Genomic DNA, 57,671 nt, shown 5'->3' on the forward strand with positions numbered 1-57,671 from the left:
TATACGGAAGCTTGTATTGAAAAAGAAAAGGAAGAAGAAGAAGTCTCGCGCAATTTGGAACAGATTCGCAAAGCCAAAAAGAAATTGGATCAGGAACTGAAAAGAAGGAACGAAGAGGCACTTACCGCCGACAGGAAGAAGTCCAAAAAGGGGCTTTCTCTTCATGACCATGACGGAAGGGCTCGGATTAACCTAGCCCGCTTTACCGGAAAAGACGGTCATGCGGGAAAATTAAAATCCCAGTTGGAAAGTAGAATAGGGCAAATGGAAAAAAAAGAGTCCTCTTTAAGGTCCGAGCTTTCCAAAAAAGATACGTTAGGCGCTAGCTGGAAAACCGGATTTTCCAAACGGGACTTTCTTTTTCAAAAGGAAGAATCGGAATTGGACTTCGGGTATTTAAAACTCAAGTTGGGAAAATTGTCGCTTTTTCCCGAATCAAAAATCTCTTTAAACGGTTCCAACGGTTCCGGGAAATCCAGTTTTTTAAAATGGTTTGCCTTGGAACTAAATCTAACAAACGATAAAGTATTTTATCTTCCTCAGGAATTTACGAAAGAGGATAAAAACAATTTGAAGATTTTCTTCGAGGAGATGGATTCGGAAAAAAAAGGAGAGGTGCTTTCTACCATCCATCGTTTTGGTTCCGATCCGACCCGAATTTTAGAATCGAACGATTTTAGTCCTGGAGAGTGGAAAAAACTTTCGTTCGCAGTAGCGTTAGGTAACCGGCCCGAACTATTGATTTTGGACGAACCGACCAATCATTTGGATCTTGCCTCGATCGAAGTATTGGAGTCCATTCTACAGTCGGCCCCGTCCGCAATTTTACTTGTGAGTCACGACATCCGGTTTTTGGAAAGGCTTTCCTTTTCGGAATGGAAAATTCAAAATGGAAAATTATCAGCCGATGCCAATACAACATTTTACAAGTCTTTCCTTGCATGATATCAGTTCGCTTTTATCTGACAACCTATGGGAGGAGAGAAAAAAATATCCTCTCAAAGCTCCGACAGTAGTCATTCCCAACCTAAACATGCGTAGGTGGTTGGATTTGAATCTGGCAAAGATAGGTGGACTGTCAACCTTAGTAAGGTATCAATTTTTAGAAAGATTTTTTGAAGAATATTATCTCGGTCGTGCCGGAAAAGAATATGATCCTTTGGTTCGGACATTCCCCGGACCGGAAAAGATTCAAAAAAAGATTTTGTCTTATCTGATTCAAAACAAAGAAAAAAAAGAATTCGGTTTTCTATCATCTTATCTCACAAACATTCCCCGAGTATTTTCCCTCAGCTCCAAACTTGCATTGCTTTTTCGGGATTACGAATTGAATCGTTCCGGTTGGATCGAAGATTGGGCGAAAGAAAACCGAATAGAGATTCCTTCCGTATCAAAAAAAAAATCGGAACTCCCGAATGATAATGATTACCTGCGAATGGAAAAAAGGGTCTATCAGGATATATTTTTAGATCCTTCTCTTTCAGAAGAGAACTTACAATCTTCCATTCATTTTTTTCTAAAGGAAGCGAAAAAGAAAAAAGAAAATTTTGTAAATGAGTTTTCTTCCGTTCATTTGTTTTGTCTTTCCAATCTTGCTGATACATATTTGGGGATTTTGGAATCCATCTCCGAGGCGGACGATTTTCCGGTTTATATCTATCAATTTCATAATGGACTTTCACATATTCCAAAGGATAGTCTGATTCCTGTTACCTGGTCGAGGCCGCAGGTTCAAACATATTCCCGCATTCGGAATATGCGCAAAACATCCCAAAAGGATATTTCTCCGAAACAAACATACCCGGAAGGACTAGGTGCTCTGAGAAAATTATTGTCCGGACAATTGAAGGAACCGTACACTTCGTCCGAATATTCTTCGACAAAGGATTTTTCAGTGCGTTTTTGGAATGCACCTTCCGTCTTTCGGGAAATGGAAGCGGTTGCCAATGATATTTTATACCAACTAAACCAAAACCCCGAGCTATCGTATGTGGATTTTGCGATACTATTAACGGATATCAAAACATACCGGCCTACAGTAGAATGGGTGTTTGATGGAGGATTGCTCATCCAAAGTTCGGAAACCGCCGAACCAATCCGAAAAAAAATTCCGTATTCGCTGACGGATATCAAAGCAAGCGATTCTTCTTATCTTTACCAAGGCTGTATGGTTTTTTGGGATCTGTGTTCCGGCGTTGGGATTACAAAGGATACTTTTTTGTCCTTACTTCACAATCCTTTGTTTCTTTCCAAATCGAATATTGACAACGAAACTCTATTGCGATTGGAAGAACTGATTGAGCTAACTGGCGTTCAATACGAAGAAAAAGGAAGAGAAGAGGAAGGATTTCAAATCTCTTCCGGATTAAGAAGGATTCGGTTGTCTTCTGTTTTGGATTCGGATTCATCCTGGGATAATTACGGAGAGATGCTTCTGTCAATGGAATCGGAAGAAGATCCGGTCGTCCTGACTGAAATTTGGGAACTTGTTTTTCAAACAAGAAACAGACTCCGATTGATTTTGGAAAAACGAAATTGGGGAAGAGAAGAGTTTTTGGCAGTCCGGGAAATACTTGAATCCTTATTCGATCTTTCCCCGGATTCCGGGGAAGTAAATCTGTTTCATTCCTTTTTGGAATCCCTTTCGGAATGGGAAGGGTTGGAAAAATTATCGGAAACGGACGGCATTCAATTTCTTCGTTTTGTCACAGAACAGGCGTTTGATAAAATTCCCTACCGTAAAGGAGATTATCTGACGGGCGGGGTGACGATCTCGCTTTTGCAACCGATGAGACCGATTCCCTTCAAACATGTTTACATACTGGGCCTTGGAGAAGGAAAGTTTCCGGGTTCGAAAGATCTTTCTCCTTTGAATTTAAGAAAAGATGTTCCCGAAGATTGGGATATCAATCGTAAGGAAGTAGGCGAGTCTTTGTTTTGGGAATCCTTACATTCCGCAGATGAATCAATTACTCTAAGTTATGTGGGAAAAAATATCCAAGAGGATAAATTGTTCGAACCTTGTTCAAGTCTTTACGAGCTGATGTTCGGTTTGGGAGTTGAAGCTGCGACAGAGATCCCTTTGCATTCTTACAGCAAACTTTATACTCATAAGGAAGAGGAGTTGAAAAGGGGACTTCTCAGTTTTGATTTTTCAAAACACTGGCTTTCTATGGATAGGAAAGATCATTCTCTGCTTTCCCGTTTTCAAGACCCGGCTTCTTTGGAGATTATCTCCAAAACGAATCCTCACAGGCTGATTCATTTGAAAGAAATTTCCCAATTTTTGGAAGACCCCCTTTCCGCATATCTCAGCAAAAGAATGGGAATGTATTTGAATGAAGAGGAAACCGATCGGGAAGCCGGAGAACTATTCACCATACAAGAGCTTGGCGAATCGGTGATCTTGAAATCCGTTTATGAATATATGATTCCCGATTTGGTCGGAAACGGAGATTGGCCATGGGATGAGAGTCGTTTGAAGGAATTACTTTCCGCCGAAATAAAAAAAGAGAAGGCGAAGGCAAAATTCCCCCAATCCGTATACGCTGAAGTTAAAGAAGGAGAATTGTTGCGATTTCTTTTGATCACAAACGAGATATTTAAAACATGGAACCCGGAATTTGCTGGAGGAACGTACCATCGTTTTTTTAGCTTAGGTGATACGGGGCTTTCGGAGTCGGTATGTAAAAAGATTCCTTCTTTGAAAATCGGCGCGGAGGAAATTGTAGGGGAGTGGGAACATGTAATCGAAAAAAACGGAATCCATTTTTGGATTCTGCCGAAACTTTTGGAGAAGAACCCGGAAGTGGATTGGAACGGTTATAGCGACTACTGGAAAAAAATGAGTTTTCCTTTTTTGAGTTCTTTGGCTGTTCTTGCTTCGGAATTGTCCGATTTTAGAATCTATTCTTTCCGCTCTAGGCCCAAGGGAGATACGAAGAAAAAAGGAGACGATAGTTTTTTACTTCGTTATAAAACAAAAGAACCGAAAGAAAATCTTTCTTATCTTTCCAAACTCATTTCACTTTATCAAAAAGAAGAACCATATTTTTTTCCAAGATATGCATTTTTAGAATATTATATAAATGTGGAGAAAGCCGCGGGCAAAAATTCCAATCTGCCCAGCCTAACAGAAATTTACGGAGACGAGCTTTCCTGGAAAAGATATTTGAACGAAGAAGTCGAAACGATTCAATCCGGTTTGGATTCTATCGTTCGTTTGTATCCTGATTTGCATTCGATGATTTTGGAATCTTCCCTTGGTTTTGCCGAAGATTTTTATCAACCGTTCTTGGACTGGAGGATTCATTTATGAGCCTTCGTCCGTTTCCATTGCAACATAGTTTTATCGAAGCCTCCGCAGGAAGTGGCAAAACGTATACGATTATGGAGATTGTTTCCGATCTGATTCAATTCCATCATATTCCGCTTTCCAAGATTCTCATTCTTACTTATACGGAGAAAGCTGCCGGGGAACTCAAGGAAAGACTTAGAAAAAAGCTGGTTGAAGAGAAATTAACAAATGAACTTCGGGAATTGGACTCGACAACCATCTCCACAATTCACGGATTTTGCAATATGGTATTGGGAGAATATCCGATTGAAACCGAAACATTCGATCATTTTAAAATTACTGATGTTAAATCAAGAGCAAAACTTTTGTTATATGATATTCAGCATAATCTTTGGGCCGGCTATGTAGAAAAAGAAAAACTAAGTGATTTGCTTTCCGGGTCGGAGTTTTTCAAGTCTACGGATAAGATCCTTTTTTCAGTGGAAAAATTGCTCAGCGGAAAACCTTATCCTTATAAGATGGAGGAATGGAATTCCGAAAATTTCAGACAGAATACCGCGATATTGATTTCTGAAAAACTTAAGGAAGAATTTAAAACAGGTGAGTGGATGAGTTATGATCAGATGGTCCTGAAACTAAGAGATTCTCTCCAGACAAATCCTCATTTGAAAGAAGCACTCGGAGAAAGATACCAAGTGGGAATCATTGATGAGTTTCAGGATACGGATGCGGGACAATATGAAATTTTTTCTTCTTTGTTTTTGGAAAAAGAAAACCGGGCTTTGTATCTGATCGGAGATCCCAAACAATCCATCTACGGATTTAGGGGAATCGATTTGGGAACTTATCTCGGAGCCAAACGGGAGTTAATTAGTAATGGTGCCGGATCGTTTCATCTGGAATATAATTTTCGTTCCGTCCCAGAACTGATTTTGGCCTATAATAAAATCATCGGATATTTTTTCCCCATTGAAGAAATTGAAGAGAAGGTGGATTATATCCCGGTCCTCGTTCCGGAAGAAAGTTCTCTGAAGACAAAAAAAGTGTCTCAGGATTCGGAAGATTCGATTCATATTTTAAGACTATCCGAAAACAAACTCAGTATCGGTGAAGCAAGGGATTTATGGATTGATTGCGTTGCTTGTGAAATCGACAGGATATTAAATTCGGAAAAAGAACTTTCTTATATTGAAAATGATAAAGAAAAAAAGATCGGCCCCAAGGATATTGCGGTTCTTGTGGATTCGAGAAAAAACGGAATCTTGGTCGGACAGGCTTTGAAGGAGAGGGGGATTCCATTCACTCTTTACAAACAACAAGGGATCTATCAATCGGAAGAGTCGATTCAGATTCAAAATATTTTGGAATGTCTGCTTGATCCGAATAAACCTTCATCATACAGAAAAATACTTTTAAGCGATATTTTCAAAATCCATCCGAAATATCTGGCGGCATTCGACGAACATTCGATAGATTCTTATGAAAAAACCATGTTGAATCGTTGGAAGGTGCTTGCTACGGAAAGAAAGTTTGCTGAACTATTCCGTTCCATCGAAGAAGATAGTCGGATTTTACTCAACGAAGAAGAAACCGATATCATTTGGGAAAGAAAAAGAACCAATTACAGACAGATTTTCCGAAAGTTGCTTCAGTTCCAAATTGCAAAACAAGTCGGTCTGGAAGAAGTTTTGAAAGAGCTGGTTCGCCTCGGGCAAGAAAAAACGAACGAAGAGGAACTGCCGTTATACGAAAAAGAAACCGAAAAAGATGCAGTTCAGATTCTGACGTTGCACGCATCCAAAGGTTTGGAGTGGCCGATTGTTTTTTTATTTCATTTGAAGGGATATTTGAATTCATATCATAATTCCAATTATAGTTATTCGATCGGTGAAAACGGAAAGAGGATACACCAATTGGACCTTTGGAATGCGGATAATAAAACCTATCTTAGCCAATTGATTAGGGAAGACAAACGGTTGTTCTATGTAGGGATGACCCGACCAAAGTATCGGCTGTATCTGCCTTATTTTGAAACTGCTTCAAATTCTCCGTATAAGAATTTTGTTCATACGGCATTGACACAAAGCATAGGAACGAAAGGGATCGGGTTTCGGGACTACGTTCCTTCTGCGAAACGGAAAAAAGTTTCCCAAAGTTTTTTTTCCAAGGAAGAATCGGGGTCTCCTCTCTATTTCCAAGAATCAAATCATAGAAAAACAATCGAAATCAACAGTTATTCTTCTCTGCGTGCCAAAGAAGAAAAGGAAAAAGTTTTTTTATTCAATGATGCCGAGTCGAAAAAAAAATCGGACGATGAGAAGAAAACGATAAAGGAGATTGCGGATCTTTTGCCTTCTTCAGCTAATACAGGTTCGTATTTGCATTCTCTTCTGGAAACATCCGATTTCTCCTGGTTTATGGTTCCAAGTCCCGATGATTTGTATAAAAATGAAAAGCTAAGAAACAAAATAGATTATCATTTGGATCGGTTTGGTTTGGTTTCGGACAAACCTGTGTATGAAAGAAGAACTATGGAAATTTTATGGAATTCCTTGAATGCAGAGATAGGAAGGACCGGTTTTCGATTGGGAGAATTGTCAAAGTCGGATCGGGTTTCCGAAATGGATTTTCATTTGTATTTGGATCACCCCAAGTTCAACTCTCTTCCCGAAGGCCCCGGCAATTTTTTAAAAGGTTCCATTGATCTTGTATTTTCCTTTCAGGATAAGTTTTATCTGGCGGATTATAAGTCAAATTTGCTTTCGGATTATTCTTCCTCTCATTTGGAAGATGTGATCTCCGACCCGGAAAGCCGATATGACCTGCAAAGGGATATTTATGCTTTGGTTTTAACGGAGTATTTGAAAAGTTTATACGGTGAAAAATACGCTTTATCGAAATTAGGCGGTGTGTATTATTTTTTTCTCCGGGGAATGAAAGTCGGAAACGCGGATGGAATTTATTTCGACGGAGATTGGAGCGAGGAAAGATTGGCAAACATTCAATCGGAAATCCAAAGGCTGACAAGGGAGGTGCGTCTTTCGTGAAAACCTTTGTATCAAAATTGAAAGAAGATTTGCAGAACTTGAAACATAGCTCCGGTTCGGCGGAAGGACAGGAACCATCGTTATTCGGATCTGCGGATTTTGAAGCCATTCTGACCGAATTATGGCTTTCGGAAGAAGAAGGAAATCTATGTGTTCCTGTAAAAAAAGAATGGGAAGATATTTTAAAATCCAAACCGGAAGGTTTGATACTCGAAAGCAAAGGCAAAGAAAAGTTACTTTATTTTGAAAAAACATTTAAAACCAAAAAGGCTTTGGAAGAAAAATTAAAAGAAAGGATCGCCGCAAGCACTAAATTAAAGTTAGATGAAGGACGGATCGTTTCCTTTTTGGAAAAATCGGAAGGCAAGGCAGGCGCGATTCGTTTGAAAGAGGGTCAGAAGGATGCTATCTTTGCAACGATTCGCAGTTCGTTTCAAATCATCAGCGGAGGTCCTGGAACAGGCAAAACCACGGTTGTTGCGTATTTACTTGCAATCTTAAAAGAATTGGGACTCTTGCCTGCGACGGAACGAATTGCTTTGGTTGCTCCGACGGGAAGAGCAGCACAAAGACTTACCGAATCCATTCGGGAAAATCTGAATAAAATCGATTCAGCGAAAGACGACTTGTTGCGAGGACAGACAATTCACAGTCTCCTTGCCTACAAACATTACTTAGGCGGGTTTTATTACAACAAAGACCGTTATTTGCCGCATGAACTGATCATTGTGGATGAAGTTTCCATGGTGGATTTAAATTTGATGCGCGCTCTTTTGGAGGCGTTGCCCGGCCAGAAACAAAAACCGATCCGACTCATTTTGATCGGAGATCCCAATCAATTGCCTTCGGTAGACAAAGGTGCTGTTCTTGGTGATTTTTTGTCCGTATTGGAAGAGAAGGGAAAATTCGTTTCCAAACTAACAGAGAGTAATCGGCAGAAGCTTGGCAAAAACGGAAGGATATCAAAAATCACGGAACTTGCCGATTTCATTTTGAAAAACGAATCATTTGATTCCAAAAAACCAGTCTCCGTTGAAAAAGATTTGGAGAAGACGGATGAGATCGGTGAATCTGTTTCTTATTCCAGCGAAGTAGTTTGGTTTCAAAATAAAAACGGTTCTGACAATGGTTCCAGAGACGAAATCCTTCTTCAAGTTTGGAAACAATATTTGTTTCCTCAGGTAAAACGAATTTCGGAATGGAAAATAGAAAATCATACCGAGATCAAAGAAAAATCTTTATACGATCGGTTTTCTCTGGAGTTGAAAAAATTCCGTTGTTTGACAACATTCCGTTCCGGATATTGGGGTGTGGACGGAATTCAGGAAAAACTTTCCTTTCTTGCCCAATTGGAGTTGAAGTCGCAGACAAAAAATGTCCCCGGTTTTATTTATAAAAAACATCTCGCAGAACGGTTGTACTACTCCGGTTTGCCGATTCTTGTGACCGAAAATGATCGGAATAGAAAACTATTCAACGGAGATATCGGACTTGTTTTGAAATTAGGAGAAGAACTAAGGGCAGTATTCCCGATTGATAATGAATTGTATCATTTTGCATTGGACACTCTTCCCAAACATGAGGCGGCTTACGTACTTACCGTTCATAAAAGCCAAGGTTCCGAATATGAAACGGTTTTTTTCTATTTGCCGGACAAGTTGAAGATGGACTCCAATGAAAAGGCAAATCGGCTTTTGAATCGGCAGATTCTTTATACAGGTTTAACGCGTGCTAAAGAACAGGTGATACTTGCAGGCAGTACCTCTTCTTGGGACTTCGGAATAGGAAATTCAACACGAAGGTTGACAGGATTTCAGATATAGATTTCTTTTTGTGGTTTTAAATAATTGTATTTTTACTCATGATGATTACGACAAACTAAACTTAAAAAAATTAGCAAAGAATTTCACTTTAGATAAACAATTAACGCAATATACTAATAATAGATATGAAGACAAAAATAAACAAATCAGGAATCGAACGAGTAAAAAAGATAAGAAATGATGCTGAGCACAAATCGGCATTAGGTGAGGTTTTAATGCTGATGACCCAAAAAAAGCAGTAGAAGAAAAATTAAGATATGGGGCTTTACTCGAAGCGGTTAAGGAATACGAAACATCTAAACTAGGAAAAGATGAAATTAATTTAGTAGATTTAATTCATTTCAAAATGAATCAAAAAAATATATCTCAAAATCAATTAGCGATTTTGCTCGATGATCCTCCATTAGTTTCTAGAATTTTAAGAGGCAAAGCTGAGATTTCTAAAAAGGCTGCGATCTTACTCAACAAATATCTTGATATCGAATTTGAAGTGCTCTTTCAAAAAGAGATTGAAGAAGTAGCGAAAAGGGAATTTTCGGGACGAGAGAAGTCGAAAGATTTTTTAGGTAAAGGAAGAAAGAAAAAAGAGTTAATTACTCATTAAAAAATAAAAAACATCTGATGAACTGTATCTCCTTGTTTCTTGTGGCAAGGATAGAAGCGGAAATCCTTCGCTAGGCAAGCGAAGATTGGAGCGGATAGCCTGGTCGGGCTTAAAAATAAGTTTTTATTCAATCCCTTCGAGCCACCCAGGAGCTTTGGTCCAACGCCTATTTGCTTTTTTCCTAAAAAACATCTGGACAAAACTAGGTCTAAATTTAGAATAATTCTAAGGAGTGAATCAATCATGCCACAAGTAACCTCTCACGCGCCAGATTTTAAGGCGACTGCCGTCATTGGCCAAACATTTAAAGAAATCAAACTATCCGACTATAAAGGAAAATGGGTCGTCCTTTTCTTTTATCCATTGGATTTCACATTTGTATGCCCAACGGAAATCATCGAATACGATGCAAAATTGGAGGATTTCAAAAAAATCGGCGCAGAAATTCTAGGAGTTTCCATTGACAGTGAGTTTTCTCACTTAGCTTGGAAAAACACACCTAAGAAAGAAGGCGGGATCGGAGACATAAAATACCCTCTGATTGCTGATAAAACAAAGGAAATCTCTAAAAACTTCGGAGTTTTGATTGAATCCGGTCCGGATGCGGGTGTTGCTCTTCGCGGAACATTTCTCATCGATCCGAACGGGATCATTCGCCAGGCAACTGTGAATGATCTACCGGTGGGAAGAAATATCGACGAAGCACTTCGCCTCATCAAAGCATTCCAATTTGTTGAAAAACACGGCGAAGTTTGTCCTGCAAACTGGGACGAAGGCAAAAAGACAATGAAAGCGGATCCTAAGGGTTCCAAGGACTATTTTGCTTCCGTAAATTAAAATTTCCTTCTACTCCAAATCAGACAGTATTCCAGTCTGGTTTGGAGACCGATTTTAGTCTATTATATAGAGACATAGACAATGAACACTACAGCTGAAATCCCAAAAGAAAATTCCGATTTTTATCCGGCTGACGGATTCCCCAAGGGACTCACTCGAAAAGTAGTAGAGTCGATATCCCATATCAAAAACGAGCCTTCCTGGCTAACAGAGTTTAGGCTAAAAGCATTTTCCATCTACGAAGAAAAGCCTATGCCGGATTGGGGATTCATTCCTAGGTTCAATATCAATATCGATGACTACGTTCATTATGTAGGAACCAACCAGAAAAAGAAAAAATCCTGGGACGAAGTGGATCCTGAAATTTTACGCAGTTTTGAAAAACTGGGAATCCCCGAACACGAAAGAAAATACCTTGCTGGTATGGAAACGATGAACGATTCCGAAACGATATATGCCAATGTGAAAAAAGAGCTGACCGATCTTGGAATCCTTTTTTGCGACATTGATACCGCCATCAAGGAATACCCTGAGATCGTCCGTCAGTATCTGGGCACTGTGGTAACGATCGGAGACAATAAATTTTCCGCCCTCAACTCATGCGTGTTTAGTGGTGGCTCGTTTGCATATATTCCCAAAGGCGTAAAAACTCCTATGCCTCTTCAGGCTTATTTCAAAGTCACTGCTGCGAGTTCCGGCCAATACGAAAGAACCCTTCTTATTGCTGATGAGGATTCTCATTTGGAATACAGCGAAGGTTGCACATCCGTCCAAGACAAAGGAACCAACTTTCATACTGCAGTCGTTGAGCTTGTTGCCAAAAAAAATGCCAAGATATTTTATACCACCATCCAAAACTGGAAGAAAAATATGTACAACTGGACCGTAAAACGCGGAATATGCGAAGAAGCGGCTCATATCACTTGGACGGACTGCAATATCGGCGCCAACACAATCAAATACCCAGGCATCATTTTGAAAGGCGATCATTCCACAGGTGACGTACTTTCCCTTGCTTTTGCAGGTGGGGGACAAGTCCAGGACACAGGAGCGCGAATCATCCATGTAGGAAAAAATACCCGTTCCAATATATTGGCAAAAGGTGTGGCCTTGGACGGAGGGATCAATTCCTATAGAGGACTTGTTAAATTCGAACCTTCCAGCAAAGGATCTTACAGCCATATCAAATGCGACGGGCTTATGATGGACAACCGTTCTCAGTCCCATGCTTATCCTTATAATGATGTTTCCGGAGAGGAAGGGACTTTGAATTACGAAGCGACCGTTTCCAAAATAGATGAAGACCAATTGTTCTATCTCCAGTCCAGAGGGCTCAGCGAAGACGATTCCAAATTGCTTATCATTAACGGGTTTTGCGAAGGAGTAACAAAACACTTGGATGTGGAATATTCCGTGGAAATGACAAAACTCATCCGAATGATTTTGGAAGACGGAAAAGTAATTTCCGAAACTCCCGCCCCCAGCTTTGCGGCAAAGGCTTAAAAGTTTTTAAAGCCTGAAATACATATGAAAGAAGAAAAGTTTATACTGAAAGGGAAACGTCTGGAAGAAATCCAGGACTTTTGCAAATCCATCGGAGTGGAAGCGTTTCGCGCCAAACAATTGTATACTGGGATTTACAAAAACCGTTATACGTCCATTTCCCAATTTACTACTTTTTCCAAAGAACTCATCGCCAAAATATCTGAAAATGCGGAATTCCCGGAAATCCAACTGGGACGTCAGTTGATTTCGAAAGACGGAACCAGAAAATTTACATTCGAAGTAGAACCCGGAAAAGAAATCGAAACCGTTTGGATTCCTACGGCTGACGAAGAACGTAAAACCATTTGTATTTCTTCTCAAGTGGGATGCACTCTCAACTGCGCATTTTGTGCTACGGGACTTCTCGAATACAAAGGGAATTTACATGCTTGGCAAATTCTGGATCAAATCATCCAAGTTGAAAAGATAGTAGGCGATCGGGCAACTAACATCGTTTTTATGGGAATGGGCGAGCCCATGCATAATTATTTTTCAGTAATGAAGGCGGCGCATATACTCCACGATAAGGATGCTTTCGGGTTGGGTGCCAAACGGATTACGATTTCCACGGCAGGAGTAGTTACAGGGATTACCAGGTTTATCGAAAACAAAGAACCTTTCAATTTCGCCATTTCACTCAATCATCCCAATCCGAACACGCGCCATACCATTATGGATGTGAATGTAAAACATCCTTTGGAAAAACTTCTTGCGGTGGCTCGCAAATTCACCCAAGATTTGGATCGGATGATTACGTTTGAATATGTATTGATTCCTGATGTCAATATGGGGCGGGAAAATGCAGACCGACTTGTGAAGATTGCAAGATCCGTAAACAAATGCAAAATCAACGTGATTCCTTTGAATACCGATTTTACCCAATGGAGAAGACCCACGGAAGATGAAGTGGGGGAATTTGTTTCTTACCTGAGAGCAAAAGCGGGTGTACCTATCTTGAACAGACAGAGTCCCGGTAGAGATATCAACGGTGCCTGCGGTATGCTTGCTTTAAAAGGCACTAGAAAGGAAGTTGAAGTTTAATAATTTAATATTCTAATGCAAATGGAAAAAGTATCCTGTAGTTCTTATCTTGACCGCATAGTCAATAATTCTAGTTTGATACAGTTGAGGAGAGCTGAGTCATGAAGAAGAGATTGGCTGCGATTATTCCCAAAGATTTTGTTTGGAAGTTCCCTTCCCAGTTCAAACTTATCTTTGTTTATGTTTTGTTCTTTTTTGTCATTTTAACTCTCTACCGATTTACATTTCTCTGGGTATATTTTTACCGCCTGGAAGATGTAAAAACATCGGAGATGTTGCATGCCGTGCTCTTGGGAGTTCGTTTCGACCTGGCAACGATCTCAATGGTTCTTGGACTATTTGCAGTTTTATCGGCCGTTCCTTTTTTAAATAGATATTCCCCCTACCGTTTCTTTTGGGGTTATACTCCTATTATACTCAGTTTATGGATGATCTCTCATTTGGTTGCGGATATCATTTATTATGAGAATGCAAACAAACATATCGGTTACGAAGGTTTTGTTTTTCTCGGCAAAGATTTGGGAGTTTTGCTCAAGTCCGCATTTGAACAAAATCCGTATCTCTCAATCGGCACTTTATTCTTTTTGGCTGTTTTTCTGCCGGTCTCCACTTGGATTTTTAAAAAATTCAATCCTTACCGGTATGCCGAACTTTCTTGGAAACAAGAGCTCATTCAATTTGTTTTGATACTTGCCGTTGTGATCATAGGCATCAGGGGAGGGCTTCAGACTTCTCCTATACGAGCTACCAATGCGATTGTTTCCGGAAATACATTTGCAAATAACCTGGCGCTCAACGGTGTTTTCACATCGGTGATGGATTTAAAAAGCCAATCCATTCCAGGTTTTCTCAGAATGGATTCCAAAGAATACATTGAAGTGGTGAGAAAAGAAATCTCTTATGAAGGCGCTGAATTCATTAGCGATCGTTATCCTCTTCTTCGTCTGCAAAAGGAAACAAACAAAGGAACTCCCCCCAACGTTGTGTTGATTTTATTGGAAAACTGGACGGGCAAATTCATCCGACCGATCTCCGACGGTTTGGTTGACGGAAAGGAAGTAGCACCTAATTTCAATCAGTTGGTAAGGAAGGGCAGGTTTTTCAATCATTTTATGGCCTCCGGAGGAAGGACTACAAACGGAATGATGTCCATCCTGACGGGAATACCCGACAGACCCGGACTCACTGTAGTTCGAACCCATCAGGTACTTGGAAATTTTTCCGGCCTCGGAAGTATTTTCGGGAAGATGGGCTATAATACTTTTTTTGTCACCGGTGGGGATTTGAATTTCGACAATAAAAATACTCTGATGCCTCATTGGGGTTTCAAAGATGTCAACGGCGAAAAGGAAATCGTCAAACTAAATCGATTCAAATTGGGAAGTTGGGGATATGACGATGAAGACGTTCTAACTATACTTCATGAAAAGATATCATCTTCCAAAAAACCTTTCTTGGGTGTGGCATTGACTTTGACCACGCATTACCCTTACAGAACTCCTCATGAATCTTTTAATATTTTCAATTCGGATACGAGAGACTCTGATTTTTTAAATGTGTATCATTATGCGGATTATGCGGTGGATCGGTTTATGAAAAAAGCGGAAGCGTCTCCGTATTTTTCCAATACCGTTTTTGTGTTCGTTGCGGATCATACCCATCACAGATATCTGGATTATTACGACGATAGAAGAGTTCCTTTTTTGATTTATGCACCAGGTAGAGTGAAGCCAGGTATAGACGAATCCATCGGATCCCAATTGGATGTGATTCCAACTATCCTTGGTTTGGTGGGAAAGGAGACGTATTTCTCGGCAATGGGTAGAAATCTGCTTGCGAAAGACCGTTCTAAATCCGCTTATTATGCTTACGGGAATTTATTCGGTTGGATACAGGAAAATATTTTTTACGCGCGATTTTTCGACGGAAAAGAAGATTTTGCCTACGATACCAATCCTCCCCGTGAGAAAAAAGATATTTGTAAAATCAATCACTTGCCATGCGATGATTTGGGAATCAAAGCAAGAGCTTTCTTGAATTTGAGTTACGACCTTTTAAATCAAAATTTGATTTTTCCCACAGACAAAGAATTGGATAAAGTCATTCATAAAGAGATGTCTGCCGTAGAATAGAGATCGGAACATAGATTGCAGTCTTTTAGGAGAATGCGGTACTCTTTCCTTTTTGCTTCGCTAAGTTTCGGCCAGAGATTTTCAGTTTCGTTTCCATCATTCGTATACTCAAACAACTCTTCCGTAGGAGAAGTTTTGTTCAATCTCAACATATAGTGCAAGTTTTTGTATATGAAGCTGAGTCCCACACGGTAAAGCGATGTTTCGTTATTATTTGCGATAAAGATTTTTCTATCGGTAGGAATCTTGGTCAAAAGGGATCTTCCTTCGAGTTTTGCCTGATAGGGAGCTATATCCTTTCTTTCTCTTATGCCTAGAAAGTCGATGATAGTGGGAATGATATCTATATTTTCAACATTCCTATCTTGATTGATTTTTAAAATTTGATCTCGTGTTTGCGACCTGAGTGATTTGGGAATATAGAAAAACATAGGAATGGATACGGTTTCAATATGATTGCTCTCCACGTGCCCGATGTATCCGTGTTCGAATATTGTTTCTCCGTGATCGGATGTAAAGATAACAAGAGTGTTCTCTTTTAAATTTTCCTTTTCTAAAAATTCAAACACATCTTCCAGAAGTGAGTCCAGATATCTTACGGAATTGTCATACGGTGCAAGTATGTCCTTGCCAACGGGCAAAAACTCATATTCTTTCGGGATAAAGTAGGGAAAATGATTTGTATTGAAATGCAAAACTCCCGCAAAGGAATTGCCTTCCTTTTTCAACAGAGACACATGTCTTTTGAATTCCTTTACTGTTTTTCTGTCATCAATTCCAATATCGTTGAACGTAGAGTTTCCGCTGGTTTCTTTATTCCAAAGATAATCTATCCCTGCGTTTTTAAAAAAACCTTCAAAGTTGTTCCAACGAAAGCTATGGCTGGAGATAAAAAATGTGGATAGATTCACAGCTTTACCATACTCCCAAAACAAAGGAGAACTGTGAGTCAAAGAGACAGGTTGTTCCGGAGAAATTCCGGATAATATGCTCGGAACGGAAATCAATGTGGAACTGGAGTTGGAAAAACTGTTTTTAAATAGGATTTTATCACCTTTGCTAGCGGATGAAAAACAACGACTTAAATAGGGGGTAGTATCTCTGTTATATCCGTACAAACTCATACTTTTTCTACGTAAGCTTTCCGCTACGATCAATAGTACGTTCACCTTTGTTTTGTTAGCTAAAGTTTCAAGTTTAGGTTTGTTTCTGGATTGTAATCCTGCAGAACCAAGTCTATCACCGGTAAGTAGATTGTATACATTCCGATTTATGAATACTACCGAATTTGTATCTGCTACAAAAATCTGGTCATTGAATCGTGAATTATTATGAAAAAATAAATTAAGTAAGATAACGGATAAAGTGACTGCTGGGTAGGTCCATTTGAAAAAACGAAATTTTTCCCGGCGGGTAGTAGAACGTAAGGAATAATAAAAAACAAAAAATACGATCACAAAAAAAAGAATGGAAACGAAGGAAAGCCCCGCACGGAACAAGGTCCAGCTATTATAGGGCTCCTGGAAGATGAAAGAAAAAACGAAAAAATTGGGCATGATCCCAGAGTATTGGAAATAACCGTAAGATCCGATTAGAGCAATTGTATAGAAAGCGGAAATGATAATTACCAAAAATTCATATATGGGTTTGATTCTATATAGGTTGAGTAAACTAATAAGAAAAAAGCCATATAGAAGTAGGGAAAAAAGGATAGAAGCAAAATAAAAAAGTAACTGGTTAAGTTCAAGTCCCTTAACAATTTCGAATCTGAAACCTAAATCAGTAGCCAATATTGTAATTGGGATTAGAAGTGATAAAACCCATTTTTTTATATTATTATGGACTGATTTCATAAATTTCCCCTTATGGACTATGTTCAAATTTCAATGAAATTTTGGGGCACGAATTGGACAAGCTCAAATAGGAACTTGACCAATCAGTCAGTCATAATTATTTCTTAGGAGTATTTAGGATTAAAATGAGAAAATTAGGTTTATTTATAATTTTATTGCATCTGGGATTCTTTACGTCTTGCCAGGATGTGATTGAGAAAAAATGCATCGCAGCCTGTGATCAGTTTGTATCCTGCACGCAGAAAGTGATGAAGATTGAGCTTGCGCCTGAAGCGATCAAAACAGGCCACACGTCCTGTCTGAACGGATGCACGACTTATAATAGTGAGATTTTGCAATGTTTCGAGCAAGAACCTACCTCCTGCCAGGGTTTCGGAGAATGCGTGATTCAAATAGGAACACTTGAGTAAAGATGACCACTACAGAAAGACTATTTTTTAGAATTTTAATCTTAATCGCATCCATCCCGATTTTATGTACTCTCCCTTTGGACGTAATCGATATCGATTCTTCCCAGTATGCGGAAATTGCACGTGAAATGAATTTGTCGGGAGAGTTTTTTACCATCATTGACAACGGTAGAAAATATCTGGACAAACCTATTTTTACCTTTTGGACGATTGCCACATCGTATTCGTTATTTGGTATAAACAACATCACATTCAGGCTGCCTGCATTATTTCTCAGTCTATTATCAGTATATTCCATTTTTCGCATTTCCATGCTGGTTTGGGGAAAAGAAAGACAGGCATACCTGTCTTCACTTGCTTATTTGCTTGCCCCCGGCTTTTTTGCGATGGTGGTCGATCCTAAAATTGATGTTTATCTGACTGCCTACTTAGCGTTCACTTATCATTTTTATTATTTGGGAAGAAAGAAAGACACTCGTTATTATTATCTGATGTACCTTATGATGTCTATGGGATTTGTCACAAAAGGCCCCATCAGTGTCGTGATCCCTGCATTGTCCATCGGAGGCGACATTCTTTTCCGTAGGGATTGGAAATTGCTTTGGGAGATGAGACCTATTACAGGGATATTTGTTTTGGCTTCTCTTCCGTTATTCTGGTGCTTTCATCTCTACAGGGAGTACAATTCGTACGGTCCCACTTTCTTTTTATGGATTCAATCCTTCGGGCGATTTTACAAAGATATGTATGATGTGAAGTTTGATCCGTTTTACTTTTACAAAAGTTTCGCTTGGGCGTTCTTTAGCGGGGTTATTCCTCTATTTTTGTATGTAGTGTTTCGGTCTTATAAATACTTTAAATCGGTCGGCTGGAAAGAGATACTTAGAAAGATCAAAGACAATGAATACAAAGGGGAAGATTTCGTGATTCCCTTCTGGCTCTTTTTGTTTTTATTTTTAATATCCTTTTCCCGTTTTCCTCTGCCTCAGTACATCTATTGGATCTTACCGGCGGGAGCGCTTTATTTCGGTAAAATTTCGGAAGAGAGTTTATTCACTTCTTCCGCGAAACGAATCCGCCCTTCCTTTCTGATCGCGGGGATCGTTTATCTGGTCTCTTACCTTTTACTCCCTTTGTTTGTGAATGAAGTAGGGGTTCTGTATTATGTTTTTGCATTTGTGGGAATTGCATTTATCTTGATCTCCGCACAAATTTTACCTTTGGAAATTCTTGTGACCACTACGGGTGCTTCTCTCTTTTTGGGAGCAATCAGTTTGGTATATTATCCGCTTCTTACAAGTTACCAGCCTTCCCATCTTTTCGGTAAGGAAATTCAAAAACTGGAACCGGAAGAGCCGATTTTGTATACCTATCGCATTTCCCATTCCAAAAGATCTTATGCGTTCTATTCCAACCGATTGTTCCGTAATATCTATGATTCAGGAAAGATTGAAAAAGCTTGGGAAGGAAGGGAAAAACGTTTGGTTGTAGTTCCCACCGAGTTCTTGAGCGCGCTCCAGGAAACAGCCGGGAAAAGGTATACGATTGAGCCCATTTTGGAGAAAGAATCTTACAAAGTGGCCACTCCCACGGTCGCTTTCCTGAAAAAAGAATCGAGGCACCTCGTTACCAAGAAAATTTCTCTGATTTGGCTTAAAAAGGCTCAGGGAAAACAGCAAAATTCACGAAACATAAACTAGGCTAAATTGTGTAAGTCTGGTTTTTAGGGCCCTTTGGTGTAAATCAGGGCCTTTTTTTTTGCTCCAATCCCTTCTTCGTTTATATCCAAAATGACATACTCTCCACGTCCATTGATTCATAAGAACACTAACGAACTTTATTTTGTCATAAATGACCATTTTGGATATTTGAATTAATCACTTGCTTATGTATAATGAGAATTTGCACTCGTTACATGAGATTTTTTTCGTCTCATACCCGTACTGAATGTATCCTATAAAAAAATCTAAACTATGAAAAGTCTGAAACATATACTCGGCATTTATACCTTCCTATCAATTGTCTTTTTGGCCTTAATCGTCTCAGGCCTGATTCTGTATCTTTCCTGGAGTATGCTTGTAAAAGTGTATATGGGAGAAATGAGAAATGCGGGCAAGAGTGCCGGCTCGGAACTCGCCTCCTATTACCAATCCCAATTGCGTATAGCGGGAATGTTGGCAAAACAAAATGAAGTATTGGACGGCCTTAAGACTTTAAACGGAACAGCCGTTACAAAACAATTCGTAGAAATCGTAAATGATTCCAAAGGAGAATATGAAAATATCTTCTTATCCCTCCCCGAATACAACGCTCGAGTGTTCGCCGCAGGAATTCCCAGGTCGATCGGCTTTCAGTTGAAAAAGGAACAGACAGGAGTGAACATAGATCAGGCATTGAAAGGAGAAATATCCGTAGGTTTTGTACATGAGTCACCTATCACAGGATTGCCTGTCAGTTTGATTTCCGTTCCTGTCAAAAAAGGAAACCAAGTTGTGGGAGTTCTTTGGATTGCTCTGAACTTGGAAGAAGTTTCCAAAAGAATGGTGGAAGGAGTGCATGTTGGAATTTCCGGTTATGTTTCCGCAATGACTCTGGAAGGAATGGTATTCGCCCATCCTCAAAAATCGCAGATCTTAAAATTGGATTTAAAGAAAGTTCCATTCGGCCAAGAGATGCTTGCGGCAAAGTCCGGTGAATTTATCCATTATGAATTTCAAGGATCGGATCGTATGATGTTGATTCATCGTTTGGAGGAATGGCGGACCATCATAGGTGTAATACTTCCCAAATCGGAAATCAAAAGCGAATTTGCGAAAGTTGCAATTTATGCAGCCATTGTGGCATCTTTGTGCACAGTGATTGTGATCTTCGGAATTTTTATTTTACTGAACAAAAGACTGAAGCCCTTGGAAGAATCCGGAAAAGTTTTGGAAAAAATGGCAGCAGGGGATTTGACTGAAGATTTAAAGCCTGCTTACAATGATGAAATCGGAAGGATGAGTATGTCACTCAACCGTTTTATCAAAAGTATCCGCATTTCCATCCGGGAGATACAAACGGTTTCGGAGGAAATCGCTTCTTCTTCGGAAGAGTTAAATCTTTCTTCCTATTCTTTTTCCGAGATGGCGCAAAGCACTGCTTCTTCTTCCGAAGAAATTTCCGCAACCACGGAAGAAGTTTTGTCCAGCATGGAAAGCACTGCCGCTTCTTCGGTGAAACAGCACACCAACATACAAGAGTTTCACGAAAAAATCATGGAGCTGTCACAAGGTGCGAAACAGATCGGGAAAGATACAGAATCCGCACTTTCCAACACGGAAAACATCACCAAACAAGCAAAGTTGGGCGGTGAGTCTTTGAATCAAATGAGAGACATGATCGCTCTTATCCTCGAGTCTTCCACGGAGATGAGAGAAGTGATAGGAATCATTGATGAGATCTCGGAACAGACAAGTCTACTTGCATTGAATGCAGCGATTGAAGCTGCTAGAGCGGGGGAAGCAGGACGTGGGTTTGCCGTCGTAGCAGAAGAGATTTCAAAACTTTCCGACAAGACTGCCCATTCCATTCAATCCATTGAAGACATGATCGGAAAAAACAGTCAGGATTTGGAAGCGGGTGCGAAAGGGATTCGGTCTTCCGTGGATTTACTCAACCATATTATAAAAGAGATCGGCCAGGTAGAGACAGTGATGAAGCGGCTTTATGATGCTACTCAGTCCCAATTGAGTTACAACCGGGAGGTTGATGAGAGATCGGAAGAGGTGGGAAGAGAGTCTGACTTCCTTCGAAACTCCATGGAAGAACAAAAAAAGGCAATGCAACAGATCTCTTTATCCGTGACAGGGATCAATAATGAGACAACGCACATAGCTTCCGGTTCGGAACAGGTGGCATCTTCTTCTAAGAACCTGTCTCATACGGCGGAAACCCTTCGGGTTGTAACCCAAAGATTCAAAATTCCCGTAGAATGAATCCGATTTGAGGCAATATTTTTAGTAGTTTTACTTAATTTTCAAAGTTTATAATATAGTAATTTTCTAAACTCAATTGAACGAAAATATCTACTTGAGAATAAGAATCAATTACGATCAATCATAAAGATTTTTAGTTATGTCTCCTTATTAGTTTTTTCTGCTCAGAAAACCCATACATACTTGCTTTTTTTCTTATTTTACCTTTCCTTGTCAGAAGACAGTGTAAACGGGCTCAGGATTTCTTCGAATGAACATAAAAATACTCAAGATCTCTGTGCCGATCGTAGCAATTGCCGCGGTCGCATATTTGATTTTTTCACCAAGCCGTTATGTGGGTTACTCTCCGGATCAACCCATCCCTTTTAACCACAAAATTCATGCGGGCGACAACAAGATAGATTGTAAGTATTGCCATATTGGTGTAGAGACATCTGCCCATGCGACAATACCACCTAGCTCCACTTGTATGAATTGTCACGGTGGTGCATACGGAAACGTTGCTGGTAAACAAGAACATGTTAAATGGTTAAATCAACAATTTGACAACAAAACACCCGTTCCCTGGGTTCGCATTCATGACCAACCAGATTTTGTTTTTTTCAATCACTCGCGTCACGTGCAAAGGGGAGTGGATTGTTCCACTTGCCACGGAAACGTAGCCGAGATGGTAAAGGTCAAACAAACCAAATCGTTAAACATGGGTTTCTGCGTGGATTGCCACAGAGAAAACAATGCACCAAACGATTGTTCTACTTGTCACAGGTAATCCGGAGGACTTAAGAGAATATATATGATGAAAGATGATACTTTCCAAAAAGAGAAAAAAGCCCACTGGCAGTCTTACGAACTCCGCGGATCCAAAGAAGAATCGCAGCTTCGTAAACAAGAATTTTACACATCTCCGGATCCTTTGATCGCAAGAATCAAAAAAGGCGATTTCGATCGCAAAACTTTCCTTAAGTTTATGGGAGCTTCCGTTGTGATGACAACGGTAGGTTGTATCCCTAAACCGCAAGAAAAGATTCTACCTTACGTAAATCTTACTTTCAAAAACGAAAATGACGAAATCGAACAGTACGATTTCTTAAAACATGGCAAGTCCTATCATTACGCTTCCGTTTGCGGAGAGTGTGGTGCGGGATGCGGGATTTTAGTAAAGGCCCGAGACGGACGTCCTTTGAAATTGGAAGGAAATCCGAACCACCCTGTTTCCCAAGGTGCACTTTGTGCATCCGGGCAAGCAGCGATCTTCGATCTTTATGATTCCGACAGAGCAAAAGAGCCTGTTCAAATCATCGAAGGGAAAGCAAAAGCATCCGACTGGTTTGTAATTGACAAGGATGTAAAAGAAACACTTTCCGCTAATAAAGGCAAGACGGTAATCGTAACAAAACCTCTTCCATCTTCCTCTTCTCAGGAAATAGTAAACGATTTCCTCCGGTCGGTTGGTGGCGGAAAACATTATGAAATTCTACTTGGAACTTCGGAAGATGCGATTACAATCGCACAGGAAAAGTCCTACGGAAAAGCTGTTCTTCCGAACTACCATTTCGACAAAGCAAAAGTGATCTTATCAATTGATTGTGATTTTCTTGGGGAATGGCTTTCTTCCGTAGAATTCCAAAAAGACTTCGCAAAAAGAAGAGACCTCGTTAAACAAAAATCCAAGGATTTCAACAAGTTCATCGCTGCGGAAACTCATCCTACGATGACGGGAACCAATGCAGATCAAAGAGTTCCATTAAAGCCCGGTGATCAAAGAAAGTTTGCTTTAGCAGTTGCTAAAGCACTTTCCGATTTAGGTGTGGGTGGAATCTCAGGTGTTGCAGGTCTCGATCTGGCCAAGACTGCATCCGAGCTTGGAATCCCGAAAGAATTAATTATAAAAACCGCGACTGCACTTGCAAGTGCCAAGGGGGAATCCTTGGTTGTTGCCGGCGGATCCAGCGCGGAAACTGCCGATGCTGTTGATTTACAAATTGCAGTGAACATGCTCAATAGCGCACTTGGTAACGACGGTAAGACGATCGATTCCACAAGTGTTCGTAAAAACGGGCGCACTGACTATTATGCAAACCTTTCCACTCTTGCAAAAGATTTGAAAGACGGTAAAGTAGGTGTGGTTTTCCTCTACGGATTCAACCCGGTTTATACTGCTCCGAACGGAGAAGAGTGGAAAAACCTACTTCACCAAGCGGCACAAATCGTAACACTCAGCGACCGTGTGGATGAAACGGCACTTGCTTCCAATTGGTTGGCTCCCGTTTCCCACTTCCTTGAGTCTTGGGGAGATGCCGAACCTTTCTCAGGAATCGCAACGATCCAACAACCTACCATTCGCCCTCTGTTCAGTTCAAGGTCTTTTGAAGATTCTTTGATCGCTTGGGCCGGCGGAAGTTTACTCGGTGTTTCTTCTTATTACGATTACCTCAAAACAAAGTATTCTAAAAAAACAAACTGGGAAGAATTGCTTCGCAGCGGAATCTACAATACTGCGGGAAATCGCAAAGCCGACAAAGGTGCTCGTGGGTTTAGAGGAACAATTGCTCCACTCACGGCTTCCAAGTCCGGTCTGACACTTTCGTTATACACGAGTTCTGCGGTAAAAGACGGGGCTCGTGCCAACAACTCCCAACTGCAAGAACTTCCTGATCCGGTTTCCAAAGTCACTTGGGACAATTATGTTGCCATCAGTCCTCAATTTTCACGTTCTTCGGGTATCAAACTGAATGACGTAGTGAAAGTGACCGTAGGTGACAAGTCCTTCGAATTGCCTGCACTCGTTCAACCTGGTCTTCACCCGGAAGCAGTGGGGATCGCAATCGGTTACGGACGCACTGCAGTAGGCGAAATCGGAAATGGTGTAGGTAAAAATGCAAGTGTTCTTGCACCTATCACCAAAGACGGAATCGTTTACTCAGGACTTTCGGTATCCGTTGAACCTACCGGCAAAAAATACAAACTCGCTACCACTCAGGACCACCATATGATGTCTCCCGGTGTGATGATGGGAGTTGAGTGGAAAGAAAGACCTCTTATCATTTCCGCTAAAATCCAGGATTATGATAAGAACCCGTCAGCTAATATCCCTGAGCCGGAGATTCCAAAAATCTTAATTGATGGAAAGTTGGTTCGTGCTCAAGGGGCAAATGCTCCTGCCGACCAACCGGGAAGCCAATTCCAATACCCAGGATACAAATGGGGAATGGCAGTGGATCTTACTTCCTGTACAGGATGCGGTTCTTGCGTAGTTGCATGTAGCATTGAAAACAACGTTCCTATGGTAGGAAGAGATGAAGTCAGAATGGGTCGCGAGATGCATTGGCTTCGTATTGACCGTTATTATATCGGTGACCCGGAAATACCTGAGTCCATCGAAATTGCTCACCAACCTTTGATGTGCCAACATTGTGACAACGCTCCTTGTGAGACTGTTTGTCCTGTGGCTGCAACAATTCATAGTTCGGAAGGAGTCAACGACATGGTTTACAACCGTTGTGTGGGAACTCGTTACTGCTCTAACAACTGTCCGTATAAGGTTCGTCGTTTCAATTGGTTGGAACACTGGAATGAACACAATCTTCTGGGAGAAAGTACTTACACTTTCAAAGCAACTCCTCCGCGTAACCTAGGTTTGAACCCGGAACTTACGGTTCGTTCTCGTGGTGTTATGGAAAAATGTAACTTCTGCTCTTCACGTGTAGCAGAAGCCAAAATCCAAGCCAAAAACGAAGGGCGAACTCTCCGAGACGGGGAGGCATCCTGCGCCTGTGAGCAGTCTTGTCCATCGGATTCCATTGTTTTCGGTAACGTAAACGATCCGGAATCAAGAGTCGCGAAATTATTAAAAGACCCAAGATCTTATAAACTCTTGGAGTATTTGAACATTGGACCTGCGGTCAGCTACCTGACTCGAGTTCGTAACAACGTTTAGGGAGCACGAGCGTTTATGTCAATAGCACAAGCAGTTCGAGATAAATTGGACATCCCCGACCTGGTGACAGGCGGGAAAAGTATCAAAGATGTAACATCTGATATCGCCAAACCAAGTGAAGATTTCCCCACAAAACTGTGGTGGAATACTTTCTCTTTGGTAGCAACGATCACACTCATCGACGTTGCCATCATCGGTTATTTATTTTATGAAGGTCTTTACCTGCTCGGGATCAACAACCCGGTTGGTTGGGGATTTTTTGTAGTAAACTTCGTATTCTGGATTGGTATCGGTCACGCAGGAACTTTGATTTCTGCGGTATTATTCCTTTTCCGCCAAGGTTGGAGAACAGGGATCAACAGAGCTGCGGAAGCGATGACGATTTTTGCCGTTCTTGTTGCCGCATCCAACTTGATTCTTCACGTAGGTCGTCCTTGGGTAGGATTCTGGCTTTTCCCTTATCCGAATGAAAGAGGACCTCTTTGGGTGAACTTCCGGTCTCCTCTGATTTGGGATACATTTGCAGTTTCGACTTACCTTTCCATCTCAGTGGTGTTCTGGTACATCGGACTCATTCCCGACCTTGCTTCTCTCAGAGATAGAGCAACTGAAACCTGGAGAAAGGCTCTTTATAATGTTCTTTCTTTCGGTTGGGTAGGTTCGGCTCGCGCTTGGTCTCATATGGAAATCGTATGTATGGTACTTGCGGCACTTTCCACTCCTCTCGTTCTCTCGGTTCACACAATCGTATCTTTTGACTTCGCAGTTTCCATTTTGCCTGGTTGGCATACTACCATCTTCCCACCGTACTTTGTTGCCGGTGCGATCTTTTCCGGTTTTGCCATGGTGGTAACTCTCATGGTAATCGCTCGGGAAGTGTTCAATCTTAAGAACTACATCACCGGAAAACACTTGGACAACATGAACAAAATCATGATGGTTACCGGTCTGATCGTAGGTCTTGCTTACGGAACAGAGTTTTTCATCGCTTGGTATTCCGGTAACGAATACGAAGGATTTGCTTTCTGGAACAGAGCGTTCGGTCCTTACGGTTGGGCATACTTCATTATGATTTCCTGTAACGTTCTCAGTCCGCAAGTGTTCTGGTTCAGAAAACTCCGTTACAATATCCCTGTGATGTTTATCGCATCTCTTGTAGTAAACGTGGGGATGTGGTTTGAAAGATTCGTGATCATGATGACACTCAACCGCGACTTTTTACCGTCCAGTTGGGCAATGTATACTCCGACTCTTTTCGACTATGCAATGTTAATCGGAACTTTCGGTATCTTCTTCACATTATTTCTGATGTGGTGCCGAATCATGCCGGTGATTGCGATTGCGGAAGTAAAAACGGTTATGCCTGCAAAAGAAGGAGCACATCACTAATATGTATCTTCCTAAACTAGAACAATTTCATAAATATAAAGAGATGGACGAAGGGGTTTTCGGCCTCTTCGACACTCCCGATGCGATCATTCATGCAGCGGAAAAAACCAAGGAAAAAAACTACGAAGGTTTTGATTGCCTGCTTCCTTATCCTGTTCACGGAATAGACGAAGCTATGGGAACACCTAGATCAGGACTTCCTTGGATCACTTTTTTTGCGGGGATTTTCGGATGCACGATCGGTATTTTATTTCAATACCTAACGCACGCACACGACTGGCCTTTGAATATCGCCGGTAAGTCTTTGAATGCATGGTTTGCCTATGTTCCCATCATTTTCGAATTAACCGTTTTCGCAGCAGGTATCTACACCGTTGTGGCACTCTTTTTTCTTTCGGGTCTTCCTAAGGCAAATAGAAGAATTCTTCATAAAGACATCACTTCTCATAAATTTGCACTTTGGATTCCGAAACATGCAAAGGGTTATAATGAATCGGAAGTTGTGTCCTTTATCAAAGGGCTCGGCGGCACGGAAGTGACTGTTGTAAAATCGGAGAACAAATAGATGAAAAATATCATTGTACGTTTGTTATTCGCATTAGCACTTCTTTCTTTAGCGAACTGCGAATACAAGACACCAGTTTGGGAATATTTTCCCAATATGTATGATTCTCCTGCAAGAGAATCCCAAGAAGCGGATTCGTTTTCCAGAAACGGAGCGGCATCCCGTATTCCTCCCAAAGGCGCGATTCCTGTAGGATATTTCCCTTATCCTTATACTGCTGTCGCAACTCCGGACAATCTTACGAACCCCGACAAAGGATTGAAAAACCCGATCGCAAAAGCGAATTTAGGTGATTTGATGTTAGGTGAAAAGAGATACCAAACCTACTGTTCTCCTTGCCACGGGGTTCGAGGGGCAGGTAACGGAAACGTAGTTGGTCCTTATCCAAGGTTTGCTCAATCTCCTCCTCCTGTAACTTCGGATAAAATTCGTTCCTGGTCTGACGGACAAATTTATCATATCATCACTATGGGTCGTGGTCTTATGGGAAGTTATGCTTTCCAAATCGAACCGGAAGATCGTTGGAAACTCATTGCTTACATTCGTAAATTGCAAGAGTTCGAAGCCAAGAATCAAAAGCTGAGCCAGGCAAACTAGGGGAAACGATGAGCGCACACAAAACAGCTAAACTAGACGAAAAACTTTTACAATTCAAGCTCCCTGCCAATTTGCGAAACGCTTTGATCGCAATGATTGGAATCGGGGTAGTGAGTCTACTTGTATCCTTTCTTGGTTATGGTCATGAAACATCCCGTCATATGGATGAAGCAGGTCATTTTCACCATACTAACCTGGGTTATCACGCACTTCTCGTAGCAATTTATTTTGTTGCAGGACTTGCTATTACCGGGATCTTCTTTACGGCGATCCAACATCTAACAGGATCTCAATGGTCTGTGACGGTAAGACGTCTTTTCGAAACTTACGGATTATTCGTACCGGTCTTGGGAGTTCTTCTCATCGGTGTTCTTTTCGGAATGCATGATCTGTATGAATGGGCGGATGCTACGGTTCGTGAAAAAGACCATTTGATTCATCACAAAAGCGGATATTTGAATCCGACTGCGTTTATCATTCGGATTGTTCTTTTTCTAATCGTATGGACAGTGTTTGCTTATATCTTTCATAGCAAATCTGTCGGACAAGATAAAGACAAAGAAGTCGGAACTACAAAGACACTTGCCAAGTTTTCCGGCGGGTTCATTATTTTCTTTGCACTTTCCTGGTGTTTGTTTGCATTTGATCTTCTCATGTCCCTTTCTCCTCACTGGTTTTCCACTATGTTCGGGGTTTATACATTTGCAGGTGCTTTCCAAACCAGTCTTGCTTCCTACTTGCTGGTAATTGCGATTTTGAAAAAGAACGGCTTCTATGGAGGAGCTGTGAATGAAAACCATTACCATGATATTGCAAAATTTCTACTTGGTATGACTACTTTCTGGGCTTATGTAGGATTTTCTCAATTTATGCTGATCTGGTATGCAAACATCCCGGAAGAAACTTTTTTCTATGAGATGAGACTCACTGGCGGATGGGGATATAGTACTCTTTTACTTCCTTTTGTAAAATTTGTAATTCCATTCTTACTACTTTTGAACCGTCCTAACAAACGTGATTTGGATTTTCTATGGAAGATGGCGATCTGGATTTTCGCAGTTCAATTTTTTGAATTATTCTGGTTGGTTTTCCCTGCCAGTTTTGAAAAATTCTCATTCGTTCACTTCGGATTGGCTCTGGGAGCAACCATCGGAACGATCGGACTTTTCGGACTTTTTGTCTTTAAAAAATTGGAAAAACACAGTTTGATTCCGGTCGGCGATCCAAGGTTAGACGAATGTCTACACCACAATCAATAGGTAAATGAATATGAAAAAGACAATCCTAATTAGTATTCTCGGTTTAGCAGCTTTTGTAAATTGTTCTCATAATGCGCAGGTCGCTTGGCATAAGCTTTGCGATGCAAAAACAAATAAAGCAACACTGGATTTTACGGTTCCGTTGTATGCGGAAGCGGATGATAAATCCAATGTGGTTGAATTTGTTCCAGTAGGAACCGTTGTAAAAGTTTTTGAAAACAGAAACCATAACGTATGGGCCCCAAGATACTTTATCCGTGTGCAAACTGCAAAAAACGACGGTTATATGAGCCCGAAATGTTTCATAGTGAACCAGGATCCGGAGCAAAGCGTATGGCGTTATTCTAAAAACCTTGTGAAAGATTACAAATTTTTCTACGACCCGAGCGATAAAGAACATTATCCGAAAGGTTATGAGTATGGAACTTTGAAAGATCTTCCGAAGGATAAAATTCCTTTGGCGGAACTTACTAAAGGTTTGGAAGAAGCCGAATACGTGAATAAAAACATTCTGAAACAAAACTAAACGAATCATTCAAAATTCCGTTTTTAGAAAAGCCCGAGGTTTCCCTTGGGCTTTTTATTTAGGAAGGAAGATTTGAAACTCAGTTCCGTTTTTGGAAGTGAGAAAACGAATTTCTCCTTCGTGTTTTTCTATTACTCTTTTGACGATATCGAGCCCGAGCCCGCTTCCTTCTCCGGGTGCCTTTGTTGTGAAAAATGGCTCGAAGATGCGGGGTTGTATTTCAAGCGGAATCCCGAACCCGGTATCTTTTATGGAAACAGTAATATAGTTTTCCATATTTTTGATTTTAATCGTCAAGGTTCCTTTGTAATTCATCGCCTGGATCGCGTTGAAGATGAGATTTGTCCAAGCTTGCATCAAGTCATCCGCATAACATGGAATATCCGGACAATCTTCGAATTCTTTAATGACTTCTATTCCTTTTTTCAATTGGTTTTGATGGATTGTTAATACTGTTTCCAGGTTTTTTACAATATTTGTAAGTGTTTTCATTCCTGAAATATCAATGTGAGAAAAGTTTTTTAAAGCATATACGATCTTTGCAATGCGACCTATGGACTCCCGAATGGAATTCAAATGTTGAAAAGACCGTATATGATACATTCCAAAGGTAAAAATCTCGTAAAAATCCTGATACTTCGTAAATGATTTGATTTGATCCAGACTGTCCTGAATGCCCATATCAACAATTTCATCGGCGATATAAGAAGGATTTTTTACATTTAAGAGATTCAATTCTTCCGTTAGGTTTTTTTTGAGCTTACGCGCTTCCATCCCATGCCGCATATTATCCAGACGAGATGAAACTTGAATCCATTCCTTCACTTCTTCCAATATATTTTCCGGTGAAGCTTTGAATAATTGAATGAAGTGATGTAAATTGGACTGAAGATTTTCCAAGCTATCTTGGATGAGCTCGCTAGAGGCTTTCATCGCTCCGATAGGATTGTTGATTTCATGTGCAATACCCGCAATCAATTGTCCAAGAGATGCCATCTTTTCGGAGAGTATCAATTTGTTTTGAGTCTTTTTCAAAGTATCGATTGCAAATTCGAGTTCTGCTTTCTGATCTTGGATCAAACGGTTCCTCTCTTCAATGTCTTGTATCGCGCGCCTAAGTGTTTCCGCTTCCTTCAGTGAAGAAAGATCCAATACGGAAAGTAGAAATCTTTCCTGTTTTCCTATAATAAAAAGCCTGCCTGAAACGAGCAGGGGAATCCTTTTGCCGTTTATTGTAATTCCTTCGACCGAAATAGGAACTACGGAATCATCAAGATTTACAGTAAGATCTTTGATGAGTGACGGTCTGGAAAACAATTTATCTAGGGAGTATCCCAATATTTCGTGTTTTTCAAACTCAAATAACGTATGTAATGCTGGGTTTGTGTCTAAAATTTTCCCGTCGGAAGGATCAATGATTAGCACAGGTTCGTTTGTCAGTTGATAAAAAGTTCGAAATCTCTCTTCGCTCGATTTAAGTTCTTCTTCATAAAGACGTTTTTCGTTAACATCTTCCATGACTCCGAACATATGAGTGATTTTCCCGAAATCATTCTTTAGAAAAGTTCCTCTGTCTTCCAGATAGATATAGCTTCCGTCTTTTCTGCGGAAACGGTAAATATCGTTGTATATTCCGGATCCGATTTTTGCCGATTCATAAAGTAATTTGGAATTTTCTCTTTCATCCGGGTGAATCGAATTGAACCATTCTGTCAGATTGAAAACTTTAAATTCTTCCTCCGAATACCCTGTAACTTTCGTTATGGCACCTGCCCAGATTATATTTTCAGTGGTCATATCGACTTCATATAACATTTGACCGGTTTGTTCTGCAACGATTCTGAATCTTTCTTCGCTCCTTCTTATTTCTTCTTCGGCTAATCTTTTGGCAGTCACGTCTTCCAAAACTCCGAACATTCTGGTAGAATGAAAATGATCTCCTTTTACATAGACACCTCTTTCATTAATGTCGATATAATTTCCGGCTTTGGTTTTAAATCTATATGTGTCTTTAAAGGAGATCTCGTTTTGAATGGAAGATTCAAGATTTTTCTGAACCCGAAAAAGATCATCAGGGTGGATTAATTTTTCCCAGCCGGAGATATCCGGATCGAATTCCATTTTTGTATAACCTAATACTTCTTTAATGGCACCTTCCCAGTATATCTTTCCTGACGGGATATCATATTCATAAACGATGAGACCTGTTTGTTCCGCTATAGTTTTGAAACGAAAATCGTTTTCTTTTAGATAGATTTCCTGTTGTTTAAGTTTCGTTACATCCTGTGCGATTCCCAAAATTTCTTCCACTTTCCCTGTTGTTTTGTTTAATCTGAAAACGGTCTCCCAAGTATGCAGCCAAAGATATTCGCCTGTTTTTTTTCTTAAACGGAATTCCAATTCTTTCGAATGTATATTTGGATTGTTTAATATGATTTGCAAATGTTCTCTTAAATTGTCCGTATCTTCCGGATGGATATGGGAATTAAGCAAGTCGGTCGAATTGAAGGAAGAAAATTCAGTTTCCTGATAGCCGAGTAGGTTTTCAAAATTATTATTAAAATAAGTATAGGAGCTTTCTTCTAAATTTAAAATATATAAAATGCCCGGAAGGGTTTCGGTAATCCTGGTAATCAAATCTTTGTTTTTTATGATTTGTTTTTCCAATTCCAAAACTTTTCTTTTATCCTTAATCAGCCCTCTTACATGCAAACTACCGTCAAAATAAGGAAGAGCAATAGTATGGATCTCGCAAGGAATGGCCTCACCGAATTTATCCTTATGTGTCCAATCAAAGATGCAGGCACCTGTTTTGATCGTTTCCATAATATAGAACATGGCAGCTTCTTTTGAGTGTTGGCCATCCGGTTGGTATTCGGGACTAAGGCTATAAGGTGTCATTCCGAGTAATTCATTTTTATTATATCGGAAAAAATCACATGCGCTCGGATTTGCTTCTACAAAGAAACCACTGATTGGGTCAAATACAACGATCGCGTCCGTATCAAGCTCGAACATCTTGCGATATCGCTCTTCCGAAATCTGAAATAGTTTACTATTACTAATTTCTTTTTCTAGGGCTGCGATTCGATCCAGAGCTTCTTCAAATGTCTTTGGCTTCGGATGATCCATTTATCAGCCTTCAGTTTTAATAAAAAATTTACTTTGACAATCTAAAATTTTGAAATGATATAGTTTCACATTATGGGTCAAAAACGTACTATTGCCACTTCTGCCTCGGAAGAAAGACTCGAAAAACTTTTAGAAGAAAGACTGAAATCAGGTGCGAATCAAACCATTATAGACAATCGGATTTGGGATCTTTTTGGTGAAACTTGGTGTGTAATGTTTACGGATCTGTCTGGTTTTTCCCGTGGAGTTGCCCAATTCGGGATTATTCATTTTTTGCAAACAATCTATGAATCTCAAAGGATTCTAATTCCAGTATTGGATGAATACGATGGGATTTTATTGAAAGACGAGGGTGATAGCTTTTTGGTTTTATTTCGAAATACGAATAAGGCAATTCAGTGTGCCATCCAGATGCAGAAAACCGTAAAAAAGTATAACGAAGGTAAGCTGGCTGAGGAACAGATTCTGTTATGCGTTGGTTTGGGATACGGAAAGATTTTGAAGATCGGAGATACTGATGTTTTCGGATCTGAAGTGAATGCGGCTTCCAAGTTGGGAGAGGACACAGCAAAAGCTTGGGATATTTTAGTAACCAGTTCCGTAAAAGAAAATGCTGAGACTGTTGTTGATTTCGATTTTGAAGAGATAGAAGATGTTCCACCCGGTGCCGACGGAGCCTTTCGCCTTATGTATTCATTAGATGATTCAAAGTGGGTTGTTTTATGAATTCTTCACATAATGAAACCATGGCATTGTTCGGGATTTATCTTTTACTTCCGTATGTTACTTTTTTCGTTTTTTTACTTTCATACTTTGTTCTATTTTTAATTATAAAACTTTCCAAATACGACTTACGGTTTTTCTTTTTTCCTTCTTTTTGCTTTGCTCTTCCTTTTTCGGTAGTTGTCGGTTCTTTCTGTTTTTATCTAAGTATTGCATTACACTTGCAAACTGCAATTGTCTTTTGGATGATTTTATTTTTTTGCCCTCTGATCGGAATTTTAATTTCAAAAAGAATTTTTATTACAAAAATATCCGAGTAAAACTGTGTTGCTTTATTTTATACTTTTTCATCCCGTTCTTACTTTGGCCGTCTTTCCTTTTTATTGGTTGGTTCATTTTATTTTAGCTACAAAGTATAAGTTGAAGTATGATTTTCTGCTTTTTTATTTTGCTGGCTTTACGTTTACCATTTTAGGCATGCCCCTGACATTTTTTTTTCTATCATTTCCTTTTGTTTGGTTGCAATGGTTGTTTGTAGTCATATCTTATCTGCTGCTTTTGGTTGCGGGAGCGTTTGCTTCGATTATCTATATCAGCAGAATCAGTATAAAAATTCAAAAATAGTTCTATGTTCCCCTATGATTTGAACCGTTTCAAATAATCTTGAGTATACTTTATCCGAACTTAAAGTGACACTGTCTCCTACCAGGATGAGAGTTGATTTAGCTCTTGTTAGCCCCACATTAAGTCTTCGGTAGTCTTTTAAAAAGCCTATTTCTCCCTCTTCGTTCGTCCTGACAAAGGATAGAATGATTGTGTCAGCTTCCCTTCCTTGAAAAGAATCAATGGTTTGAACCAAAGGAAGGTTTGCCATATTCGTGAATTCCTTGTTTATTTTCTCTTTGATCAAATCAATCTGCGCACGATAAGGGGAAAGAATCGCAATGGAGGATTTGTTGATATCATTTTTTAGAAGTTCCAGAATCAAATCCGCTTCCGTTGTATTGTATGTGGATTCGTCTTCTTCTCCGGTTTCTTCCGATGCATCCGAGCCTGCTGTATCAATCCAAAAAATATTTTTGTCAGAGCCTAAGACGGATTTGATATTTGAACTCTCCGAAGGAGAGAGGGTATCACTTGTGATCACCTTGGAATCATAAAATTCCCGGTTGGAAAAGGTCAAAATATCATTATGCATCCGGTATTGTGTTTCTAAAAATACGGTTCTTGTCCCGTCATCCCCTTCAATCCCTTTTTCCAGAAATGATTTTGTTTGAGAAGTATCTGCATCCAGGAAAGTCGGAGGAAGCTGTTTCGGATCACCTGCGAAGATGATTGTCTCTCCCATAAGGATTGCCATATAACAGGCGCTTTCCCAAGCCTGTGTAGATTCGTCTACAACTACTATGTCGAACTTTTTACCTTCCTCAAAAAAATTCCAAGCACCTAGAAACGTCGATACTACCAGATCGGCGTTTGCGATGATTCTTTCTTTCACTCTTTTTTGGGAGCTGCCGATCAATTTAATAAGTTCTTTTGCTTCTTTCTGGAGTTGTTTCCTTTCTTCTCTTTCTTCCGCACCAAAATTTCTTTTCCAGGCGAACGCTTTCTTTTTCAGGTTTTGCCATTCTTTCCGCCAAATGTTGATTTGTTTTTGTTCTTCGGATTCTTCAAGAGCGGTATCCAATAAATAATCATGGACGGACTCTTTGATTTTTGCGGAATTTCCCAAACGCAGTGGCCTTAGCCCCATACTTGCGGTTTTTTCTACCAGATAATCAGTCGCAAAATTGGTGGGAGCAAGAGCTAGAATCGATTTTCCTTGCGCTTTCCACTTTTGAATGGATTCTGCTAGAACCGTCGTTTTACCAGTGCCAGGTGGTCCGTATAAAAAACAGTAATCGTTGATATCCAATAATTTTTCAGAATAAGAAATTATGTTTTTAAGTTTGGGCGGGCTCGGCTTTTCATTTTTATGAAAGCCTAAAATCCAAGAGAGTAGGTCACGCGCTCGTTTGTCTTTTTTTTGGATTAGCGTGTCAATTGCTTCCAAGTAAGCATCGTAGGTTGACTCGGAATACCAAGGGGAAAGAGTGAATGAGTTTTCTTCGGGAACTTCTATTTCACCTTTGTATTGTAATACGATATATTTTTCCTTTACTTGGTAAACTTGTACGACAAGTGAAAAATCCTCTTTTTCCAGTAGAGCGGGAACACCTTGTCTCAACCAGGATTTATGTGTGATCGTGCCCGAAACAGACAAGGAAATTCTCCATATATCGCCTGTTATATATAAGTGGTCTTCAACGGATAACCCTTTGATGTTGTTTTTGAGATTTGATTTTTCTTCTTGAAATAAATTTCGCTCTAATTCTCTTTCTAAAATAACCGAACTTTTTATGATTTGAAGTGCTTCGTCCAGACTCTTTGGAATTGTATTATTCATCTTCCCATTCTATATTTTCTAAAGTTGTAAAAAAACCATTTCTGAGTAACGGAGCAAAGTCAATGAAATCATGGGCTTTCAAAGATAAAGAATCTTCGTAAGAGTAGGCTTGAATCAGATTCTGTGCCGCCTCATCGATTAATCCAAGTCTGCATTGAGCTCGTGCCAATATCAAGAGGATGTCCGGATCTATCTCTCCTCTGTATTCCAGAAAGTAATGAATGCTTTTCAGCGCATTATCGGGGTCTTCCAACTCAAGGTAACACAGAGAGAGTACATCGTAGTGAAGAAAGTCTTCTGCTCTCGACATCTTCAATGATTTTTTTAAACAAGCGAGCGATGAGTTAAAATCTCCTCTGGAAAAATAGAGAGAGCCTAGTTCCGCCCAGATATCCTTTCTGTCGATCCCTCTTGCCCGGGTTAGTTCATCCTGGGAAAGAGCGAGCTTCAGAATTTCAATAGCTTCTTCGGATCTTTCCGTATCTTTTAAGAGAGAGGCAAGGATCAGGTAATTTTCCAAGTAAGTGGGAAATTCTTCTATTCCCTTTGCGAGTAGGTTTTTTGCCGCTTTATAACGCTTTGTCTTAATTAGATATTTAGAATATACGACAGTACTTAATGGAGCCTTGGGGAACGAGGCAAGGATTTCCTGGAATAGGGAGTCGGTTTCTTTGGGATTGCCGACAGAATGCAAACACCAGGCTTTTTTCGCTTTAATTTTAATCAGGGAGGCTTGGCTCTGGGTATGTTGCTCGCTCTGAGTGTATAAATTGAAAGCCTTGGTGAATTCTTTCTCTTCCTCCCTTTCTTTTGCCTCCCGAATCAGTGTAAAAAAATAATTCATTTTTTCTAGAAATGACTCAAGGTTTTCGGGATACTGTCGAACTTAAGACTGGGGAGTATAGAACCCAAATAGGAGGGGGATATATGATCAACAATGCAATTAGCCTCCAGAGTGTTACGAATTTACCGAAAGAGATTTTTAAACAGAATAGCGAATTGTCCGAAAAACTGATGAAAATGGCCGTTGAAGAGAAAATAACAGCGCAAGTTTCTCCCCAAAGGCTCCTAGACATTTACTGTTAATCGTTCAACCTTCTTGTTTCAAGATTGAATGTAGGTCTTTTCCTTTCTCGGAAGCCTTGGATAGCGGAACGAAAGTCTTTGGAATCCAACATGCTGGAATTCCATACCGCAACGTAATTCAAAGTGTCGGGTAGGGATTTACCTACTCCATAGTTTAAGACTTGTTTTACGCCACGAATTACCAGAGTAGGGTTTTCTGCAATTTCATGCGCAGTATTTTTTCCTTCTTTGAGTAACGAATCGAAATCGGGAAGGACTTTTGTAACAAGGCCCATTCTCAGTGCTTCCAAAGCATCAATGTCTTTGCCCGTCAGTGCAAGCTCTCTGGTATTTCCCTGTCCAATTATGTCAGGCAGTCTTTGAAGAGATCCCATATCGGCAACGATTCCCACTTTTGCTTCCCGTAAGGAAAAAGCCGCATCTGATGACGCATAACGAATATCAGTTGCAGAGATCAGATCCAAACCTCCTCCTATACAATGTTTTTGAATAATGGAAACCGAAGGTTTGGGAGAATCATAAACCGCATTGATCCCTTTCTGCATGGTTAAAATCAGGTGATACAACTTTTCACGATTGTCACCTAACTCTCCTTGTACGACAGAACTGAATTCTGTAAAAAAATTGTCCAAATCAAGTCCCGTGGAAAAGGATTTTCCTTTTCCGGCGATCATGAAACAATGTACGGACGGATCCCGATTGATCCCATCAATGACTGTAGGCAGGTCTCTCCAGAAAGACCAATCCATTGCGTTTCTTTTTTCAGGTTTGTTTAAGTAAACAATTGCAACATTTCTTTCTTGTTCGATTTCGAAAAATGGATAGGAAGTCATGCGGGTTGTGCCTCTTTTTGCCAGAGTTTTCCTCGAACCATCATTATCACACCTGCAATTATCAATGCAAGAGATATATATTGAGATTGGGAGAATCCATGCCAATAGTATCCTGTCAGAAAGGTAGGATTGCCACTTGCGTCGGGAATATTTACCATATTAGGCGGGTCGATAAACGGGAAAACCGCTTTGTTTACTCGTAAAAATTCGATAGAGAGTCGGGCAATTCCATGGATGATTAGAAACTGAGCTCCGATGCTTAATTTCTTAAAATTTTGGTAACGGGCCCAATATTGGAAATAAGCAAAATATACGAATGCCATAATTGATTCCATGACCGGAGTATTCCAGACGGGAACACCGGAAGGGTGGGCGCCATGGAAATTAAAAACGAAAAAAGGAATGTTCGCGTCCGTTGCAAATCCGTAACATCCGTCTCCGCTGATAAAACATCCCAATCTGCCGATCGCATAGCCGATGCTAACGGACGGGATGACCGCATCCAGATATGCTGCAGTATCCAGTTTGAAGTATTTGAAATAAAGTATGATGAAGGTCATTCCGAAAAGTAAGCCTCCGAAAAATACCAATCCCCCTCCGCTAAACAAGGAAGACCAAAGTCCGGGCTGGCCCGGAAATCCATTCCAATGAGTGAGAGGATAAATAAATCTGCCTTCGTATCCGGGAACATTTACAAAAATCTGGTCCCAAATTTCAAAAATAAAAAACACTTTTGCACCGATTAAAGTGCCTAAAATTCCAAGAAATATCAACCAATCGGAATGGCTTGGGTCTAGTTTTTTTCTAGCTAATTCTTTCGGTAAAGCATAAGAACCGACAAGAAATGCCAACATCATCAGAAGGCTAAAAGTGGAAAGTCCTTCCCATCCGAATGGGTTAGGTATTGGAATTCGATCAATCATAGGAATAAGCTAGAAAGGATAGGGGAGAGTGAAAAGGAGAATTTAAAAGAAAGGGATTCAAACTTTCTTTTAAATTAGATCTGAAAAGGGGGAAATTCAAACTTTTTCGAACCAGACGGATTAGTTTTGTAACTATATAGCTTTATATGGCTAAAAAACCAACTCATCTCAGTCATCCGATCTGTATCAACGTTTACAACAATGTTTCAAAAATGGATCGATATACTTCTATCGGTGCAATGTTCCTAGTGCCTGCTCATCTTCAAATGAAATTGGAATCTTTGGTCCGAAATCGAACCTTTGCACAGGCATTTCGTTCGCTTTTGCGAAATTATGCGGAGTCTACAGTGCATTGTCGCGGGGTAAGGGTTACTTCGGTGAATCGAGCTTATCAGTCGGAAGGTTTGAAATTGAAAAGAATCGGGGTAAAGGTTAGGGAGGTGGATTTAATTGAATTTGGTGTGATAGCGACTTATCTTGGCGTTTCGAAATGTTGGTTGTTTTCATATATGCTGGAGATGGATGAGATTGGGTGGGGGGAGGTTTTGGGAGAGATGGGGATGGTTAGACCTCTAGCCCTCCTCCCCCGGCTCAAACTCACCCTCACTACAAAACCTTCCTGGCCAGGCAGTTTCTTTCGAGTTCGTCTGATTTACAGATTATAATCCTGGTTTTCTTTAGTATTTATCCTAGGACGATTTAATTTATGTTAGTTGCTCTCGTGACATTATATGATTGATCCTCAAGATCGCACCTATCCGATCAATCACAAGACCTATCATCGGATCTTGCTATCTTAAAATAGAATTTAGTTTGACTCTGGTTCACATTTCCATAACAAGAAACAATTCCCATGCTGAAACTACGCTTTCTCATTTTCTTTTTACTCTACTTATTTTCCTCTTTTGCTATTTCCGCCATAGAGCCAATCAATTTGTCTGAACTATGTTCGGAAAAAAGTTGCGAAGGCCGAATTTGGAATATCAAAAATGACTTCCACAAGAACTATCTAAAGTCTGATTTTACTCCAGGAATGGATGGATCCAAGGATTGGAAAGAGGTCAGAACGTTTCCTATTTGGCTAAACCAATTTTATCCTTCTTCGGAATCCACTGCAAATTATACACTTCTTACCCTGTTTGATGTGCCAAATGAATATTTCGAAAACGAAACTCAAATGGGGATTAGGATGGGGGAAATCGGTGAAGTTTTCACAATTTATATCAATGGTTGGAAAATTACCTCTGACGGGATTTTCGAAAAAGGACAAATTCTTTTTCATAGAACCATCCGTGGCCAAGTATATCATCTTCCTAAAAAATTTCTGAAACCAAAAGACAACCTTCTCGTATTGCATGTAGTAGGCGATCCCAGGTATGACCACACAGGGCTCTATCTAACGAGAGGTTATGAAATCGGATATTACGACGATTTGAAATATAAAACCCAAGATCGAACTTCTCTCGGATTGATTGCAGTTTATATCGCCATAGGTTTATATCATTTTTTTCTATTTCTCAAAAGAAGAAAGGAATTGCATAATTTGTTTTTTTGCGGATTTGCAATTGGCGCAGGGATTTATTTTTTTACAAGAACCAATGAGATCTTTGAACTGGGCTTGGATTCAGAAATCACCCAAAAAACAGAACTTATTATTCTCTATCTTTTCGTTTCCTGTTATTATCTATTTTTTTCCTATCTTTACTTTAGTTCTGTAAACCGTTACTTAAAAACCTTATTCTATTTCAACGTAAGTTTAGCTTTCATCAGTATTTTTCCTCCTTTATATATTTGTGAATATATACTTCGCTTATGGCAGCTTTCAGCAGTCTTTTTCGTTTTGCCTGCTGTAGTGTATTTGCTTTACAAGGGAGTGAAAACAAACGCAAGTTATTCGAAAAATCTTCTATTCGGGTCGATTGTATTGATTCTGACAGCAATGTTCGATATTCTCGATTCGGTTGTTTTTAATACAGGGATTGCCATCTCAAAGTATTCCTTCTTTATTTACATGTTGGGAATTGCCACTGTCCTTGCGGATAAATTCACCGAATTGCACAGACAAACGGAAATTTTGAATGCGACGCTCGAACAAAAAGTAGTCGAACGAACCAAAGAGCTTTCCAAAAGTCTGGATAGCATCCAAGAATTGAAAGCACAACAGGACGGAGACTATTTTCTTACTTCGCTTCTTCTCCGCCCGTTAGGTTCTAATCTTTCGAAAAACCAAGACGTTAAAATCGAATTCCTCATTCAACAGAAAAAGAAATTTCAATTCAAACAATGGAATTCCGAGATAGGAGGGGACCTTTGCGTTACCCATTCGGTGATTTTAAAAAATAAAAATTATACCGTCTTTGTAAATGCAGACGCTATGGGAAAATCCATCCAGGGAGCGGGTGGGGTTCTTGTACTCGGTTCCGTCTTTGCAGCCATAGTGGAACGAACCAAGATGTCCACGCTTACTTCCAATGTTTATCCGGAAAGGTGGCTTAAAAATTCATTTTTAGAATTACAAAAAGTTTTTGAAACATTCGACGGAAGCATGCTCGTATCACTTGTTCTTGGTTTGGTGGACGATTCCACCGGGACTGTTTATTATATTAATGCGGAACATCCGAGCCTGGTACTATACAGAGACGGAATCGCTGAATTTTTAGACCAGGAAATGCAGCTTCGTAAACTGGGGATTCGGATTACCGAAGGAAATCTAAGTGTTCGTATCTTTGCAATGAAACCGGGAGATATTTTGATTTCGGGCTCTGACGGAAGAGACGATCTGCTTATCGGAACGGAAGGGGAAAACAAAAGGATCATCAACGAAGATGAAACCAAGTTTTTACAATTTGTGGAAAAAGGGGATGGTAATCTTAACAATATAGCCGAGCACATTCAAAAATTCGGAGATCTCACGGACGATCTTTCTCTTCTTCGGATCGAGTATTGTCCCGAACACTCAATTTCACTGGACCTTCGTCCTATGTGGAAAGACGCGGTGGCGTTGCATAAAAAGAAACTCTTCAAAGAATCCCTTCAAGTTTGTGAGGAAATCGGCAAGTATTTCCCGGAAGAAACCAGGGCATTGTTTCTTGCTTCGTTAAACAAGTATCATATGGGAGATTGGAATGATTCTGCAGATATGGCGGAAAGAGTTCGTTTGAGAGAGCCTGACAATCTAAAGGTACTTCTCAATTTAACTTTCATCCATATCAAACTCAAAAACTGGAATCGAGCTAACGTGATCCTGGGAGAAGCTAGAAAATTATCACCGGACCATAAACGGATCCGCCAACTGGATCGCTTCTTGGAAAAACAAGGAAAACCGATCGCTCCCACCGAACATTGGACCTAGCGACAGTTAACTAATCAGTCCAGGTTGATAAATTCTTCCGGGTCCAGAGGCGCATCCAGACCGATACGCACTTCATAATGAATGTGCGCCCCGGTTGCCTTTCCCGTTTGACCGACTAACGCGATTTTGTCTCCGCGTTTCACTCTGTCTCCGGGCGATACCAAAACTTGAGAGCAGTGACCGTAGAGAGTAAAGAATCCATTCTCGTGATTGATCCGTACGGAACGTCCCAAGCCTCCTGCAGCAGCGTCCACATCTCCGATCACTCCCGGGCCCGTCGCATAAATCGGGGTTCCCTCGCCGGCAGCAAAATCAATCCCCGAATGGTATTCTCCCACAGGTAAAATTCCAAACGGATCGCTTCTGTATCCGAATGTGGAAGTCACAACTCCTACCCCCGGTTTTAAGGGTCTTCCCCTTGGCATCGAATAAAAAATACTTTCTCTCATGGAAAGGTAATCGATTGCATTTTGGAAATTAGGAACCAAATTTCCTAAACGAACACCAAACTCTTCGTAGGTGGTGACCACTTCTTTATAAAGATTCAAATTGGAATCCAATTGGGTTTCATCTTTTTCAAATTCTACTTTCAAAAGATAATCCTGGGTGATCATTTCTTTTTCAGGAATCTGATCCCAAGCTAACAGGTTTAAATCTTCTGTCGCGCCTTCCAGATCCTGGACCGATTCCGTCAAATCTTGGGAAAGCAGGTCATAAAATAGAAAAGAAGTAAGTTGGGTTTCCGTTCGTTTTTCCAAAGAGAGGTTTGGTTGGTAGATAAAAGAAAAATAAACTAAAAAAACTAGGGAAAGTCCTATAAGGGCTGAGGAGAGTGCGGAGAGAAAAACGAGCATCCCCAGAGAAATTTCCACCTGAAAGAGTGCTTTTTCGTTATTAGGGATCAGTACAAAACTGACTTTTCGTTTTCCCTTGTCCAAAAGCTTCAAAATACGCTTTTTCCACCTCAATTGGGATATGAGGAGCCTTTCGTAAGTGGTTGTTGAGTAAGTTTCTTCCAATGTCGGTTAAACTGCCAATTTTTAACTTGCCCGAGCCATTTTTTGGGGGAAAGTGGACGAATCGAATATGTTTAAATTTCTCACATCTCTTTTCCGAAAGAAAGCCGACTCTGTCGATTCCTTTTTGATGTATCCCGAGGGAAAGAGATACTACCGAGAGACACATTCCATCCGCCGTACAAACATTGATGAAGATGCCATAAAAATTATCAACCGTCTGAACAAATTTCGCTATAAGGCGTATTTGGTAGGTGGAGGAGTGCGTGATCTCCTCATGGGTAAACGCCCAAAAGATTTTGATATTGTGACTAGTGCCACACCCAACCAAATCAAAAGAGTGTTCAATAATTGCCGGATCATTGGCAAAAGATTTAAAATTGTACACATCATTTTTAAGGGTAAGATCATTGAAGTTTCCACTTTCCGTTCCCTACCCGAACATAGATTGGAAAAACACAAGGCTGAAAACGATTACTTAATCAAAAGAGACAATTCCTTCGGGACCGCAAAGGAAGACGCCGCTAGACGCGACTTTACCATCAATTCATTGTTCTACGACCCAAAAAACGATTCCATACTGGATTACGTCGGCGGGTTTGATGACATCCAAAAAAAAATCGTCCGAGTGATCGGCGATCCTGACATTTCTTTCAAAGAAGATCCGGTCAGAATGCTCAGAGCTGTAAAGTTCTCCGTATTACTCGGGTTAGATATTGAAAAGAAGACAAAACTTGCTATTAAAAAGAACCGCCTGGAAATGGAGAAATCCTCTTCTGCAAGGCTTCTTGAAGAATACAATAAGATGTTCCGTACTTGGAAAACTTCCCAAATCTTCGAAGGCTTAGCTGAAAATTTTCTCTTTGAAGTTCTATTCAAAGAGCTAGTGGATAAACTGAAAAAAAACGATCCGGAATGGAGAGAACATTTTCTCGAAACTCCTCTCGGAAAACGTTTGGTCATCACTGATCAGTTGTTATCTGCTAGAGAAGAGATGACTCCTGCCATCTTCTACTCGTTGATTTTTTATGATCTGGTCAGTGACATCTTTTCTTCCGACGAAGGACATCTTGCCCATAATATCAAAGACGCACTTCAACCGGTGTTTGAGAGAATGGGAATTCCCAAACGGGAACAGGACAATCTGGTGAAGGTGTTTATCAGCCAACCTAGATTTCTCGTGACAGACGATGAAAGGGAAAGGCAAAATACTTTCTTTAAAAAGAAAGACTACTTCTACGACGCATTTATGGTGTACAAGATTGTCGCTCTTTCCGAAAACAACGAAGCCGCAGTTCAATCCGCTTTCTTTTGGGAGATCTCTTTACGCCAAAGACCGAAACCTGATTCCCATCAGTTTGGCCAACAAAACCGTAAAAAAGAAAAGAAACGCCCGCCTCGCAAAAAAATGAGAGGAGGACGAGGACCTCATCCGGGAAGAAACCCGAACGGGGACCAAGGTTCGGATTCCGAGTCCAGGGGAAATCAAAACCAACCCGATTCTGATTCCCCTAGAGACCAAAATCCGCGTCGCCCTGAGAAACCGAGTGACGATGAAGACAATTAGTATCTAATCAGACAAACAACTGTTTGTTTGAAATCAAACAAATCCTCTCTCTGGTATCAAACAGAGGGGGATTTTGTTTCAAAACAAAATCAAAATTTCGAAATAATCCTTTCTCCTATCTCTAGCTTTTGAAATGTAAAAAACCTAATTTTTTAGGAACATAGACTGAACCGCCAAGCAGATAGGTAACTTCTATTTTGCGAGAAGCGGAAAACCTCCCTATTTTGGAGATGGAAACTCCTTCGATTTTCGAAGGCAATTCGGCAGGAGACAGAAACAAAAGTTCCAATTCTTCTCCGGAAGACAATGCACCGTCCCATCCCAGTTCCTTTCGAATGAGCGGGGCAACAGGTAAATTTTCCATATGAATTTCCAATTTCCCCCGGGAAGCAAGAGACAATCTAAGACTGTCTTGGATGAGTCCGTCAGTGATATCCATGCAAGCGTGGATTGCATATTTTTGCAAATGAGGAACTAATTCTATTTTGGATTTGGGACTAAGGTGCTTGCGCAAGGAAGTTTTGTACCGGGTTAGATCTCTAACTTTTCCCTTGCTCAGTATGTTCAGTCCTAATTGAGAATCGCCCAGGGAACCTGTCAGATAAAGATAATCTCCGTCTTTTCCTCCGGTTCGAAACCAAGGTCGGGAGGTTTTGCCGAATACTGTCAAAGTCAAATGTGTGGTTTTGGAATAAAAAGTGTCTCCTCCGACCAAATCCATTTTGTATTTTTTCAATCGTTTCAAAAGCGCTTTGCTGAATTCTTTCACCCAAACGGCCTCTTTCGAATGTTTGGACAAACCCAGATTCAAAAAACATAAATTGGGCAGTCCGCCTGAAGCGGCGATGTCGGAAACATTGACTTCAATTAGTTTTTCTGCGATTTGAGCGGGCGAAGACCACTGGTGTAGGAAATGGGTTCCTTCCACCAAAGAATCTGTGGTGACAAGGGTATCGGGTGCCAGAAAATAACAATCATCTTCGGGGAAATCCTGTTTCGGAAATAGGGTGTGAATGATCTCGGATTCTTTCAAGGGTAAGTCCCAATAAATTTGTTTGACCCGCCGTGAAAACCGAAAATCCTGACAGAAAAGAGGAAAATCTCGTACCTATGGAACTATTGTCTAAAATCCACAAGACACCTTCTTTGAAAAAAGAAGAAATATTAAAACAGTGGTTTGTTGTGGACGCTACTGATAAAACACTTGGACGCCTTGCTAGCCAAGTTGCCACTCGTTTGAGAGGCAAACACAAACCCACATTTACTCCCAATCAAGATTGCGGAGACAATATCATTATCATCAATGCTTCTAAAGTAGCAGTGACTGGTCGTAAATCCGAACAAAAAATTTACTACCATCACTCTCGTTACCCGGGCGGTATGACTGCGATTGCTTTTCATAAATTGATTCAAGAAAATCCCGAAAGAATCATCACTGAAGCGGTAAAAGGTATGCTTCCTAAATCAAAGTTAGGCGATCAAATGCTTCGCAATTGCAGAGTGTTTGCAGGCGCAGAGCACAACCTGAGCGCACAAAAGCCTCTTAAACTGGAGTTAAAATAATCTATGGCAGCTAAACCAATTTGGGCAGTCGGTCGTCGTAAAACATCTGTTGCACGAGCAAGAATTTCCGCAGGTTCCGGTAAAATTACCGTAAATCAAAAAGATGTAACGGAATACATCAAAAACGGAGAACATTTGGTTCGTCGTGCACTTGAGCCTCTATTTACATTGGATGCTCGTGACAAATATGATATTCTTTTGAACGTATCCGGTGGTGGAGTTGTAGGACAAGTAGGTGCGATTCGTCACGCTGTGGCTCGTGCCCTTGTTGCTTTCAACGAAGCTTTCAAACCCGCTTTGAAAAAAGAAGGATTTCTTACACGTGACAATCGTATGGTGGAGCGTAAAAAATACGGTCTACGCAAAGCGAGAAGAGGAACTCAATTCTCTAAACGTTAAGATTTTTTCTTTCCTCTTTTTTCTGAAAGCCTCCGCGAAACCGGAGGCTTTTTTGTTTTTAACGGTTGTTATAAAAGTTTGAAATCTAGAATTAGATGCAATGAACCTAATTCTTTTTTACTTGGCTTTCGGGATCGGAACTCTTGCGGGGAGTTCTTTTCTATATACATTGGTAATCTTTAGCCAAAGTTTTCCTTCCTTTCACGGGTTTTCAGGCATCGTTTTCTTTTTTCTATTTTTGCCGTTTCCTTTGATATTTTTGGGAACAGGATATTTACTTGATCGTTATTCTAAAAAATGGGTTCTATTTTCTTTCCAGGCATTGCATGTTCTGGCAGCATTCCTGGTTTTTTATTTTGCAGATTGGCTGACTCAGAATCCCATCTTTCTTCTTCCCGTTGCCTTCTTGAACGGAATTGCGATGACTACGGTTCTACCGGGAAGGATGGCAATTCTTCGGGATATTGCACCTCATCATCGTTTGGTGTTCCATACGATCGCGGGCAACCTGGTATTGATTCTATTTTTCGGAATCAATCCGCTTATCATAGGTTCTTTGAAAGAGAGTTTTAGTTTTTCGGAACTCTTCGGGCTTTTGGGGAGCATGAATATTTTCAGTATGTTTTTACTGATTTTTGTTCGGATCACGGAAGTGACTCATAAGATAGAAGGGATTCGTTTTAATTTTTCCGAGGTAAAGGACTTTCTTTTGAATGATATCGTTTCCAGGCAAGTGATGTATGTTGCGATCCTCACCATGCTTGCGCTTGGACCTATCCAGGTGTTACTTCCTCTATATGTAAGAGATGTTTTGGGTTTGGGAGAATTTTCCCGAGGGAAAGTATTGGCACCTTTGGGGATCGGGTTATTTTTCGGAGGAGTCCTCAGTATGATCCTTCACAAAAGAGAGAACAAAGGTAAGATATTACTTTCTCTTTTGATTTTTTCCTCGGTTCTATTTATAGGATTTTTTCCATTTCAAAAAGCATGGATCACTTCTTTTTCTTTATTTTTGTTCGGGATTGCGGGTGGAGTACTTTCCAGTCTATTGCCTGCCATTTTGCAAAAACGGGCGGAAGATCGGGTGCGGGGGAGACTTCTTTCCCTCTATACAGTTTGTTTTCAGTTTACCCCTGCGGTATCGGGATTGGTCTCTGCCATTTTGGGAGATGCTTTCGGAATTTTAGAGGCATTCTCCTATTTGGGCGGTTTTTTCCTCTTCGCTAGCATACTTTCTTTTTTTGTTTATTCTGAATTAAGAGAGGCTTAAATCTCGAATCTACTTGCGAAATCCGCCAAAAACAAAATCTCTGTAAGAGTATGAAGTTTAAGTCGGTACAAGAGATCGGTGATCTATATCTAAATTATTTTAAGTCGAAGGGCCATGTTGTGGTACCTTCTTCGAGCCTAATCCCTGCGGGGGATCCGACGCTTCTGTTTACGACTGCCGGTATGGTTCAATTCAAACCTTTGTTCACAGGTGCCGTGGAACTCCCTTATTCCAAAGCTTGTTCCTGTCAGAAATGTGTTCGTACAACCGATTTGGAAGTTGTGGGAAAAACAGAAAGGCACTGTACTTTTTTTGAAATGTTGGGAAACTTTTCCTTTGGAGATTATTTCAAAAAGGAAGCCATCGAATACGCGTTAGATTTTTCTTTGAACCATCTGGAAATTCCCAAAGATAAAATTTGGGTTACTATTTATCTGGACGATGACGAAGCCAAACAAATTTGGATGAACACAGGCATCCCGGAAGAAAGAATCGTTCGTTTGGGCAAAAAAGACAATTTCTGGGGACCTGCGGGAGATAGCGGAGCATGTGGGCCTTGTTCGGAACTTTATCTGGACCGCGGACCGGAAAAAGGAGGACCCGATTGTGGTACCTCCGGCACTTGCAAACCGGGATGCGACTGCGATCGTTATTTGGAATATTGGAATTTAGTATTCAATCAATTCAATCAAACTGTTTCGGGAGAACTGCTTCCGTTGAAACAAACCGGAATTGATACCGGGTCCGGACTCGAACGGGTTGCGATGTTACTTCAAGAAGTTGATTCCGTTTACGACACAGATGAATTAAAAAACATTATAACAACGATAGAATCCCTTTCCGGCAAAACATACGACCAGTCTACGAAGGTAAATTTCAGGGTCATTACTGACCATTCCCGTTCCGTATTTTTCTCCATCGGGGATCGTATTTACCCGGACCGCACTGGTCGAGGTTATGTGATCCGGCGTTTGATCCGACGCGCTTCTCTATTTGCACGCACTCTGGGAATTACTGAACCTTTTATTTACAAGCTTGTGGATACTCTTACAGGGATTTATTCCAAGAGATACCCTGAACTCAAAGAAAGGGCAAAAGAAATTCAATCCGTCATTCGTAAGGAAGAAGAACTTTTTCTCAACACATTGGAAGTGGGCTTGGAAGAATTGGAACATCTTTTGAACCAGATGAAATCAAAAAACGAAACAGAAGTTAGGGGAGTCGATAGTTTCCGACTTTATTCTACTTATGGTTTCCCGAGAGAGATGACTAGGGAGCTGGTTTTGGAAAGGGGTTTTAGTTTCAATGATTCCGAGTTCGATGCGGAACTGGACAAAGATAGGGATCTATCACGTGCTAGCTGGAAAGGCAAAAAAACCGCATATCTCACGGGGATTACCGATACTTCCAAATTAAAAACGGAATTTACCGGATACACTCAATTAAACGGAACAGCAAAGGTCCAATTTCTGTTTAAAGACGGAAAACAAGTAAACTCACTGAAAGCGGGAGAAGAAGGTGTTATCCTCGTGGACAAATCTCCTTTTTACGCAGAGGGGGGAGGGCAATTGGGAGATTGGGGTTATATCAAAATAGAATCTTCCCAATTTCAAGTGCAAGATACCCAAAAGGAAAATGACTCCCACCTTCACCTGGGACTTGTTTTGCGAGGTGAAATCAAACTGGGCGATACTGTGGACTTGGAAGTGGATTCCAAGCGAAGACAGAGCCTAGCCAATCACCATTCCGGAACTCATTTGTTAAACGGTGCACTTCGTAGGGTGCTCGGATCTCATGTATACCAAAAAGGATCAGTCGTATCCCCCGACTATTTGCGATTTGATTTTTCCCATCCTGCTTCCTTAACAGACGAAGAAATCAGAAAGATAGAAGCGGATGTCAACGGGGCCGTCGCACGCGGGATTACCGTAGAAACGGAAGTCCTCCCGATTGAACAGGCCAAAACTTCCGGCGCCTTATCTATGTTTGATGAAAAATACGGAAACCTCGTTCGGGTAGTGGGAATGGGCGATGTGTCTAAAGAATTTTGCGGTGGGACACATGTTTCCAACACAAAGGAAATCACATACTTTGCAGTATTAAAAGAATCGAGCCCCGGTGCGGGAAATCGAAGGATCGAAGCCATTTGCGGGGATCCTGTTGTAGATTACTTTCAGTCAGCATTCCAGGTTTTGGCGGAAAAGATCCAAAACTATAATTTGAGCGCCAAAGACGTGTATGGTGATCTGAAGACTCACGGAATTCTGGATAAAATCCCCGCTCCGGAAGAAGTCCAATCTCTGTTCGAAACAAAAAAAACTTCGGCAGTGGAATATTTGAGAGAGATCAAAAGAAAATTGGAAGATAGTCTATCAGAAAAACTTTCCGGTCTGCACAAAGATAAAAAGAAAAAGGAAGCACTTTCCTTTTCTTTGAATCCGGAACTTGTGGAAGATCTATTGTCCAAAGTGATTAAAATCGGGGACATAGTGATCGCAAAACACAGTTTTGATGCTGTGGATGCCAAATCTTTAAAAGACCTTGCGGATTCTTTGAAATCCAGAGAGGCAAATATACTTTGCCTGTTTGCATCCAAAGAAGGAGAGACTTCCACTTTGGTTTATATGTGCAATAAGGTGCTTGTGGATAAGGGAGTTCATTGCGGAAACCTTCTGAAGAACTCGTTGGAAATCCTGGGCGGAAAGGGCGGAGGCAGACCGGATATGGCGCAAGGCGGAGGGAAAAATCCCGATCAAATCGACCTTGCTCTTGAAGCTGCTATGAAAGAAATTCAAAATAAATTCGGAGCATAACCCATGGCACAAGACCCATCATTTGATATCGTATCCAAAGTAGAAAGACCGGAATTACAAAATGCGATTTCTCAGGCAATGACGGATATTTCCACCAGATTTGATTTTAAAGGTTCCAATTCCGAGATCAAATTGCAGGACGAACATATGGTACTTACTTCAGAAAATGAAATCAAACTAAAACAGGTCATCGACGTATTGACTACCAAGATGGCGAAGAGGGGAATCAGTCTCCGAGCGTTTGATTTCGAATCCAAAGTGGAACCTGCAACCGGACAAACTGTCCGTCAAAAAGTAAAGATCCAAAACGGTTTGGACAAAGAACAAACCAAGCAGATCACAAATTTGATCAAGGATGCAAAACTGAAAGTGCAGGTCACGATTCAAGGAGACTCCGTCCGGGTTGTTGGCAAAAAAAAGGATGACTTGCAAGCAGTGATGCAAGCTGTCCGAAATGCGGATTTTAAGTTTGATGCGAACTTCCAGAACTTTAAGGGCTAAGTTAGATATCTAACTCCCTTACTAAGTTTTGCGAAATCCCGCTTTTGCTTTAATGCAGATGAATGATCTTTCGGAAATAATGACTCCAGATATGATAGGAAAGTCCTATCGAAAAACAAGTGATTGCCGGAAGCCAGATCATTATGATTCCGTATTCCTGGAAAAAATAGGCTCCGAAAAAACTTCCCAATAGAAATCCCAGGATTTGGAAAAAATTCATATAAATTCTCCAGGCCTCTACCTCCACTCCTCTCACTTTGTTTCCTAAATAACTTCCGAAGTCAGTCATAATTCCTGTTAGATGGGTGGTGCGGATAATGCTTCCTCTGTATGTCATTACAATCGCATTTTGAAGTCCGCAAGCGAAAGAAAAAGCATAGGCTCCGATTTCAATTTCATTGATATAAAGAAAGGCCCCGAAAATCAAAATAAAAGACTCGATGATAAGAAGCACACCGTAACTGTTTTGTTTCCTGAATTTGACAGATCCGATAAATACGCCCGAGGCAAATGCCCCCAATAAAAAAGTAAATATCAGTAAACCAAGATGGTAGGAAAATACACCTTTGGAAAGTTCGATCGCGAGCGAACTGGCGCTTCCCGTGACATGAGCTACGGAAGATCCGTGGATTCCCAAAATGGCGATAGAATTGATTAGTCCTGCAGTAGTCACGAGTAGGATAGCGTTTCCTATAAAAATATATGTATCTGTTTTTGATGTGTTTTTAATTTTTTCCAATGTTCTTCCTTTGTTTTTTTTAGACTTTCCCGGTCGGGTAGGTGGCTTTTTTTCCCTGCTATGTCTCGAAACATCCGATAGTTTGGATATGGACAACAAAGAGAAAGCCATACCCAAATGGAATGCCATTCGCCAGGATTTTACTCCTTATATTCTGGTTTTTCTTGGTGTTTTTTTACTTTTATCCCTTTTTTCTTTTACGGAAACGGAGGATGGAACTGGTGCCAACTGGTTTGGCAGAATTGGCTATTATGTTTCTTTCACTCTATTTTATCTTCTAGGAAAATCATCCTTTTTACTCGCCGGATTTTCCCTTATCCTCGGAGTGATTTCTTTTAAAAATCCCGAGTTTGATCGTTTGGGAAAGGCACTGTTTTTTCCTTTGTTTATCATCGGTTCTTCCGTTGCTTTGAACGTTCTGGAAACACCTCTTGGTCAGTTAGGTGACGGTGGTGGAGTGTTCGGTCAGTTTTTTTCCTGGGTTTTGAATTATCTGTTCGGAGAAACCGGGCGCATCATTGTAGTTTTCTTTTTGTTTTTATATTCCGCAGTGATCTGGTTGGAAGATTCCACTTGGAATTTCACTTTAGGCAAATTGCAATCTTTTGCAAATGTTATGTATAAAGGATTCGGTGGAACCCGCGACCTTAGCCATTGGAAACTTCCCAGTTTTCTAAACGGGACTATTGTCCCCGAAGCTTTCCCGGCCAAACCTATTTTCGGGGAAGACATTCATTCGAAAAAATGGTTCGAAAGAAAATTGGAATCTGAAATAGACACTGTTTCCGGGAAACAGGAATCTATGATTTGGGAAGACGAAGAACCGGCGGAATTTCCTTTTCCCAAAGAAACAAAGAAAGCCGAAACCCAAAAATTGATTTATAAAAATACTTCCTTGTATGAGGGATTTTTTGAAGAATCCGGAGACAGTTTTCGATTTCACAAAACATCTGTCAGTTTGCAAAAGAAATTACGTACGGAGAGTTTTCTTCCCGATGCATTCAAAATCAAAGTCAGCGATTTCCGAGGTTTGGCAGTTCCTGAAATCATAGAAGAAGTCGTTGCCCTTCCTTTGTATCCGTTTTCGCAAAAGTCGGAAACAAATATTGTTTCCGAGACACTTGAATCCAAGTTTCCCGAACTAAGTTCCGGCTCTTCCTTACACAAACCGATTTCCAAATTCAGCTTTGATGATATTGACCTTTATCCGGGCCGCCAAACAAAGGAATCCGTTTTGGAATTGGATACGAAAGATTTGGAAGAGGGCGTAGAACCTTTGAACGAAGTAGAGGATGATGTCTTATCTCTACCGATTAGTGTCCAGGAAGAAGAAGAATGGGAAGAAGAGTTTCCAACGGTAGAATCCGAGATAGATGATTCTGTCGATTACGATGAAGTGGAAGCTTCCGAAGATGAGGAAGAGGATGAAATTCCTTCCAATGTTTACGCTTTGGAAAAACCGAAGGCAAAGCCTAAGAAGGAAGAGAAAAAAGAATTCGCAATGGGTTCCATGGTTCCCATTATCAAATTGAAAAAGGGATCTTATTATATTTCTCCGAAGCTACTAGCTGATCATAAACAATCTCCTTCTTTTACGGCAAAATTCGATTCCGAATTGGAAACGGTAGGTCGTAAGATAGAAGAGATCATCGGTTATTACGGGATTGAGTCCAAAGTGATTGCCCGGGAACGAGGGCCGATCATTACCCGCTACGAACTTACCATTCCTCACGGAATCAAACTCAGTCGGATCACTTCTCTCTCCGATGAATTGAAACTTCATTTGGCAGTGAAAAATATACGCATCGTAGCACCTATCCCCGGTAAGTCGTCGATCGGAATTGAAGTTCCCAATATCCATAGGGAAGATGTGTTTTTATCCGAGATTTTAAAAGAATCCATCCTTCAAAACAAAACCAAGGATCTTACCATTGCCATCGGCAAGGATATTTCCGGTAAAACTGTGATCATCGATCTTGCAAAACTTCCTCACTTGCTTGTGGCAGGAACTACAGGATCGGGTAAATCGGTAAGTTTGAACTCGATGATTACCAGTTTGATTTGTACACGTTCTCCCGAAGAAGTTCGTTTTATCATGATCGATCCTAAGATGGTGGAGATGACTCTTTACGAGGACATTCCTCATCTACTAATGCCTGTTATTACTGATCCCAAAAAGGCGACGAAGGCATTGTCCTGGGCGATCCAGGAAATGGAGTCCCGCTATCAAATGGTATCTCAATTGAAGAGTAGGGATTTCAAAAGTTATAATGACAAAGTGGAAGAATTCGCCCATAAAAAAGGTTATCAAAAATTTCCTTATATAGTGATCTTTATCGATGAGCTTGCGGATTTGATGATGGTTTCCGGGAAAGATCTGGAAGACCAGATCACCCGGATTTCCCAAAAATCAAGAGCGGTCGGGATTCACCTGGTCATGGCCACCCAAAGACCGTCTGTGGATGTGATCACCGGACTCATCAAAGCCAACTGTCCTGCGAGAGTAGCATTCCATGTGGCACAAAAAACGGATTCCCGGACAATTTTAGATACGAACGGTGCCGAATCCCTTCTCGGAAAAGGGGATTTTTTATATCGTTCTCCCACTTCCGCCGACCTAACCCGAATCCAGGCGCCTTACATCGAAGAGAAGGAAATCGAAGCCATTGTGGAAGAAGCAAAAAAACAAGGTGCTCCGGCTTATGTAGAAATGAACTGGGATGAGGAAGGAAATACCGAATCAGGCTCGGAAGAGGATGAAGAGCTATTTGATGAGGCTTGGAATATTGTAGTTTCCGAGAAAAAAGCGAGTGCTAGTTACCTCCAGAGAAGAATGAGGATCGGCTATAATAAAGCGGCGAGACTTATGGAGCTTATGGAAATGCGTGGCTATGTTTCGCCGCAAATTGGCTCAAAACCCAGAGAAATCCTTCGTTCAGCGTAAATCATCGACAAGTGAGGCTTTCTTGAAAAACTGGGAAACTATGAAAGTTCGTATCGGCCTTGTCTTTGTGTGCCTACTCGTTTGGTTTCCTATTTTTCCCCAAACAGGACCTGCGCATAATTGGCATTCCCCTTCGGAAGTAGTCAAAAAAATCAAAAAGAAATTTTCCGAAATCAATTCCTATTCCGCTGATTTCCAGATCAAGAGCGTAGAGAATAAAAAAGAAAAAACAATGCGGGGAAAGTCTCTTTATAAGAGACCGGGAAAGATCCGCTACAATTTCAACGAACCGGAAGGGGATGAAATCGTATCGGACGGCAAAACTCTATATATCTTTATCAAGAGGTTAGGTGCCGTCGGCAAACAGGACTTAAGTTTAGATAAGAAAAATTCCTCAGGCGCACTTTTTACAACCAACAGCGCCGACGGATTGTCCCGTTTGTTCCGCAAATACCATTATAAATTCGACGCTATCGAACAACCTAGAATCGTCTTTGAAAAAGACCCTACCAAATACTTTGTTTTGGAATTGGACCAAAGGGAAAAGATCGGCGGATTTGAAAAAATGAAGTTGTTTGTGGATTCGGAGTCCTATCTGATCAAAAGAGCGGTTGCAACAGACGGACGCGGCAAAGAAACTACAATTGCATTTTCTAATATTAATTTTGAAGAAGAGATTCAGGATGGAGTGTTTAATTTTCACATGAGTGGAAATGCAAAGATAGTAAACAATCCATTGGTTTCTGAGAACTAATCCCTGTTAAGAGGAAAAACGTTTTGAATACGAAAAGAGTAGGCCAGATCATAAAAGAAGCCAGAGAAGAAAAAAAACTCTCTGTAAAAGATGTAGCTAAAGATACGAATATCGCAGCGAAATACATCATTGCCCTGGAAACGGAAGATTATTCCCAGTTTCCTGCGGAAACATTCGCACTTGGATTCCTAAAAAATTACGCCAGTTATTTGAAATTGGACACTGCGATGTTATTGAATTTATATCGCGGGGAACAAATAGAAGAATCACAAGCACCTCTGGAAGAACTCACCCGACCTACGACTTCCAGTTTTACTTTGGATCGCAACAAACTTATCACGATCGTTTCCGTAGCCTTGTTTGTTATCTCGGCTTATATCATCTACTTAAGCTTTCAAGAATCGGGCAGTTCCATTGCTGACGAAGAAACAACTACTTCTTCTTCGGAATCCACCCCCGTTTCTTCTGCGGAAATTCCTTCGGGAATCAATTTTGTATCTCAAAGTGTTCCTGAAAACGCGAGTGTTCCTTTTATCCTAACAGAGGATAGGGGAGTATCTTTCAGCGTAAACAATCAACAATGCAAGATGTTCATTAAGGGAGTACAAGGCGGCAAAGCCATCATCGGATTCAATATTTTTCCTGAAAAGAACGTGTATAGTTTTCAATCCGCAGAAGGAGAAGAAACCGTTCTTTCTTATAAAATAGCGGAACTTTCCGCTCTTCGTCGCGATATCAGAGTTGTTACACAAGCGGTCACTGAAAAATCAGCAAAGGTCCTTGTGACTCTCAAAGAAGAAAGGGAAGGAGTCGCTTCCAAACCGGTAGGGGATGTTCCCATCCAAGTGACATTATTTTTCTCTAAGCCTAGTTATGTGGAATTCGTAATCGACGGTCAAATGGGAGAAAGGGGACTGGTTTCTGCTGGCGAAGTGAAACATCTGGAAGCAAGAGACCGACTTGAAATGAAAGTAGGCGACGGCGGTGCCGTAGAGATGGTTCAAAATGGAAAAGAAAGATCCGTTCTCGGCAAACCGGGCAAACTAGTGAAAAAGATATTTATACGTAAACAAAATCCTTATGATTCCACTCAGTCCATCATTGGGGAGTTAGGCGAATAGAATGCCGAAAATCAAGGAAAAGGAAGAGATTCTCCCTAAGTCGTTTTATATTACGACTCTGGGATGTCCGAAAAACACCGTAGACTCCATGAGCATGCACCAGTCTCTTTTGAAAGAGGGACTGCTTCCTGCAAACGATCCTGAGGCGAGTGATTTTCACCTGATCAATACTTGTACTTTTATCCAAGACGCAACGAAGGAAACCATTCAAACGATACTTGATTCCATCGATTTGAAAAAAAAAAATAAACAAAAACTGGTAGTAGTCGGATGTTTTGCCGAACGTGCAGGCAAAGAAATCTCCGACGATTTGCCGGAAGTGGATCTTCATTTCGGAACAGGTAAATACGATCAAGCCGGAGATATTCTTAAAAAGACCTTCCCGCTTGATTTCAAAGAGATCAAAGAATTCAATGAAGATATTCTGGAAAGACTCACTCTTTCCAATTCCATTGAAAATTATTCCAAACCGTATTCTTATGTAAAAATTTCCGACGGATGCAATCGTGGTTGCCATTTTTGCATCATTCCGAATCTGCGAGGCAAGTTCCGGGATTCTTCCGAAGAATCAGTGTTAAGCGACACGCGTCGGGCAGTTGCTGCCGGAGCCAAGGAAATTGCACTTGTTTCCCAAGACACAGTATTCTATGGAA

At 40.6% G+C, this 57,671-nt stretch carries 43 protein-coding genes (2 of these 43 cut by a window edge); 34 read left to right on the plus strand and 9 right to left on the minus strand.

Features of this window, described 5'->3' with window-relative positions:
• The 9 genes from EHS11_RS05350 to EHS11_RS05390 all read left to right on the plus strand — a co-directional run.
• Positions 1 to 945, plus strand: partial view of an ATP-binding cassette domain-containing protein gene (locus EHS11_RS05350; protein ID WP_135763377.1) — the 3' portion only. 576 nt of this gene lie to the left of the window's left edge; the window shows 945 of its 1,521 coding nt (coding positions 577-1,521); its start codon lies off the left edge, out of view; it ends in the stop codon at positions 943 to 945.
• Positions 908 to 4,318, plus strand: coding sequence for an exodeoxyribonuclease V subunit gamma (locus tag EHS11_RS05355; protein ID WP_135763460.1), 3,411 nt, complete (start codon positions 908 to 910; stop codon positions 4,316 to 4,318). The genes EHS11_RS05350 and EHS11_RS05355 overlap by 38 nt, the downstream gene beginning before the upstream one ends.
• On the plus strand, positions 4,315 to 7,344 hold the full coding sequence (locus EHS11_RS05360) for a UvrD-helicase domain-containing protein (RefSeq protein WP_135763378.1): 3,030 nt from the start codon (positions 4,315 to 4,317) through the stop codon (positions 7,342 to 7,344). Before EHS11_RS05355 ends, EHS11_RS05360 begins: the two co-directional genes overlap by 4 nt.
• Complete coding sequence (gene recD, locus EHS11_RS05365) at positions 7,341 to 9,167, plus strand: exodeoxyribonuclease V subunit alpha (protein WP_135763379.1); 1,827 nt, start codon at positions 7,341 to 7,343, stop codon at positions 9,165 to 9,167. Before EHS11_RS05360 ends, recD begins: the two co-directional genes overlap by 4 nt.
• 346 nt (positions 9,168 to 9,513) lie before the next feature.
• Positions 9,514 to 9,771 carry a helix-turn-helix domain-containing protein gene (locus EHS11_RS05370; protein ID WP_135763380.1) on the plus strand — a complete coding sequence of 86 codons (258 nt, stop codon included), beginning with the start codon at positions 9,514 to 9,516 and terminating at the stop codon, positions 9,769 to 9,771.
• Positions 9,772 to 10,014: 243 nt separating this feature from the next.
• The gene (locus EHS11_RS05375; RefSeq protein ID WP_135763381.1) at positions 10,015 to 10,608 is read left to right on the plus strand and encodes a peroxiredoxin; all 594 of its coding nucleotides are present in this window, start codon (positions 10,015 to 10,017) and stop codon (positions 10,606 to 10,608) included.
• Positions 10,609 to 10,689: 81 nt separating this feature from the next.
• Entirely contained in the window at positions 10,690 to 12,111 is a 1,422-nt protein-coding gene (gene sufB / locus EHS11_RS05380) for a Fe-S cluster assembly protein SufB (protein ID WP_135763382.1), read from the plus strand.
• A 24-nt stretch (positions 12,112 to 12,135) separates the two neighbouring features.
• Positions 12,136 to 13,194 carry a dual-specificity RNA methyltransferase RlmN gene (gene rlmN / locus EHS11_RS05385; protein WP_135763383.1) on the plus strand — a complete coding sequence of 353 codons (1,059 nt, stop codon included), beginning with the start codon at positions 12,136 to 12,138 and terminating at the stop codon, positions 13,192 to 13,194.
• A 101-nt stretch (positions 13,195 to 13,295) separates the two neighbouring features.
• Positions 13,296 to 15,326 (plus strand): LTA synthase family protein, encoded by a 2,031-nt coding sequence (locus EHS11_RS05390; RefSeq protein WP_135763384.1) that lies wholly within the window; start codon positions 13,296 to 13,298, stop codon positions 15,324 to 15,326.
• Here EHS11_RS05390 and EHS11_RS05395 read toward each other — a convergent pair.
• A complete protein-coding gene (locus EHS11_RS05395) occupies positions 15,299 to 17,179 on the minus strand; it encodes a phosphoethanolamine transferase family protein (RefSeq protein WP_135763385.1) in 1,881 nt (626 codons plus the stop codon). The two genes, EHS11_RS05390 and EHS11_RS05395, sit on opposite strands and share 28 nt — an antisense overlap.
• 125 nt (positions 17,180 to 17,304) lie before the next feature.
• Between EHS11_RS05395 and EHS11_RS05400 the strand changes: the two genes are divergently transcribed.
• From EHS11_RS05400 to EHS11_RS05445, 10 genes are all read left to right on the plus strand, one after another.
• Positions 17,305 to 17,589: a Cys-rich protein gene (locus EHS11_RS05400; protein ID WP_135763386.1), complete on the plus strand. Its 285-nt coding sequence runs from the start codon at positions 17,305 to 17,307 to the stop codon at positions 17,587 to 17,589.
• A gap of 2 nt (positions 17,590 to 17,591) precedes the next feature.
• Positions 17,592 to 19,289 (plus strand): ArnT family glycosyltransferase, encoded by a 1,698-nt coding sequence (locus tag EHS11_RS05405; protein WP_135763387.1) that lies wholly within the window; start codon positions 17,592 to 17,594, stop codon positions 19,287 to 19,289.
• Positions 19,290 to 19,562: 273 nt separating this feature from the next.
• Positions 19,563 to 21,563, plus strand: a complete 2,001-nt coding sequence (locus EHS11_RS05410; protein WP_135763388.1) for a methyl-accepting chemotaxis protein — start codon at positions 19,563 to 19,565, stop codon at positions 21,561 to 21,563.
• A 250-nt stretch (positions 21,564 to 21,813) separates the two neighbouring features.
• Positions 21,814 to 22,332, plus strand: a complete 519-nt coding sequence (locus EHS11_RS05415; protein WP_109018817.1) for a cytochrome c3 family protein — start codon at positions 21,814 to 21,816, stop codon at positions 22,330 to 22,332.
• 27 nt (positions 22,333 to 22,359) lie between these two features.
• Positions 22,360 to 25,500 carry a Fe-S-cluster-containing hydrogenase gene (locus EHS11_RS05420; RefSeq protein ID WP_425460549.1) on the plus strand — a complete coding sequence of 1,047 codons (3,141 nt, stop codon included), beginning with the start codon at positions 22,360 to 22,362 and terminating at the stop codon, positions 25,498 to 25,500.
• 15 nt (positions 25,501 to 25,515) lie between these two features.
• A complete protein-coding gene (nrfD, locus tag EHS11_RS05425; protein ID WP_135763390.1) occupies positions 25,516 to 26,889 on the plus strand; it encodes an NrfD/PsrC family molybdoenzyme membrane anchor subunit in 1,374 nt (457 codons plus the stop codon).
• 1 nt (position 26,890) lies between these two features.
• The gene (locus tag EHS11_RS05430) at positions 26,891 to 27,454 is read left to right on the plus strand and encodes a DUF3341 domain-containing protein (protein WP_135763391.1); all 564 of its coding nucleotides are present in this window, start codon (positions 26,891 to 26,893) and stop codon (positions 27,452 to 27,454) included.
• Complete coding sequence (locus EHS11_RS05435; RefSeq protein WP_135763392.1) at positions 27,455 to 28,051, plus strand: c-type cytochrome; 597 nt, start codon at positions 27,455 to 27,457, stop codon at positions 28,049 to 28,051. It begins immediately after the preceding gene.
• Positions 28,052 to 28,059: 8 nt separating this feature from the next.
• Positions 28,060 to 29,310: a hypothetical protein gene (locus tag EHS11_RS05440; RefSeq protein ID WP_135763393.1), complete on the plus strand. Its 1,251-nt coding sequence runs from the start codon at positions 28,060 to 28,062 to the stop codon at positions 29,308 to 29,310.
• 10 nt (positions 29,311 to 29,320) lie between these two features.
• On the plus strand, positions 29,321 to 29,836 hold the full coding sequence (locus EHS11_RS05445) for an Lsa16 family lipoprotein adhesin (RefSeq protein ID WP_135763394.1): 516 nt from the start codon (positions 29,321 to 29,323) through the stop codon (positions 29,834 to 29,836).
• A gap of 54 nt (positions 29,837 to 29,890) precedes the next feature.
• On the opposite strand, the gene EHS11_RS05450 is transcribed toward EHS11_RS05445, so the two are convergent.
• Positions 29,891 to 32,968: a PAS domain S-box protein gene (locus EHS11_RS05450; protein ID WP_135763395.1), complete on the minus strand. Its 3,078-nt coding sequence runs from the start codon at positions 32,966 to 32,968 to the stop codon at positions 29,891 to 29,893.
• Positions 32,969 to 33,040: 72 nt separating this feature from the next.
• Between EHS11_RS05450 and EHS11_RS05455 the strand changes: the two genes are divergently transcribed.
• Genes EHS11_RS05455 through EHS11_RS05465 form a run of 3 tightly spaced genes read left to right on the plus strand, consistent with a single transcriptional unit; the run spans position 33,041 to position 34,315 of the window.
• On the plus strand, positions 33,041 to 33,694 hold the full coding sequence (locus EHS11_RS05455) for an adenylate/guanylate cyclase domain-containing protein (protein ID WP_135763396.1): 654 nt from the start codon (positions 33,041 to 33,043) through the stop codon (positions 33,692 to 33,694).
• Entirely contained in the window at positions 33,691 to 34,011 is a 321-nt protein-coding gene (locus tag EHS11_RS05460) for a hypothetical protein (RefSeq protein ID WP_135763397.1), read from the plus strand. The genes EHS11_RS05455 and EHS11_RS05460 overlap by 4 nt, the downstream gene beginning before the upstream one ends.
• A gap of 4 nt (positions 34,012 to 34,015) precedes the next feature.
• Entirely contained in the window at positions 34,016 to 34,315 is a 300-nt protein-coding gene (locus tag EHS11_RS05465) for a hypothetical protein (protein WP_135763398.1), read from the plus strand.
• On the opposite strand, the gene EHS11_RS05470 is transcribed toward EHS11_RS05465, so the two are convergent.
• The 4 genes from EHS11_RS05470 to EHS11_RS05485 all read right to left on the minus strand — a co-directional run bounded on the left by EHS11_RS05470 (position 34,293) and on the right by EHS11_RS05485 (position 38,979).
• The gene (locus tag EHS11_RS05470) at positions 34,293 to 36,137 is read right to left on the minus strand and encodes an AAA domain-containing protein (RefSeq protein ID WP_135763399.1); all 1,845 of its coding nucleotides are present in this window, start codon (positions 36,135 to 36,137) and stop codon (positions 34,293 to 34,295) included. The two genes, EHS11_RS05465 and EHS11_RS05470, sit on opposite strands and share 23 nt — an antisense overlap.
• On the minus strand, positions 36,130 to 36,981 hold the full coding sequence (locus EHS11_RS05475; protein ID WP_135763400.1) for a tetratricopeptide repeat protein: 852 nt from the start codon (positions 36,979 to 36,981) through the stop codon (positions 36,130 to 36,132). Before EHS11_RS05475 ends, EHS11_RS05470 begins: the two co-directional genes overlap by 8 nt.
• Before the next feature lie 238 nt (positions 36,982 to 37,219).
• Positions 37,220 to 38,056 (minus strand): crotonase/enoyl-CoA hydratase family protein, encoded by an 837-nt coding sequence (locus EHS11_RS05480; protein WP_135763401.1) that lies wholly within the window; start codon positions 38,054 to 38,056, stop codon positions 37,220 to 37,222.
• A complete protein-coding gene (locus EHS11_RS05485; protein ID WP_135763402.1) occupies positions 38,053 to 38,979 on the minus strand; it encodes a prolipoprotein diacylglyceryl transferase in 927 nt (308 codons plus the stop codon). Before EHS11_RS05485 ends, EHS11_RS05480 begins: the two co-directional genes overlap by 4 nt.
• A 146-nt stretch (positions 38,980 to 39,125) precedes the next feature.
• On the opposite strand from EHS11_RS05485, the gene EHS11_RS05490 reads away from it, so the two are divergent.
• Positions 39,126 to 39,644 (plus strand): DUF1564 family protein, encoded by a 519-nt coding sequence (locus EHS11_RS05490; RefSeq protein WP_135763403.1) that lies wholly within the window; start codon positions 39,126 to 39,128, stop codon positions 39,642 to 39,644.
• A gap of 368 nt (positions 39,645 to 40,012) precedes the next feature.
• Positions 40,013 to 42,331, plus strand: a complete 2,319-nt coding sequence (locus tag EHS11_RS05495; protein WP_167884359.1) for a SpoIIE family protein phosphatase — start codon at positions 40,013 to 40,015, stop codon at positions 42,329 to 42,331.
• Positions 42,332 to 42,345: 14 nt separating this feature from the next.
• On the opposite strand, the gene EHS11_RS05500 is transcribed toward EHS11_RS05495, so the two are convergent.
• Positions 42,346 to 43,350: a M23 family metallopeptidase gene (locus tag EHS11_RS05500; RefSeq protein WP_135763405.1), complete on the minus strand. Its 1,005-nt coding sequence runs from the start codon at positions 43,348 to 43,350 to the stop codon at positions 42,346 to 42,348.
• A gap of 67 nt (positions 43,351 to 43,417) precedes the next feature.
• Between EHS11_RS05500 and pcnB the strand changes: the two genes are divergently transcribed.
• Positions 43,418 to 44,914, plus strand: coding sequence for a polynucleotide adenylyltransferase PcnB (gene pcnB, locus EHS11_RS05505; protein ID WP_135763406.1), 1,497 nt, complete (start codon positions 43,418 to 43,420; stop codon positions 44,912 to 44,914).
• Positions 44,915 to 45,035: 121 nt separating this feature from the next.
• Here the strand turns inward: pcnB and thiL are convergent, their stop codons facing one another.
• A complete protein-coding gene (gene thiL, locus EHS11_RS05510; RefSeq protein ID WP_135763407.1) occupies positions 45,036 to 45,947 on the minus strand; it encodes a thiamine-phosphate kinase in 912 nt (303 codons plus the stop codon).
• A gap of 77 nt (positions 45,948 to 46,024) precedes the next feature.
• On the opposite strand from thiL, the gene rplM reads away from it, so the two are divergent.
• The 5 genes from rplM (at position 46,025) to EHS11_RS05535 (ending at position 51,460) form a co-directional block, all read left to right on the plus strand.
• Positions 46,025 to 46,477 (plus strand): 50S ribosomal protein L13, encoded by a 453-nt coding sequence (gene rplM / locus EHS11_RS05515; RefSeq protein WP_135763408.1) that lies wholly within the window; start codon positions 46,025 to 46,027, stop codon positions 46,475 to 46,477.
• Between the two features lie 3 nt (positions 46,478 to 46,480).
• Positions 46,481 to 46,876, plus strand: coding sequence for a 30S ribosomal protein S9 (gene rpsI / locus EHS11_RS05520; RefSeq protein WP_109018837.1), 396 nt, complete (start codon positions 46,481 to 46,483; stop codon positions 46,874 to 46,876).
• A 100-nt stretch (positions 46,877 to 46,976) separates the two neighbouring features.
• Positions 46,977 to 48,146: an MFS transporter gene (locus EHS11_RS05525; RefSeq protein WP_135763409.1), complete on the plus strand. Its 1,170-nt coding sequence runs from the start codon at positions 46,977 to 46,979 to the stop codon at positions 48,144 to 48,146.
• 50 nt (positions 48,147 to 48,196) lie between these two features.
• Positions 48,197 to 50,959 carry an alanine--tRNA ligase gene (gene alaS / locus EHS11_RS05530; protein ID WP_135763410.1) on the plus strand — a complete coding sequence of 921 codons (2,763 nt, stop codon included), beginning with the start codon at positions 48,197 to 48,199 and terminating at the stop codon, positions 50,957 to 50,959.
• Positions 50,960 to 50,962: 3 nt separating this feature from the next.
• On the plus strand, positions 50,963 to 51,460 hold the full coding sequence (locus EHS11_RS05535; protein WP_135763411.1) for a YajQ family cyclic di-GMP-binding protein: 498 nt from the start codon (positions 50,963 to 50,965) through the stop codon (positions 51,458 to 51,460).
• Positions 51,461 to 51,509: 49 nt separating this feature from the next.
• On the opposite strand, the gene EHS11_RS05540 is transcribed toward EHS11_RS05535, so the two are convergent.
• Positions 51,510 to 52,328, minus strand: a complete 819-nt coding sequence (locus EHS11_RS05540; RefSeq protein ID WP_135763412.1) for a YoaK family protein — start codon at positions 52,326 to 52,328, stop codon at positions 51,510 to 51,512.
• Between EHS11_RS05540 and EHS11_RS05545 the strand changes: the two genes are divergently transcribed.
• The 4 genes in view from EHS11_RS05545 to EHS11_RS05560 are tightly spaced (at most 40 nt apart) and all read left to right on the plus strand, a layout consistent with a single transcriptional unit that may run on beyond the window.
• Positions 52,288 to 55,143 (plus strand): FtsK/SpoIIIE family DNA translocase, encoded by a 2,856-nt coding sequence (locus EHS11_RS05545; RefSeq protein WP_135763413.1) that lies wholly within the window; start codon positions 52,288 to 52,290, stop codon positions 55,141 to 55,143. The two genes, EHS11_RS05540 and EHS11_RS05545, sit on opposite strands and share 41 nt — an antisense overlap.
• A 40-nt stretch (positions 55,144 to 55,183) precedes the next feature.
• Positions 55,184 to 55,897: a LolA family protein gene (locus EHS11_RS05550; protein WP_135763414.1), complete on the plus strand. Its 714-nt coding sequence runs from the start codon at positions 55,184 to 55,186 to the stop codon at positions 55,895 to 55,897.
• 23 nt (positions 55,898 to 55,920) lie between these two features.
• Positions 55,921 to 57,018, plus strand: a complete 1,098-nt coding sequence (locus EHS11_RS05555; RefSeq protein WP_109018844.1) for a helix-turn-helix domain-containing protein — start codon at positions 55,921 to 55,923, stop codon at positions 57,016 to 57,018.
• Position 57,019: 1 nt separating this feature from the next.
• Positions 57,020 to 57,671, plus strand: the 5' portion of a protein-coding gene (locus EHS11_RS05560; RefSeq protein WP_135763415.1) for a MiaB/RimO family radical SAM methylthiotransferase. The gene runs 695 nt beyond the window's last position; the window shows 652 of its 1,347 coding nt (coding positions 1-652); the start codon lies at positions 57,020 to 57,022; its stop codon lies off the right edge, out of view.

Origin of the sequence: Leptospira ilyithenensis, assembly GCF_004771005.1 — a bacterium.
In the GTDB taxonomy this organism is placed as follows: domain Bacteria; phylum Spirochaetota; class Leptospiria; order Leptospirales; family Leptospiraceae; genus Leptospira_A; species Leptospira_A ilyithenensis.

Excerpts from the sequence above, each read along its gene's own strand:
- EHS11_RS05355 (WP_135763460.1), top strand. The coding sequence starts at position 908 with ATGCCAATACAACATTTTACAAGTCTTTCCTTGCATGATATCAGTTCG.
- EHS11_RS05360 (WP_135763378.1), top strand. The coding sequence starts at position 4,315 with ATGAGCCTTCGTCCGTTTCCATTGCAACATAGTTTTATCGAAGCCTCC.
- EHS11_RS05370 (WP_135763380.1), top strand. The coding sequence starts at position 9,514 with ATGAATCAAAAAAATATATCTCAAAATCAATTAGCGATTTTGCTCGAT.
- EHS11_RS05375 (WP_135763381.1), top strand. The coding sequence starts at position 10,015 with ATGCCACAAGTAACCTCTCACGCGCCAGATTTTAAGGCGACTGCCGTC.
- sufB (WP_135763382.1), top strand. The coding sequence starts at position 10,690 with ATGAACACTACAGCTGAAATCCCAAAAGAAAATTCCGATTTTTATCCG.
- rlmN (WP_135763383.1), top strand. The coding sequence starts at position 12,136 with ATGAAAGAAGAAAAGTTTATACTGAAAGGGAAACGTCTGGAAGAAATC.
- EHS11_RS05390 (WP_135763384.1), top strand. The coding sequence starts at position 13,296 with ATGAAGAAGAGATTGGCTGCGATTATTCCCAAAGATTTTGTTTGGAAG.
- EHS11_RS05395 (WP_135763385.1), bottom strand. The coding sequence starts at position 17,179 with ATGAAATCAGTCCATAATAATATAAAAAAATGGGTTTTATCACTTCTA.
- EHS11_RS05400 (WP_135763386.1), top strand. The coding sequence starts at position 17,305 with ATGAGAAAATTAGGTTTATTTATAATTTTATTGCATCTGGGATTCTTT.
- EHS11_RS05405 (WP_135763387.1), top strand. The coding sequence starts at position 17,592 with ATGACCACTACAGAAAGACTATTTTTTAGAATTTTAATCTTAATCGCA.
- EHS11_RS05410 (WP_135763388.1), top strand. The coding sequence starts at position 19,563 with ATGAAAAGTCTGAAACATATACTCGGCATTTATACCTTCCTATCAATT.
- EHS11_RS05415 (WP_109018817.1), top strand. The coding sequence starts at position 21,814 with ATGAACATAAAAATACTCAAGATCTCTGTGCCGATCGTAGCAATTGCC.
- EHS11_RS05420 (WP_425460549.1), top strand. The coding sequence starts at position 22,360 with ATGAAAGATGATACTTTCCAAAAAGAGAAAAAAGCCCACTGGCAGTCT.
- nrfD (WP_135763390.1), top strand. The coding sequence starts at position 25,516 with ATGTCAATAGCACAAGCAGTTCGAGATAAATTGGACATCCCCGACCTG.
- EHS11_RS05430 (WP_135763391.1), top strand. The coding sequence starts at position 26,891 with ATGTATCTTCCTAAACTAGAACAATTTCATAAATATAAAGAGATGGAC.
- EHS11_RS05435 (WP_135763392.1), top strand. The coding sequence starts at position 27,455 with ATGAAAAATATCATTGTACGTTTGTTATTCGCATTAGCACTTCTTTCT.
- EHS11_RS05440 (WP_135763393.1), top strand. The coding sequence starts at position 28,060 with ATGAGCGCACACAAAACAGCTAAACTAGACGAAAAACTTTTACAATTC.
- EHS11_RS05445 (WP_135763394.1), top strand. The coding sequence starts at position 29,321 with ATGAAAAAGACAATCCTAATTAGTATTCTCGGTTTAGCAGCTTTTGTA.
- EHS11_RS05450 (WP_135763395.1), bottom strand. The coding sequence starts at position 32,968 with ATGGATCATCCGAAGCCAAAGACATTTGAAGAAGCTCTGGATCGAATC.
- EHS11_RS05455 (WP_135763396.1), top strand. The coding sequence starts at position 33,041 with ATGGGTCAAAAACGTACTATTGCCACTTCTGCCTCGGAAGAAAGACTC.
- EHS11_RS05460 (WP_135763397.1), top strand. The coding sequence starts at position 33,691 with ATGAATTCTTCACATAATGAAACCATGGCATTGTTCGGGATTTATCTT.
- EHS11_RS05470 (WP_135763399.1), bottom strand. The coding sequence starts at position 36,137 with ATGAATAATACAATTCCAAAGAGTCTGGACGAAGCACTTCAAATCATA.
- EHS11_RS05475 (WP_135763400.1), bottom strand. The coding sequence starts at position 36,981 with ATGAATTATTTTTTTACACTGATTCGGGAGGCAAAAGAAAGGGAGGAA.
- EHS11_RS05480 (WP_135763401.1), bottom strand. The coding sequence starts at position 38,056 with ATGACTTCCTATCCATTTTTCGAAATCGAACAAGAAAGAAATGTTGCA.
- EHS11_RS05485 (WP_135763402.1), bottom strand. The coding sequence starts at position 38,979 with ATGATTGATCGAATTCCAATACCTAACCCATTCGGATGGGAAGGACTT.
- EHS11_RS05490 (WP_135763403.1), top strand. The coding sequence starts at position 39,126 with ATGGCTAAAAAACCAACTCATCTCAGTCATCCGATCTGTATCAACGTT.
- EHS11_RS05495 (WP_167884359.1), top strand. The coding sequence starts at position 40,013 with ATGGATGGATCCAAGGATTGGAAAGAGGTCAGAACGTTTCCTATTTGG.
- pcnB (WP_135763406.1), top strand. The coding sequence starts at position 43,418 with ATGTTTAAATTTCTCACATCTCTTTTCCGAAAGAAAGCCGACTCTGTC.
- rplM (WP_135763408.1), top strand. The coding sequence starts at position 46,025 with ATGGAACTATTGTCTAAAATCCACAAGACACCTTCTTTGAAAAAAGAA.
- rpsI (WP_109018837.1), top strand. The coding sequence starts at position 46,481 with ATGGCAGCTAAACCAATTTGGGCAGTCGGTCGTCGTAAAACATCTGTT.
- EHS11_RS05525 (WP_135763409.1), top strand. The coding sequence starts at position 46,977 with ATGAACCTAATTCTTTTTTACTTGGCTTTCGGGATCGGAACTCTTGCG.
- alaS (WP_135763410.1), top strand. The coding sequence starts at position 48,197 with ATGAAGTTTAAGTCGGTACAAGAGATCGGTGATCTATATCTAAATTAT.
- EHS11_RS05535 (WP_135763411.1), top strand. The coding sequence starts at position 50,963 with ATGGCACAAGACCCATCATTTGATATCGTATCCAAAGTAGAAAGACCG.
- EHS11_RS05545 (WP_135763413.1), top strand. The coding sequence starts at position 52,288 with ATGGACAACAAAGAGAAAGCCATACCCAAATGGAATGCCATTCGCCAG.
- EHS11_RS05540 (WP_135763412.1), bottom strand. The coding sequence starts at position 52,328 with ATGGCATTCCATTTGGGTATGGCTTTCTCTTTGTTGTCCATATCCAAA.
- EHS11_RS05550 (WP_135763414.1), top strand. The coding sequence starts at position 55,184 with ATGAAAGTTCGTATCGGCCTTGTCTTTGTGTGCCTACTCGTTTGGTTT.